The 43,696-nt window shown below is 60.9% G+C and carries 44 protein-coding genes and 1 pseudogene; 16 read left to right on the top strand and 29 right to left on the bottom strand.

Translation table 11 applies throughout. The features are described from left to right. Positions 1-285, top strand: a pseudogene (locus DXT59_RS13980) (type III effector HrpK domain-containing protein); the annotation flags it as partial. Between the two features lie 24 nt (positions 286-309). After that, positions 310-777 (top strand): GNAT family N-acetyltransferase, encoded by a 468-nt coding sequence (locus tag DXT59_RS13975; protein ID WP_116137490.1) that lies wholly within the window; start codon positions 310-312, stop codon positions 775-777. Positions 778-791: 14 nt separating this feature from the next. Here DXT59_RS13975 and DXT59_RS13970 read toward each other — a convergent pair whose 3' ends face one another. Then, positions 792-1,697, bottom strand: coding sequence for a LysR family transcriptional regulator (locus tag DXT59_RS13970; protein WP_116137489.1), 906 nt, complete (start codon positions 1,695-1,697; stop codon positions 792-794). 206 nt (positions 1,698-1,903) lie between these two features. On the opposite strand from DXT59_RS13970, the gene DXT59_RS13965 reads away from it, so the two are divergent. After that, positions 1,904-2,959: an aldo/keto reductase gene (locus DXT59_RS13965; protein ID WP_116137488.1), complete on the top strand. Its 1,056-nt coding sequence runs from the start codon at positions 1,904-1,906 to the stop codon at positions 2,957-2,959. 149 nt (positions 2,960-3,108) lie between these two features. Beyond that, entirely contained in the window at positions 3,109-3,855 is a 747-nt protein-coding gene (locus tag DXT59_RS13960) for a glucose 1-dehydrogenase (protein WP_116137495.1), read from the top strand. Positions 3,856-3,933: 78 nt separating this feature from the next. On the opposite strand, the gene DXT59_RS13955 is transcribed toward DXT59_RS13960, so the two are convergent. The 5 genes from DXT59_RS13955 to DXT59_RS13935 form a co-directional block, all read right to left on the bottom strand. Then, positions 3,934-4,359 (bottom strand): cupin domain-containing protein, encoded by a 426-nt coding sequence (locus DXT59_RS13955; RefSeq protein WP_116137487.1) that lies wholly within the window; start codon positions 4,357-4,359, stop codon positions 3,934-3,936. A gap of 81 nt (positions 4,360-4,440) precedes the next feature. Further along, the gene (locus DXT59_RS13950; protein WP_116137486.1) at positions 4,441-5,268 is read right to left on the bottom strand and encodes an AraC family transcriptional regulator; all 828 of its coding nucleotides are present in this window, start codon (positions 5,266-5,268) and stop codon (positions 4,441-4,443) included. 123 nt (positions 5,269-5,391) lie between these two features. After that, positions 5,392-5,721, bottom strand: a complete 330-nt coding sequence (locus DXT59_RS13945) for a hypothetical protein (protein ID WP_116137494.1) — start codon at positions 5,719-5,721, stop codon at positions 5,392-5,394. A 210-nt stretch (positions 5,722-5,931) separates the two neighbouring features. Beyond that, positions 5,932-6,474, bottom strand: coding sequence for a class I SAM-dependent methyltransferase (locus DXT59_RS13940; protein ID WP_205417427.1), 543 nt, complete (start codon positions 6,472-6,474; stop codon positions 5,932-5,934). Positions 6,475-6,477: 3 nt separating this feature from the next. Beyond that, positions 6,478-7,170: an SDR family NAD(P)-dependent oxidoreductase gene (locus DXT59_RS13935; protein ID WP_116137485.1), complete on the bottom strand. Its 693-nt coding sequence runs from the start codon at positions 7,168-7,170 to the stop codon at positions 6,478-6,480. Positions 7,171-7,254: 84 nt separating this feature from the next. On the opposite strand from DXT59_RS13935, the gene DXT59_RS13930 reads away from it, so the two are divergent. Next, positions 7,255-7,701 carry a MarR family winged helix-turn-helix transcriptional regulator gene (locus tag DXT59_RS13930; RefSeq protein WP_420823389.1) on the top strand — a complete coding sequence of 149 codons (447 nt, stop codon included), beginning with the start codon at positions 7,255-7,257 and terminating at the stop codon, positions 7,699-7,701. Positions 7,702-8,060: 359 nt separating this feature from the next. On the opposite strand, the gene DXT59_RS13920 is transcribed toward DXT59_RS13930, so the two are convergent. Further along, positions 8,061-9,191 (bottom strand): FAD-dependent oxidoreductase, encoded by a 1,131-nt coding sequence (locus DXT59_RS13920; RefSeq protein ID WP_116137483.1) that lies wholly within the window; start codon positions 9,189-9,191, stop codon positions 8,061-8,063. Between the two features lie 83 nt (positions 9,192-9,274). On the opposite strand from DXT59_RS13920, the gene DXT59_RS13915 reads away from it, so the two are divergent. Then, positions 9,275-9,910 (top strand): TetR/AcrR family transcriptional regulator C-terminal domain-containing protein, encoded by a 636-nt coding sequence (locus DXT59_RS13915; RefSeq protein WP_116137482.1) that lies wholly within the window; start codon positions 9,275-9,277, stop codon positions 9,908-9,910. Positions 9,911-9,944: 34 nt separating this feature from the next. Here DXT59_RS13915 and DXT59_RS13910 read toward each other — a convergent pair whose 3' ends face one another. Then, a complete protein-coding gene (locus DXT59_RS13910) occupies positions 9,945-10,772 on the bottom strand; it encodes an SDR family oxidoreductase (protein ID WP_116137481.1) in 828 nt (275 codons plus the stop codon). Positions 10,773-10,870: 98 nt separating this feature from the next. Here DXT59_RS13910 and DXT59_RS13905 point away from each other — a divergent pair, with 98 nt between their 5' ends. The 3 genes from DXT59_RS13905 (at position 10,871) to acnB (ending at position 15,080) form a co-directional block, all read left to right on the top strand. Continuing rightward, positions 10,871-11,779 carry a LysR family transcriptional regulator gene (locus DXT59_RS13905; RefSeq protein ID WP_116137480.1) on the top strand — a complete coding sequence of 303 codons (909 nt, stop codon included), beginning with the start codon at positions 10,871-10,873 and terminating at the stop codon, positions 11,777-11,779. A 114-nt stretch (positions 11,780-11,893) separates the two neighbouring features. Then, positions 11,894-12,193, top strand: coding sequence for a hypothetical protein (locus DXT59_RS13900; RefSeq protein ID WP_116137479.1), 300 nt, complete (start codon positions 11,894-11,896; stop codon positions 12,191-12,193). A gap of 301 nt (positions 12,194-12,494) precedes the next feature. Next, positions 12,495-15,080 carry a bifunctional aconitate hydratase 2/2-methylisocitrate dehydratase gene (gene acnB / locus DXT59_RS13895; RefSeq protein ID WP_116137478.1) on the top strand — a complete coding sequence of 862 codons (2,586 nt, stop codon included), beginning with the start codon at positions 12,495-12,497 and terminating at the stop codon, positions 15,078-15,080. 65 nt (positions 15,081-15,145) lie between these two features. On the opposite strand, the gene DXT59_RS13890 is transcribed toward acnB, so the two are convergent. The 7 genes from DXT59_RS13890 to DXT59_RS13860 form a co-directional block, all read right to left on the bottom strand. Continuing rightward, the gene (locus DXT59_RS13890) at positions 15,146-15,910 is read right to left on the bottom strand and encodes a FadR/GntR family transcriptional regulator (RefSeq protein WP_240324508.1); all 765 of its coding nucleotides are present in this window, start codon (positions 15,908-15,910) and stop codon (positions 15,146-15,148) included. An 18-nt stretch (positions 15,911-15,928) separates the two neighbouring features. Continuing rightward, positions 15,929-17,440 carry an arabinosylfuranosidase ArfA gene (arfA, locus tag DXT59_RS13885; RefSeq protein ID WP_116137477.1) on the bottom strand — a complete coding sequence of 504 codons (1,512 nt, stop codon included), beginning with the start codon at positions 17,438-17,440 and terminating at the stop codon, positions 15,929-15,931. 57 nt (positions 17,441-17,497) lie between these two features. After that, entirely contained in the window at positions 17,498-18,829 is a 1,332-nt protein-coding gene (locus DXT59_RS13880) for an extracellular solute-binding protein (protein ID WP_116137476.1), read from the bottom strand. A 121-nt stretch (positions 18,830-18,950) separates the two neighbouring features. Beyond that, on the bottom strand, positions 18,951-19,814 hold the full coding sequence (locus DXT59_RS13875; protein WP_116137475.1) for a carbohydrate ABC transporter permease: 864 nt from the start codon (positions 19,812-19,814) through the stop codon (positions 18,951-18,953). Further along, the gene (locus DXT59_RS13870; RefSeq protein WP_116137474.1) at positions 19,811-20,737 is read right to left on the bottom strand and encodes a carbohydrate ABC transporter permease; all 927 of its coding nucleotides are present in this window, start codon (positions 20,735-20,737) and stop codon (positions 19,811-19,813) included. The genes DXT59_RS13875 and DXT59_RS13870 overlap by 4 nt, the downstream gene beginning before the upstream one ends. Beyond that, positions 20,727-21,815 carry an ABC transporter ATP-binding protein gene (locus tag DXT59_RS13865; RefSeq protein ID WP_116137473.1) on the bottom strand — a complete coding sequence of 363 codons (1,089 nt, stop codon included), beginning with the start codon at positions 21,813-21,815 and terminating at the stop codon, positions 20,727-20,729. The genes DXT59_RS13870 and DXT59_RS13865 overlap by 11 nt, the downstream gene beginning before the upstream one ends. Positions 21,816-21,946: 131 nt before the next feature. Continuing rightward, positions 21,947-22,840, bottom strand: coding sequence for a LysR substrate-binding domain-containing protein (locus tag DXT59_RS13860; RefSeq protein ID WP_116137472.1), 894 nt, complete (start codon positions 22,838-22,840; stop codon positions 21,947-21,949). Positions 22,841-22,935: 95 nt separating this feature from the next. Here DXT59_RS13860 and DXT59_RS13855 point away from each other — a divergent pair, with 95 nt between their 5' ends. From DXT59_RS13855 to DXT59_RS13840, 4 genes are all read left to right on the top strand, one after another. Beyond that, positions 22,936-23,328 (top strand): 5-carboxymethyl-2-hydroxymuconate Delta-isomerase, encoded by a 393-nt coding sequence (locus tag DXT59_RS13855; RefSeq protein ID WP_162878071.1) that lies wholly within the window; start codon positions 22,936-22,938, stop codon positions 23,326-23,328. 79 nt (positions 23,329-23,407) lie between these two features. After that, positions 23,408-24,715, top strand: coding sequence for an MFS transporter (locus DXT59_RS13850; RefSeq protein WP_116137470.1), 1,308 nt, complete (start codon positions 23,408-23,410; stop codon positions 24,713-24,715). 174 nt (positions 24,716-24,889) lie between these two features. Next, positions 24,890-25,927: a polysaccharide deacetylase family protein gene (locus DXT59_RS13845; RefSeq protein WP_116137469.1), complete on the top strand. Its 1,038-nt coding sequence runs from the start codon at positions 24,890-24,892 to the stop codon at positions 25,925-25,927. A 93-nt stretch (positions 25,928-26,020) separates the two neighbouring features. Then, a complete protein-coding gene (locus DXT59_RS13840) occupies positions 26,021-26,527 on the top strand; it encodes a GNAT family N-acetyltransferase (RefSeq protein ID WP_116137468.1) in 507 nt (168 codons plus the stop codon). Positions 26,528-26,551: 24 nt separating this feature from the next. On the opposite strand, the gene DXT59_RS13835 is transcribed toward DXT59_RS13840, so the two are convergent. Further along, on the bottom strand, positions 26,552-28,000 hold the full coding sequence (locus tag DXT59_RS13835) for an amidase (protein ID WP_116137467.1): 1,449 nt from the start codon (positions 27,998-28,000) through the stop codon (positions 26,552-26,554). A 150-nt stretch (positions 28,001-28,150) separates the two neighbouring features. Here DXT59_RS13835 and DXT59_RS13830 point away from each other — a divergent pair, with 150 nt between their 5' ends. Continuing rightward, positions 28,151-29,062, top strand: coding sequence for a LysR family transcriptional regulator (locus tag DXT59_RS13830; RefSeq protein ID WP_116137491.1), 912 nt, complete (start codon positions 28,151-28,153; stop codon positions 29,060-29,062). A gap of 10 nt (positions 29,063-29,072) precedes the next feature. Here DXT59_RS13830 and DXT59_RS13825 read toward each other — a convergent pair whose 3' ends face one another. Next, a complete protein-coding gene (locus DXT59_RS13825) occupies positions 29,073-29,765 on the bottom strand; it encodes a hypothetical protein (RefSeq protein ID WP_116137466.1) in 693 nt (230 codons plus the stop codon). A gap of 174 nt (positions 29,766-29,939) precedes the next feature. Continuing rightward, on the bottom strand, positions 29,940-31,343 hold the full coding sequence (locus DXT59_RS13820) for an MFS transporter (RefSeq protein ID WP_116137465.1): 1,404 nt from the start codon (positions 31,341-31,343) through the stop codon (positions 29,940-29,942). A gap of 100 nt (positions 31,344-31,443) precedes the next feature. Between DXT59_RS13820 and DXT59_RS13815 the strand changes: the two genes are divergently transcribed. Together DXT59_RS13815 and DXT59_RS13810 are read left to right on the top strand one after the other, a co-directional pair. Beyond that, on the top strand, positions 31,444-32,313 hold the full coding sequence (locus tag DXT59_RS13815) for a LysR family transcriptional regulator (protein WP_116137464.1): 870 nt from the start codon (positions 31,444-31,446) through the stop codon (positions 32,311-32,313). A 116-nt stretch (positions 32,314-32,429) separates the two neighbouring features. Continuing rightward, on the top strand, positions 32,430-33,269 hold the full coding sequence (locus DXT59_RS13810; RefSeq protein WP_116137463.1) for an AraC family transcriptional regulator: 840 nt from the start codon (positions 32,430-32,432) through the stop codon (positions 33,267-33,269). A 23-nt stretch (positions 33,270-33,292) separates the two neighbouring features. Here DXT59_RS13810 and DXT59_RS13805 read toward each other — a convergent pair whose 3' ends face one another. The 11 genes from DXT59_RS13805 to DXT59_RS13755 form a co-directional block, all read right to left on the bottom strand. Then, complete coding sequence (locus DXT59_RS13805; protein ID WP_116137462.1) at positions 33,293-33,880, bottom strand: LysE family translocator; 588 nt, start codon at positions 33,878-33,880, stop codon at positions 33,293-33,295. 108 nt (positions 33,881-33,988) lie between these two features. Then, the gene (locus tag DXT59_RS13800) at positions 33,989-34,930 is read right to left on the bottom strand and encodes a LysR family transcriptional regulator (protein WP_116137461.1); all 942 of its coding nucleotides are present in this window, start codon (positions 34,928-34,930) and stop codon (positions 33,989-33,991) included. 243 nt (positions 34,931-35,173) lie between these two features. Beyond that, the gene (locus DXT59_RS13795; protein WP_116137460.1) at positions 35,174-36,469 is read right to left on the bottom strand and encodes an MFS transporter; all 1,296 of its coding nucleotides are present in this window, start codon (positions 36,467-36,469) and stop codon (positions 35,174-35,176) included. A gap of 77 nt (positions 36,470-36,546) precedes the next feature. Continuing rightward, positions 36,547-36,987: an acyl-CoA thioesterase gene (locus tag DXT59_RS13790; RefSeq protein ID WP_116137459.1), complete on the bottom strand. Its 441-nt coding sequence runs from the start codon at positions 36,985-36,987 to the stop codon at positions 36,547-36,549. A gap of 90 nt (positions 36,988-37,077) precedes the next feature. Further along, positions 37,078-37,911, bottom strand: a complete 834-nt coding sequence (locus DXT59_RS13785; protein ID WP_162878069.1) for an acetoacetate decarboxylase family protein — start codon at positions 37,909-37,911, stop codon at positions 37,078-37,080. 96 nt (positions 37,912-38,007) lie between these two features. Beyond that, positions 38,008-38,526 carry a cupin domain-containing protein gene (locus tag DXT59_RS13780; protein ID WP_116137457.1) on the bottom strand — a complete coding sequence of 173 codons (519 nt, stop codon included), beginning with the start codon at positions 38,524-38,526 and terminating at the stop codon, positions 38,008-38,010. A gap of 16 nt (positions 38,527-38,542) precedes the next feature. Then, positions 38,543-39,190, bottom strand: coding sequence for a maleylacetoacetate isomerase (gene maiA, locus DXT59_RS13775; protein ID WP_116137456.1), 648 nt, complete (start codon positions 39,188-39,190; stop codon positions 38,543-38,545). Beyond that, positions 39,187-41,091, bottom strand: a complete 1,905-nt coding sequence (locus DXT59_RS13770) for an FAD/NAD(P)-binding protein (RefSeq protein ID WP_116137455.1) — start codon at positions 41,089-41,091, stop codon at positions 39,187-39,189. The genes maiA and DXT59_RS13770 overlap by 4 nt, the downstream gene beginning before the upstream one ends. A gap of 13 nt (positions 41,092-41,104) precedes the next feature. Next, entirely contained in the window at positions 41,105-41,965 is an 861-nt protein-coding gene (locus DXT59_RS13765) for an N-acyl homoserine lactonase family protein (RefSeq protein WP_116137454.1), read from the bottom strand. Further along, positions 41,962-43,338, bottom strand: a complete 1,377-nt coding sequence (locus tag DXT59_RS13760; RefSeq protein ID WP_116137453.1) for a KamA family radical SAM protein — start codon at positions 43,336-43,338, stop codon at positions 41,962-41,964. Before DXT59_RS13760 ends, DXT59_RS13765 begins: the two co-directional genes overlap by 4 nt. Positions 43,339-43,476: 138 nt before the next feature. Continuing rightward, on the bottom strand, positions 43,477-43,696 hold a 220-nt coding region (locus DXT59_RS13755), incomplete at its 5' end, for a CoA-transferase (RefSeq protein ID WP_338065172.1).

The following is a 43,696-nucleotide window of genomic DNA, read 5'->3' as shown; positions in this document are numbered from 1 at the left end:
GCCGTGGGCGGAGCCGACGGCGCGGCCGAAGGTGCGGCAGCGGGTGCGGAAGGCGCCGTCGCCGGCGCAGAGGGCGGCGCAGCCGCCGCCGATGGCGTACTGGGCGCGGTGGCCGGCGGCCTCGCGGCAGCAACGCCGATACTGGCGGTTGGCGCCGGCATCGCCGGCATCGCGGGTATCGTGATGGCCATCGTTCAGGCCGTGCAAAAGAAACACCATCAGAACGAATTCGCGTCTAACGTGAACCCGACGCTGCAGCAGTTCGGCATTCCGCTCCCGAAATGACACCTACCGAAGCGAGGTGAAGCGATGCGTCGCGTTCTATTCGACCGGAGCGAAGAAGTGATGGCCTTTGTCGCCCGCATGACGGGGGAAAGCAGGTACGACGACTACTCGACGATCGGACTCGAGAAAGACGGCGAGATCGTGGCGGGGGTCGTCTACCAAGGGCACAACGGACCCAACGTGCTGATGCATTTTGCGCTGAACGGCTCGCGCCATCTGATCACACCGGCCTTCGTGTGCGCCGCATTCATGTATCCGTTCCAGGTGCTCGGCTGCCATCGGGTAACCGGGCTCGTGCGGACAGACAATATCGGCGCTCAGTTGCTCGACGAGAATCTCGGATTTGTCCGCGAAGGCGTCATGCGGGAAGGCGCCGGCGATCGAACCGATTTCATCGTGTACGGCATGTTGAAGCACGAGTGCCGGTTCCTGAGCCGGCGCTATTCCGCAGCGCTTGGAAGGGAGTTCGAGCGCAGCGCAATCGCGACTTGAACCTGTCGATGAATTCAATCGAAATAAGGCTCCAACACGTTCTCGATCCAATTCATAAACGCCCGAACCCGTTGCGAAAGATTTCGCCGATGCGCCACGACGAGCCACGCGTCCAACGGCTTGGGCCTCAGATCCGGAAGAACCTCGACCAGCGCGCCGGATCGAATGTATTGCGCGAGCCCCGGATACCCCGCTTGGATCAAGCCGATGCCCGCAAGCCCAGCCGCGTGATACGCCTGCACGTTATTGACGTGCATCAGGCCGGGCAACGGAAGTGACGCATAGCCATCGCCGTGCGGATATTCCCAACCGGCAAGCTTGCTGCCGAATGTGCGCGTGTAGTGCACCATTTGATGCCCTTGAATGCGCAAATCGTCCAGCGTATGCGGCACACCATACCGTTTCAGATACCCGGGGCTCGCCGCATTGACCATGCGCAGCTTGCCGAGTGGCCGAGCAACCAGCGTCTCGTCGACGATCGGACCCAATCGAATCACACAATCGAACCCCTCCTGAACGAGATCGACGCGCCGATCGGTGCTGGAAAGCTCCAACTCCAATTCAGGATGCGCCGCAAACCATTGCGGCAGCGCGGGCACCACGACATTGCGAGCCAATTCGGTCGACATGTCCACGCGCAGTTTTCCCCGCAGCGGCGCGCCGCTATCCGCGAACATCGACTGCAATTCCTCGACTTCCGCCAGCAGGTCGCGCGCGCGTGCATAAAAGGCTCGGCCATCCTCAGTCAGTTGCACGCTCCGCGTGGTCCGGTGAAAGAGCGTCGCTCCGACATCGCGTTCAAGGGTGCGAACCACCGTGGAAACACGCCCCTTCTGGATGCCCAAACTCTCGGCAGCCCGCGTGAAGCTCGTCATTTCGGCAACTCGGGCAAAGATCAACAGCGCATCAAGATTCTGCATTGTTCACCGGAAGAGGAACGGTACGTTCAATTGGGCCTCATTTATAACTCAGTCGCGGCTCAATAGACTAGTTTTCCGCGTCCTCCATCAGGGGGAAGTTAAACGAAAGGGAACAGTCACGACAGCAGGCCAACTGAATCCGGCCGCGCGGGAAGTCGCGAACGGCGCCTCAGCGCTTATCCCCCAAGATCACGTAGGGAGTCGCCATGAAATACAAACAGCTCGGCCGCACCGGTCTATATGTCTCCGAACTATGCTTAGGCACGATGACGCTAGGCGGCAACGCCGACGCCGGCATGTGGCGCGCCATCGGCTCGGTCGGTCAGGAGGAAGCGAATCAATTGATCGCCCGCGCGCTGGCCGAGGGCGTCAATTTTATCGACACGGCCGATATCTATTCCTTCGGTCAATCAGAACGCTTAGTCGGGCAAGCGCTCAAGGACCTCGGCGTGCCGCGCAGCGACATCGTCCTTGCGACGAAGACAGCGGGTGCAATGGGCCCCAAACCCAACGACCAGGGCGCGTCACGCGGGCATATCATGGATTCGGTACAGAGAAGCCTGGAACGGCTCCAAGTCGATCACATCGATCTCTATCAGATCCATGCCAACGACTCCGTCACGCCCGTCGAAGAGACGCTGCGCGCCCTCGACGATCTCACGCGGCAGGGCCTCGTCCGTTATGTCGGCGTATCGAATTGGCGCGCGGGCAAGATCGGTAAAGCACTGGGCCTGAGCGCGGCGCTTCATGCCACGCGCTTCGAGACGCTTCAAGCCTACTATTCCATCGCCGGGCGAGATGTCGAGCGCGAACTGGTACCGCTCGTGACCGAAGACCAAATGGGGCTGCTCGTTTGGTCGCCTCTCGCAGGCGGTTTGCTCTCCGGAAAGTTTGGCCCCGGCGCATCGACCGAAGAAGGTTCTCGGCGAACGCATTTCGACTTTCCGCCGGTAGATTTGGAACGGGCGTGGCCGTGCGTGGCTGAAATGCGGACCATCGCTGACGCCCGCGGTGTTTCCGTCGCCCGGATCGCGCTTGCGTGGCTGCTCGCCAAACCTCATGTCACGAGCGTCATTATCGGTGCCAAACGAGTCGAACAACTCGAGGACAACCTGCGCGCAGCCGATATCCTCTTGACCGGCGAAGAGCTTTCGCGCCTCGATACCGTGAGTGCCCTGCCCCCTTCCTATCCGGGCTGGATGGTCGATCGTCAAGAGGCAAACCGGCGCCCTCCACCGTTTAAGCCCGTCATATCCGCTTGAAAGGATTGTTCGTCAAACCCCTCAAGTTAATTCGTCTCGAGCCGCTTTTTCCATCCACCGCGACTGTCTACATTCAGTCTAACGCGGACCGGCTAGCCTAAGCGCAGCCGGTTCCTTTCAATCTGATCGATTCGATGGGAGAAATGGATATGGGTAAGCTCGCAGGCAAAGTGGCCGTTGTCACCGGTGCGTCGAAGGGGATTGGCGCAGGTATCGCCAAGGCGCTGGCGCGCGAAGGCGCGTCGGTGGTCGTCAATTATGCAAGCAGCAAGGCGGGAGCCGATGCCGTCGTCGCCGAAATCACGTCGGCCAACGGTAAAGCGATCGCGGTTGGCGGCGATGTGTCCAAAGCCGCGGATGCGCAAGGCATCATCGACGCAGCCATCGAAAGCTACGGGCGTCTCGATATTCTCGTCAACAATTCTGGCGTCTATGAATTAGCGCCGATTGAAGAATTCACTGAAGAACAATTCCACCGGCAGTTCAACACGAACGTACTCGGGGTGTTGCTCACGACGCGGGCCGCGCTGAAGCATTTTGGCGAGGGTGCGAGCGTGATCAACGTCAGTTCAGTGGTAACTACGATCACTCCGCCGGGATCCGCGGTCTATTCGGGTACGAAAGGCGCCGTCGATGCCATCACAGGTGTCCTAGCACGCGAGTTGGGGCCGAAGAAGATCCGCGTCAATGCGATCAATCCGGGCATTGTGATCACGGAAGGCACGCATGCGGCCGGCATCGCCGGATCGGACTTCGAAACGATGGCGGTCAGCCAAACGCCGCTCGGACGCGTGGGTCAGCCTGACGATATCGCTTCGATTGCCGTATTTCTCGCATCCGACGACTCAGGTTGGCTCACGGGCGAACGGATCGTTGCCAGTGGCGGGATGCGCTAAGCAAACTCATAGGCAACGCCTGTCTTTTCTGACGAGACAGGCGTTTTCTCTATCGCTTAGGCACTCGTCATCTCAACGTCAAATCCATTGATCGTTGGCGACGGTGCGTTCGCTCGTTGCGCCGTCCCCCGTATTCACCACACCACGGGGCTCGATGAGCAGCAGTTTGACCTCGCCCTGCGCCCAAGGTTTATGTTCGACGCCTTTCGGGACAACGGCCATCTGACCCGCACGCAGCACGATCGATCCGTCGCCTTGAGGGCTGCCCCGAAAGTCGATCCGCAGTTCGCCGTCCAGCACGATAAACGTTTCATCCGTATCGCTATGCTGGTGCCACACAAACTCACCGAGCAGCTTAGCGACTTTGAACTGGTAATCGTTCATTTCCGCGATCACGCGCTGCTGCCAGTGGCCGTCGATCAAGCTGACCTTACCCAGCAAATCGATGGCTTCGCATTTGCCACGCGCGGCAGGCGAGGCTTGGGAATGTGTTGATGCCGACATCGTTCTCTCCGTACAGGTAGGATGTACTGACGAGAATACGCAGCCGCCCTAGCACCGTATTGAACGATCGTGGGAAAACGTTTAGCGGCCTCGTACAGCATTTACGACTTGCAGCCAGTGCCCCGGCGTCTGTCCGAACGTCTTCAAAAAATGACGCGTCATGTGGCTCTGATCGGCGAATCCCGCATCGGCCGCCGCGCTCGAAAGCGACATGCCGGCAAGCATCAAGCGGCGTACCGCGTCGAGGCGGCGCATCGTCAGATAGCGGTATGGGCTGGTGCCATAGTAAGTACGGAAATCGTGGGACAAACTCCAGCGGTCTCGACCTGTTGCGATTTCCAATTCATCGAGCGTGACTGTGCGCGTGAAATTCGCGTAGAGATAGTCTCGTGCGCGACGTGCCGCGAGGTAATCGCCGTTGCCTCGCGAACGAGGTGTCCCCGCGACCGCGGCCAACGCGTGCGCGAGTTCGGACAGCGCGTCGCTTTGCTCCAGCGGCTCAATCGTTTGCCCGATTCGTTGCAGTAGCGCTTCCGTCGCCGCTGCGATTCGCGGATCGTTCGTCACGCCGCCTTCGATGAACGGCAACGCACGACCGCCGAGTGCGTCTTGAAAGAGCACCGGCTCCACGTAGATCATGCGATAGCGGAAACCTTCTTGCGTACCGGCTTGCCCGTCGTGCGCTTCGTCGGGATGAAGCACCATCGTATTTCCCGGGAGGCTGTCGCGCCGGCTACGGCGATAGTTGAAGCTTTGCACTCCCGCCAGGGTACGGCCGATCGCATACGTGTCGTGCCGATGCATCGCATACGCGTTGCCTTGAAACCAAGCCTCGATGCGCTCGATGCCGTCCGCGGTCTTGGCGTGTGTGATCCAATCTTGGCGCACGGGGACGGGCTTTCGAGGCATGGTAGGTCGCGGGAGGTAGGGAAATGGATCCGGAGCGAGATGTTGAATTGCGCTCGCTCAAGGATGCCACAGTCACGCCATTCGCGCAGTCCGCGTTCGAGCCCGCCAATCGAGAACCGATGATCAGGGATGGCTTGGCGCCCGCCCGCCGTTGAAGCGGCCGAAATGGCGTGCCGAAAAAAGTGAAATAAGAAGTGCACCCACGCCGACCGCAACGATGTCCGCGGTACTCCTCAATTGGAAATCACCGACACGGCAAACCAACAGATAACCGATAGCCAGATTGAAGAATCCCCACAGCACGTTGACGCTCGAAGAAGATAGCCCCTCTCCGGGCGGTTTCGCGAAGGGGCTCTGAAACGGCCGTCCCATCACGCCGCTTACGACATGCGGCACAGCGTTCGCCAAAAAGAAGCCGCCCAAGAAATATGCAAGCAGTGAAAGCCACGGCATCGAACGCTCCTTGTTGAACGGAAACCGGGCCCGCTTGGCTGAACCCTCGGTTCTCATGGCGACACTATATTTAACGAAAGTCAAACTTGCAAGTTTACCTTTCATATACGCTCAACTCGGACGTGCCTAAAGGATGTCGTCTAGCGTGCGCGCGCTTGAATCAAGCGAAGCCCCCAACCTGTTTGAAGCCGGCCGTCACGGTCCAGCATGCTAGAGGTTTCCGCAATGAGCGCATCTCTTAGCTTGCGGCGCGCAGGGGTGCAGCGGGCCTAATAAAAAGGTGCGCCCGACGATTCCGGCAAGCTTCCCGCCAGAAACGAGAACGCGATGTATCTCCGAAAGCACGCTCTCAATGTCGTCCATGAGCATCAAGGCCATGTGCGATACGACAACATCGATCGACTCGCTGGCCAGTGACATCTGTTGCGCACGCTCTCTTAGCAACAGCACGTGACTCGGCAGCGTGCGTCTAGCGACGTTCAGTTCGCCATCACTGAGATCTACTCCGATGAGCGTTGATGAATTCGACGCCTTATCGAGAAGACCGAGAAGATGTCCATCGCCACAACCGACGTCGAGCACCGTGCTCGGGAGTGGCAAGTCACGCACGACAGCGGCCAGCACCTCATAGGAGGATTTGTAAGTACGCGACTTCGTCGTGGCCGGTAGCGCGGAAAACGCCGCGCTGGTCGCGCCTGGCCGGCGCGCATGAAAATCTTGTAGATATCGTTCGGCTGGCGAGAAGAGATCCATCGTTCAAAAGCTCTCCACCCAAGGCCGCACTTCGATTTCCCACGACCAGGCGCTGCGATGCTGACGCAAAAGATCGAGATAGGTTTGCGCGATAGCGTCCGGATCGAGCGTGCGGTCCGACGCGTCCGCTTGGCCGTTCGCTCGCACGCCGCCGTCCACGATTACATGGGCGACATGGATGCCTTGGGGCGCCAGTTCGCGCGCGGCACTTTGGGCCAATCCCCGTAGCGCGAACTTACCCATCGCAAACGGCGCGGATCGAGCAAACCCCTTGACGCCCGCGGTCGCGCCGGTCAATAGGATCGCACCTTTTCCCACGGGGACCATGCGCTTCGCGGCTTGCTGTACCGCGTGAAATGCGCCCATTGCGGTCACGGCCAGCGCCTGTTCGACTTGTTCCGCGTCGAGGTCGGCGATAGGGCCGCGGACGATCCTGCTGGCGTTGTAAATGACAATCTCGGGGACGCCGATTCGCGCCTGCGTCTCCTGGAAAAGCCGCTCGACTTGGCTTGCATCCGAGGCATCGGCTTGCAACGCGACGGCATCGGTCTGGCTCACCAGCGGTGCCAGCTTGTCCACGTTACGTGAGGCGATGACAACGGGAAGGCCGGCGGAACGCAGCGCGCGAGTGAGCGCGCCGCTAATCCCAAAACCAGCGCCGATGATTAGGGCATTACCGTAAGGAATATCGTTCATGGCTTCCGTGATAATCGAACGCGGGGGATGAGGTCTGAGCATGATTCCACAGTGCGCCACAGCCGTAGTGGAATTTTAGTTGTCTTGCTAACCGTTTTGCGCTTTAATGACGTCATGTTCGATCACTGCCTTTACTTCAACTCCTCGGCGCTTGCACGTCTTGCCGAGCGCGAATGGTCTGCTGCGTACGCGCCCTTCGGGCTAACGCCGGCGCAGGGATTCGTGCTGCGCGTGGTGCTTGCCTCGCCGGGGTGCCTTAGCAGCCAAATCGCGGACGTACTGGGGATTGCGCGCCCCACCGCTACCCGGTTGATCGATAACCTCTGCCAGAAGCAGTTGGTCGAACGTCGTCAGGCTGAATCCGATGGCAGAGAATGGGGCGTTTACCCTACTCGCGCAGGGAAGGCGCTTGACCGGCCTATCAACGACGCGAGTGCGCAGATCGCGAAAACGCTGCGCGAAAAAGTTGGCACGGATTTGTTTCAATCGGCTGTCTCCAGCATGCACGGCATCAGGAAGGCACTTTCCTAAGCGCCGGTTTTTCGCCTCAAATGATTGTCTTGCTAACCAAACGGAGCAACGAAATGAAAAATGGATCGACGCAAGCAACGGCCCCGCTGCAATCTTCGCGGCGGCAATCTTGGAAACCGGTCGAAGCAATGCGATGGATGGTGGCCGCCTGCGTGACGCTTGTAGCAACGGCAGCGTTCGTGGCGGCTATCATTTATGCGCCTTCGAGCATTCGCACAAATAACACCGAATGCCTGCGGCAAATCGCAAACGACGAGCACACGAGTCTCGAAGCCTTCTTTCTAAATCCTGCCGAACAAGACGCGTTCGTACAGGCCGTTACGGCCTGTACCCGCTGAACGGCACCCGGCGGACGAACGTCAACGCCCATCCAGATTGTCAATTACCGCCTGCGCGCCGGCTTCGCTATACATCTCGTCAAACGCCGCGTTGCAGTGCACGGAAATGCGCTCGGCGCGATCGAGCATCACCTTCTCATACTCGCGAACGGCTTGCCGCCAATCGACGCTGCCTATTAGTGCTTCCGCAAGTTCGGCGGCATCGAGCATCGCTAGATTGACACCTACTCCGAGCGGCGGCATGACATGAGCGGCATCGCCAACCAACGTCAAACCATCGCGTTGCGGCCAACGAAGCCCCGGGGGCAAGCTAACGACAGGCCGCACAGCCACGATTGCATCGGCATCCGTTATCAGAGAGACAAGTGACGGCGCCCACCCGGCGAAGCGCGCACGCAGTGTGTCTTTCGTGACGTTGCTCAACGATACGGTTGGCCACCCCCCTTCTCCAGGCGTCGTGCGAAACGCGGCATAGACCCGAATCGTCTCGTTGCCGTTGCGCTGCGCGATGATCCCCGCGCCATCGTGCAAGGAAATCATCATCCCATGCCCGACGAGTGCCGAATGGTCGGGATGCAGACGGTCCACGTCGCTCAGCCATAGCTCGGCGAATGCAACGCCGGTATCGTTCGGGCGCACATCCGTGAGAGCAGCGCGAACCTTCGAGTAAGCACCGTCCGCACCGATCACGAGGTCGAACGGCCCCATCACTCCCGTCGCGCTGTGAAGCATGTATCGCCCGTCCGGCTGCGCCTGCACTTTATTGATCGGCGCATTCCATCGAACGCTGCCTTCAGGAAGCAGTTCAAGCAACAGCGTTCTGAGCAGCAACCGATCGATCTCCGGACGATCGCCCTTTCCGGGCTCCGGAATGATTTCGCGAATGAGATGGGCGGTGCGGTAATCGTAGACGCGCTGCTCCTGATCTTCATGGCGAGCGACGGCAAAAAATGCGTCCAGCAACCCGGCTTTTTCGAGCGCAAGCTGCCCCTCTTGCGGATGGAGATCGAGCGAGCCTCCCTGATCGCGCGCGCCGATCGACTGCTCCACTTCGAAGACCTCAAAGCGCCAACCTGAACGATCGAGCACGTTCGCCGCGGTCAAGCCCGCGGGACCGGCGCCGACGATCGCGATCGAGGGGCGTTCAATCATGGTTGTCAATCCTTGTTCTGGTGAGGTTGCGCTAAAATCTATCACTGATAAGTTTAAATCTATCACTGATAGAGAGTCAACGCATGGCAAAGATTCGACGCGAGGAAGTGGTGAGCGCCGCCCTCGAATTGCTGGATGAAGTGGGATTGGACGGTCTATCGACTAGGCGGCTGGCGCAGAAGCTCGGCGTCGAGTCCGCATCGCTCTATTGGCATTTCCGCGACAAGGCCACGCTGCTCGGCGAAATGGCTTCGTTGGTGCTGGCCCGGCATCACACTTTTCGGATGCCCGAAGAGAGCACGGATTGGCGCGCGTGGTTCGCGGATTTGGCGCGCAGCTTCCGTCGTGCGCTCCTGGCGTATCGCGACGGCGCTTTGCTGCACGCCGGCACGACGCCGAATCAAGAGGAAATCGCAGCGATGCAACCCATGGTTCAGTCGCTCGTGCGAGCGGGCTTCAGCGAAGCCGATGCTCATATGGCGCTCTTGAACGTGAGCCAATACGTCGTTGGCTGCGTATTGGAACAGCAGGCGCGGCCCACGCGCACGGTTTCGCCCCCCGAGCGACAGGCACCGACCGAACGTGGACCCAACGATAGGGATTCGAGCTCTGAATTCGTATTGACCCCGATCGATCCCGACGACGCTTTCGAGTTCGGCCTAGATCTATTCGTCAGCGGTCTAGCGGATCGATTGACGATCGACCCTAAGCGAGATTGAACGGCACGCTCCGCGTTGCGCCGAGCGGCAGCGGCTAGGCACGCGACATCACCGATAACGCAATGTCCCTTTGCGGCTCGAGTTCCTCGAGCTGCCTAACGAGCGATGCGCGAATCGATTCATATGCCGACCGGCCCAGCGCCAGACGCAGCGGCGGGGCCGCGCTATCGATCGTTGCGATGACCGCATCGACTGTCTTTCCCGCATCGGCAAATTCGAAGTAGCCCGCATCGAGCGCCCGACGGATTTCACCGACGCTCGTCTCCTCGTACACCGGCAGCGGTTCGGCGCGATCGAGGCCCGCGCCGAAGTTCGTCCGCGTCGCACCGGGTTCCACTATCAAGAAGTCGATGCCGAACCCTCGGACCTCTTTTGCAACCGCCTCGATAAAGCCCTCGATGCCCCATTTGGTGGCGTGATAGACGCTAAAGGCAGGGTATCCGATACGCCCACCCTCCGATGACGTTTGCACGATTCGCCCGCCGCCCTGCTCCCTTAAGCGCGGTAAAACCGCGCGAATGAGTTGGATCGAACCGGTTAGATTCGTCGCGATCTGCCGATCGATCTGTTCGTCGCGCAATTCCTCCGCGGCTCCAAACAATCCATATCCCGCGTTGCTAACCACAACGTCGATACGCTCGCGCGACGCGAACGCCTGCTCGGCCGCGGCCCGAATCGTCCCCACGCGCGTCAAGTCGCATTCGACGACATGCAGACGATCGCCGTATTGCTCGAGCAAATCGTCGAGCGCACCGCGCTTGCGCAACGTCGCGACGACGTCGTCGCCGCGCGCTAGCACTCGCTCCGCCATCCCGCGTCCCAAACCGCTCGATGCGCCCGTTATCAACCAATGCTTCGCCACGTTCGTGCTCCTCGAAAGATTGAGTATTCATCGTAGAGCGCTATGATTCGTGGCAGAAGTACCCCTAATCGGTATCTCTTGTTGAGGGAAATTCACCAATGGGCCAACCGACGCTCGACGATTTGCGCGCCTTCGCGATGGTCGCCGCGCGGCGCAGCTTCGTTAAAGCCGCGGGCGAACTGGGCCTATCTCGCTCGGCGCTGAGCCACGCGATGCGTGGACTCGAAGACGATCTGGCCGTGCGCCTATTGCATCGAACCACGCGCAGCGTATCGCTGACTGAAGCCGGTGAACGGCTATTGGCGCGACTGCGTCCGGTGCTCACCGAGCTCGATCATGTGCTGGACGACATCGCGCGCGACGACAAAGCCGTGCGCGGAACGCTACGGATCAACGGTAACGACGGCGCAATTCGCGCGCTGTTGCAAAGTGTCGTGCCGCGCTTTCTAGCGAAGTACCCGCAAATGGAGCTCGATCTCGTCTCGGAGGGGCGGTTCATCGATATCGTCGCCGAAGGTTTCGACGCGGGCGTGCGGCTCGGCGAAGCCGTCCACAAAGACATGATCGCGGTGCGTGTCAGCGAAGACCTACGGTTTCTTACCGTCGCATCGCCGCGCTATTTGCGTCAACATGGCAAACCGAACTCGCCGGAGGAGTTGCATTCGCATCGTTGCATCCGGCAACGATTGCCCGGGGGAAAGCGCTATCGCTGGGAATTCGCCCGCCACGGGCAAGCGTTCACGATCGATCCTCCCGGCGCGCTCACGCTCGATAACAATACGTTGATGACGGAAGCCGCGATCGACGGGCTCGGCATCGCTTACGTGCCCGAGCCTTATGCACGCGATGCGCTCGCGAAAAAGCGACTGGTCGCCTTGTTAGTCGATTGGTGCCCGGTCATTCCCGGGCTCTTTCTCTATTTCCCCGGCAATCGGCACATTCCCGCGGGACTACGCGCGTTCGTCGAGTTACTGCGAGAAGAAACGAATGACACTCGACTGAAATGAAGCCGACGTTCAGATCCTTAGCCTTCGAGAAACGAAATTCACCATTGCCAACATCGCGATTAATGGCCGGCCTTCCCTTTCCTAGAATTGATAAGTTAAACCAGGAGGACGATCATGAACAAGACAATCGGCATACTTATCGCAGCAGTCGCGGCACTGGCGTCGTCGGGCGGCGCTTTCGCACAAGCCAATAACACGCTCGCCACCCCTAGCGTCAAATCGCCGGCAGCGGCAGATACGTCGAGCGGCTACGGCACGCCCGGCTCTCCCGTTTCCGATAGCGGCGCAGGCTGGCAAAATTCCGGGCAACAGAACGGCGCGAACATGAATACAAATTCGACGGTCGCGACGCCCGCGTATGGAGCAAACAATACGCTCGCCACGCCAAGCACCAAGTCGCCGGTGGGTCAGTAATAGAATCGGCCCGCTCAGGGCCCCGCTTGAGGCCGGCGCAGTCGCGCTAGGTCCTCTCCCCGCAATCCACGTCGCGATGACAGAACCGCTGCCTTCCTCGGGCAGCGGTTTTTTTTGCGCCCGGATCTGCGTTCCGCCCGTGATCCTATCGTTCCGCCGGCGGAGTCTTATATAAGATATAAGATATTTGACGATCCTCGCCATCGCGCATAGAATCGCGTACGGAGCAGCGTCCCGGGCGTACAACGCCCTCGGATCGCCTGACAAACCGCCCCTGAAACGCCATACCAGCAGGTCCCCCATGCTTGAAAACTTTCGTGCACACGTGGCCGCACGCGCCGCGCTCGGTATCCCTCCCCTGCCGCTCACGGCTCAACAGACCGCCGAGCTGATGGAACTGCTGACGAATCCGCCCGCCGGCGAAGAGCAGGCGCTGCTCGATCTGATCACGCACCGCGTCCCCGCGGGCGTGGACGAAGCAGCCCGCGTGAAGGCCGGGTTCCTGGCCGCTGTCGCCAAGGGTGAGACCGCCTGCCCGCTGATTTCGCGCGCACGCGCCACCGAACTGCTCGGCACGATGCTGGGCGGCTATAACATTCAGCCGCTGATCGAGTTGCTGTCCGACGCTGAAGTGGGTGCCGTGGCCGCCGACGCGCTGAAGAAAACCCTGTTGATGTTCGACCAGTTCCACGACGTCAAGGAACTGGCCGACAAGGGCAACGCCAACGCGCGCGCCGTCATGCAAAGCTGGGCCGACGCCGAATGGTTCACGAGCCGCCCCGAAGTGCCGCAAAGCCTGACGATCACCGTTTTCAAGGTGCCGGGCGAGACGAACACCGACGATCTCTCCCCGGCCCCGGATGCCACCACGCGCCCCGACATCCCGCTGCACGCACTGGCGATGCTCAAGAACGCCCGTCCCGGCATTACGCCGGAAGAAGACGGCAAGCGTGGTCCGGTCAAATTCATCGAATCGCTGAAGGAAAAGGGCCACCTCGTCGCCTACGTAGGCGACGTCGTGGGCACGGGGTCGTCGCGTAAGTCGGCCACGAACTCGGTGCTGTGGTTCACGGGCGAGGACATCCCGTACGTGCCGAACAAGCGCTTCGGCGGCGTGTGCCTCGGCGGCAAGATCGCCCCGATCTTCTACAACACGATGGAAGACGCCGGCGCCCTGCCGATCGAACTCGACGTCTCGAAGATGGAAATGGGCGACGTCGTCGAACTGCGTCCGTATGAAGGCAAGGCACTGAAGAACGGCGAAGTGATCGCGCAATTCCAGGTCAAGTCGGAAGTCCTGTTCGATGAAGTGCGCGCCGGCGGCCGCATTCCTCTGATCATCGGCCGCGGCTTGACAGCCAAGGCGCGCGAAGCGCTGGGTCTTGCACCGTCCACGTTGTTCCGTCTGCCGCAGCAACCGGTCAATACCAACAAGGGATTCTCGCTCGCCCAGAAGATGGTCGGCCGCGCTTGCGGTCTGCCGGAAGGCCAAGGCGTGCGTCCGGGCACGTACTGCGAACCGAAGATGACGTCGGTCGGCTCGCAAGACACCACGGGCCCGATGACCCGCGACGAACTGAAAGACCTGGCGTGCCTCGGCTTCTCGGCCGACCTGGTCATGCAATCGTTCTGCCACACGGCTGCCTATCCGAAGCCGGTGGACGTGAAAACGCACCAAACGCTGCCGAACTTCATCAGCACGCGCGGCGGTATCGCGCTGCGCCCGGGCGACGGAGTCATCCACTCGTGGCTGAACCGCATGCTGCTGCCCGACACGGTCGGCACGGGCGGCGATTCGCACACGCGCTTCCCGATCGGCATCAGCTTCCCTGCAGGCTCGGGCTTGGTCGCCTTCGCGGCCGCCACGGGCACGATGCCGCTCGACATGCCGGAATCGGTGCTGGTGCGCTTCAAGGGCAAGATGCAACCGGGCGTCACGCTGCGCGACCTCGTCAACGCGATCCCCTTGTACGCCATCAAACAAGGGATGCTGACCGTTGCGAAGCAAGGCAAGAAGAACATCTTCTCCGGCCGCATCCTCGAAATCGAAGGTCTGCCCGATCTGAAGGTCGAGCAGGCATTCGAATTGTCGGACGCTTCCGCCGAGCGCTCGGCCGCCGGTTGCACGGTTCATCTGAACAAAGAGCCGATCATCGAATACCTGAACAGCAACGTCACGCTGCTCAAGTGGATGATCGCGCAGGGCTATCAAGACCCGCGCAGCCTGCAACGCCGCATCGCCGCGATGGAGCAATGGCTGGCCGATCCGCAATTGCTGTCGCCGGATGCCGACGCCGAATACGCCGCCGTGATCGAAATCGATCTGGCCGATATCCACGAGCCGATCGTGGCTTGCCCGAACGATCCGGACGACGTCAAGACGCTGTCCGAAGTTGCCGGGGCCAAGATCGACGAAGTGTTCATCGGCTCGTGCATGACGAACATCGGCCACTTCCGTGCGGCGTCGAAGCTGCTCGAAGGCAAGCGCGACATCCCGGTCAAGCTCTGGGTGGCACCGCCGACGAAGATGGACCAAAAGCAGTTGACCGAGGAAGGCCACTACGGTGTGTTCGGCACCGCCGGCGCGCGGACCGAAATGCCGGGCTGCTCGCTGTGCATGGGCAACCAGGCACAGGTGCGTGAAGGCGCAACGGTCATGTCGACGTCGACGCGTAACTTCCCGAATCGTCTCGGCAAGAACACGAACGTGTATCTCGGGTCGGCAGAACTGGCCGCGATCTGCTCGCGCTTGGGCAAGATCCCGACCAAGGAAGAGTACATGGCCGACATGGGCGTGCTGACCGCCAACGGCGACAAGATCTACAAGTACATGAACTTCGATCAGATCGAAGACTTCAAGGAAGTCGCCGACACCGTGCAGGCGTAAAGCACGCCATGGCGCTACGACGGTTGTTCTCGTCGTAGCGCCCGTCTCGAGTACCTCACCCTAGCTTACGGCGCAATCGTATAGCGCTGTATCCGCTCCCGCGACGATTCGAGCAAACGTGTCATCGCAGCCGACGCCTTATCGGCCTCGCGCGCCACGATATGCCTGCGCACCGCATCGTGCAGTTCGAGGTCCTCGCTCGGCTGTGCTGCTTGACGCTGCATCATTTCCGACGAGACGCGCAATGCGGCTTTAATGGCATTGCCGATCGTAATAAACATCCCGTTTTGCGACGCCGTGATAATCGCGAGATGAAATTCGAGGTTCGCGTCGGCCGCGGCGCGAATATCGGAAGCGCCATGCTGCGCCGATTGTCCGTAGGCCGCCGCGAGTTCCAGATAACGCCGCTCGATGATTTGAAACGTCTCCTCCTTACCGTGACGCGCGGCTAAAAAACTCGCACGCGGCTCGAAACACAGTCGCATTTCGAAAATGTCTTCGACGATCTTCGAATCGAACTGCGCGTTGAGCCGCCACGCGAGCACGTCGCGATCCAATAAATTCCAATCGGAGAAAGGCAAGACACGGGTGCCGATTTTTGGCGAAACCGCAATGAGCCGTTTGCCGGCCAGTTGCTTGATCGCTTCGCGCAACGTCGTTCGACTCACGCCATACGCGCTGCATAGTTCGCTTTCAACCGGCAGCGCATCGCCCGGCGCGAACTCGCCCGAGACCACGCGCATGCCGATTATCTTCGCGATCTGCGTCGTAATATTGCCAACGATCGGTTCGCGCTCGAACATCACTTCCCCTTCATAGGCATCGCGCACCAGGGCGTCCGTGCCGCGTTATCTTGCGGTCGTCACAATCACGTTCCACGAGCCCGGCTTGAGCTTCGCTCTGACGCGCTCGCCATCGACCGACACGGCGGTGTTGATTGTCGGCGCCACCGTCATCGGCGCATCCACCGTGTTCACCGCTTTCATGTTGGCATGATACAACTCGATCGCCTGATCGAGCGCGCGCTCTCGACCGAGACCGCGCAACTCGATATCGAGTTCCATATCGTCGCTCAGATGTCGATTCAGCGCGAATACCACCGTCTTGCCCGTGGCGCGATCGTCTACCACCGCGGCGCACAGATATGGAATCTCAGGAAAGGTTTCCGCCTCGTAAGCCGGGGATTCGATAACGGGCTTGAGCACGCGCCCGTGCCCGAATTTGGACGCATGCGAGAACGGATGAAAGATGGTCTGCCGCCACGCGCGGCCGCCCGGCTCGGTCATGATCGGCCCGATGACGTTGACGAGCTGCGCGAGGCAAGCGCTTTTCACTCGGTCCGCATTGTTCATCATCGTGATCAACGCGCCTCCGACCACAATGGCATCTTCGTGGTTGTAGACCTCTTCGATGAGGCGCGGAGCCTCCGGCCAACCCGGCTTGCGCAAATCATTGATGGTGCGTGCCTTGTACCACACGTTCCACTCGTCGAACGACAGCATGATCCGCTTGGATGAATGCTTGCGTGCCGCCACGCTGTCCGCCACGGCCGCGATTTCCTTGATGAACAGGTCCATGACTTCGATGTTGCCGAAGAATTCGGCCGTCGAATCGCGCCTATTCTCGAAGTAGGTGTGCAGCGAAATGAAATCGACTTGCTCGAAGCAGTGATCGAGGACACGATCCTCCCAGATACCGTAGGTCGGCATCTCGTGCGTGGAAGAGCCGCAAGCCGCGAGTTGAATCGTCGGGTCCACCGAGCGCATCACCTTGGCGGTCTCCAGCGCAGCGCGCCCATATTCCTCCGCGGTCTTGCGGCAGATCTGCCAGGGGCCGTCCATCTCGTTGCCGAGACACCAGAACTTGATGTCGTGCGGTTTTTCATAGCCGTGCTCGCGGCGCAGATCGGACAGCGCCGTGCCGCCCGGATGGTTGCAGTATTCGATGAAGCGGCGGGCCTCGTCGGGCCCTCGCGTGCCCAGATTCACGCCGTACATAGGCTCGATATCGAGCGCCCGGCACCACTCGATGAACTCATTGGTGCCGAATTGATTCGTTTCCGTCGAATACCATGCAAGGTCGAGACGGCGCGGGCGTCTTTCGCGCGGCCCCACGCCGTCCTCCCAGTTGTAGCCCGAGAGAAAGTTTCCGCCCGGGTAACGCACGATCGTCGGGCCGAGTTCACGCGTCAGCGCCATGACGTCCTGGCGAAAGCCGCGTTCGTCGGCTTCCGGGTGCCCGGGCTCGAAAATACCGGTGTAGACGCAGCGGCCCATGTGTTCGACGAAAACGCCGAACATGCGCCGGTCAAGCTCGGAGATCACGAAGTCGCGATCGACGATAAGACGGGAAGCGATCATGGTGTTCCTCTATCCATCCTTTAGCGATGTGGAGTGGCGCGCGAGGCTTCAATCACGTTATCGCGCGAGCAAGGCGTTGGTGCGTTGTTCGGCTTCCTTTTGGACGTCGGCAACCGGCTTGCCGGTCGAGAGCATGTTGCTGATCTCCTCGCCCACGATCTGCTGAATCGCGAACTGCCGGGGGACCGTATTGGGCAGCGCGTAGCCGGTGGCGGAGATTTCCTTGATTTCCGAGCGATGCGGTAGCGCGTTGAACGAGGCGCTCGTGATGACCGACTGCCGCGCCGGCAAATGTCCGGTACGGGCCCAGTCGGCATCGTGGTCGTATAGGAACTTGAGGAACACGAACGCGGCATGCCGCGTTTTCTCGTCCTTCGCTCCGCCCTTGAGCATGACCCACGAATGCCCGTCGGCCCACACGGCCTTCTTTTGGAAGAGATTCGGGAACGGCACGACGTCGTAGCCGTCCGCCAGCGCCGTACCCGGTTTTTTAGAAAGATTCGTGAAATCCTCGATCACCCAAGTGCCGCACATCAGCACACCCGCCTTGCCGTTCTCGAATGCCTGGTTCGCCGCGCCGTAGTCCAATCCTGGTGTGATATCGCCCGCTTTCATGAGCTTGTCGTAAAGCGTAAGCGCATTGGCGGCGGCCGGCGTATGCGTGTCGATCTTCGTCGGACCGCTAGGAAACAGCGTACCGTTTTGCTGATACACCCACGTGTAGAAGCTGCGGGTTTGCGCAGCCGACTCGTTGGCGATCGGCACCGCGAAGTACGGAAGCCCCGTCTTCTCCTTGAACTGTTTCGCTTGCGTCAGCAGTTCGTCCGGTGTTTTAGGCAAGACGGGCTTGCCGCTCGCATCGACGAGCCCTGCCTTCTTGAAAAGATTCACGTTGATATGCCAGAGCCACGAATGCGTATCGAACGGCAATGCATAGGTCTTGTCGCCGAAGGTGATGGCGCGGTGCGCTTGACTCGTGAAATCGGCTTTGTCGATGCCCACCGACTTGAAGCCGTCATCGAGCGGCTCGACCAGATTGCGCTTCACGTAGTCGCCCAGCACGGCCTCGTGCATGACCGAGATCGTCGGCACGTCGCGGCTCAAGATGCGCGCGTCGAGCTGCGTATAGTACGGCGACCATTCGATGATCTGAGGCTTCACGACGATATCTTCCTTGTTCGTCGCATTGAACGCGTTCACGATCGTCGTGATGATCCCGCACTCTCCCGACGCCTTGCTCACGTCCGTCACCTTGCCGTATTCGGCGTCGCAAGCCCCGAAAAAACGCGAAAGCGTAATTTCCGTCTTCGCTTGAGCCGGCGCAGCCAGTGTTGCAGCGATTCCGAGCGAGGCAAGCGCGAGCGCGCGGCGCACGAACGATCTATTCATCTCTGTCTCCTGGAAAAACCGGCGGCATGCAGGCTTCACGCGCGCGCCTTTTCTTTAATTAGGACCTCTAATCGACAACGATCGATCTATTTGAATCTAACCGTCCGGATACGCCGCTGGATTACCGCGCGGCGGTCCCTGACACGGCTGCGACGATGTACTTCTGGAAGAACAGATACAACACGAAGATGGGAAGTCCGGCGAAGATCGCCTGCGCCATGAGGTACCCGATGCCCTCCGACTGCGCGAAATTGCCTTGAGTGGATGCGAGTCCGATCGTCAACGTGTACATCTCCGGCTTCGACGCCGACACGAGCGGCCACAGGTAATCGTTCCATGCACTGAGGAACGTGAAGATCGCCAGCGTGGCCTGAGCGGGCAGCGACAGCGGAAGGACGACGCGCCAAAACACCTTGAAGCGCGAGGCATTGTCGAGCAACGCCGCCTCCTCGATCTCGATCGGTACGGCCTTGAAGTATTGCGTCATCAAGTACACCCCGAATGGGGATGCAAGCCGAGGCAGGATCAGCGCGCCGTAAGTATTGTGCCAATCGAGCGCCGCGAAAATGTGGTGCAGCGGAATCACGAGCGCCTGCTCGGGTACGGCGAGGCCGCAAAGGCAAAGGATGTAGACATAACGCCGGCCAGGGAACTCCGTGCGGGCGAAGCCGTAGCCTGCGAGCGAGGCGATGACGAGCGTCAGCAACGTCTGGCCGACGGAAGCAATCAAACTATTGACGAGCCATCCGCCGACCGCCGACGTATGGAGGATGTTCGTATAGTTTTGCAGCGTGAAGGGCGGCGAGAAGAGGACGTCGGTATGCTGCTCGAGAAATGCGTTGGGCTTGAACGAGAGGCACAGCACCCAGAGCAGCGGCGTAATCCAAAGCAGCGCGAGCGCAATCACCGCGCCGAGCATCAAGCGATCGCCAAGGCGTCCGCCGATGGCGCCGCCCGCACGTGCGTCGAAAGCCAGTGTGCTCATGCTCTCTCCTTCTTACGCAGTAACCAGGCTTGCACGGCCACGCCGATCAGCATCAACGCGAAGAGGACCTGTGCCGCCGCCGCGGAATAGCCGAACGACCATTGGCGGAAGCCCGTTTCATAGATGAATTGCACGAGCGGCCGCGTGGAGTTGTTCGGCCCGCCATCCGTGAGCAACTGAGCCTGGCCGAACAACTGGAATTGCAATACGGCCTCGACGACGGCTACGAGCGCGACGGTTCGCCAAATCGACGGTAGGGTGATTTTCGTGAAAATGCGCCAGCGTGTCGCGTTGTCGAGCGCGGCGGCTTCGTACAGCTCGGGTGGAATTTGCTGGAGTGCGGCAAGGAACAGCATCATCGGCAGCCCCATGATCCACCAGAGCGTCACCACCGCAATCGCCGGTAATGCGGTGGCCTCATGCATCAGCGGCAGGAATTCCGGTAGATGCAACGCACGGCTTACGTCCGCGAGCAAGCCATTACCGGGCATCATCACCAGCTTCCAAACCAGCGTGACGATCGTGACGGACAGCACCGAAGAGCCGAAAAACAATGCGCGCAATGCGGCGCCCAAGCGTCCCGGGCGATTCAACACGAGGGCCAAGGCGAGGCCGAGCGCCACGAAGACAGGGACCGTCAACAGCACGAAGTAAAACGTATTGCGCATCGCGCCGCGAAATATCGGGTCGAGCGCGAGGTCGAGATAGTTGCGCAAACCGATGAATTCGCTCGTGCCGGCCAGTAGATCCACGCGTTGAAGACTGAGCCACCAGCCGAAGCTTAGCGGCACGACCAGCAGTAGCAAGTACACGATCACGAACGGCAGCACGAACAAAGCGTTCGACCACGGAGCGCGCAGATCGCGCCGCCGATGCTCGCGCCCCTTCGGCAGCGGCATCGACAAGGAGCGGTCAGAGGCCATGCCAAGCCTTCCCGGTTTCGTCGAATAGATGCAGATGAGCGGCATCGAGGCTCATCCGAACGGTATCGCCGATTTGGATCTCGAGCTCGGACGCGCGGGGCAATTCAGCCACGAGCAATTGACCGTTAGCCATGCTGATATGCGCGAGCGAGCGGTCGCCGAGCCGCTCGATCACTTCGGCACGGCCGGCGAGCGGCCCTTGCGGATCGAGCACAACGTGTTCGGCGCGGACACCTAAGGTGAGTTTGCCTGCCGGCAAGCTCGAAGTGGAAATCGCGGTCGGTGTTCGCACGCCGTCGAACGGCAGCTTAGCGATGAGCCGGCCGCCGTTTTCGCCCGCGCGCTCGATATCGATGAAATTCATTGCCGGGGCGCCGACAAAGCCCGCAACGAAGCGCGTCGCGGGTCGTTTATAGATCTCGAGCGGAGCGCCGATCTGTTCGATACGGCCTCGATTCATGACCACGATTCGTGTCGCCAGCGTCATCGCCTCCACTTGATCGTGGGTGACGAACACCATCGTGGCATGCAAGCGCTGATGGATTCGCGCAAGCTCCAGCCTCGTGCGCGTGCGCAATGCGGCATCGAGATTGGACAGGGGTTCGTCGAATAAAAATGCTTGGGGTTCTTTAACGACGGCCCGGCCTATTGCCACGCGTTGCCGCTGCCCGCCCGACAACTGCGCCGGACGCCGCGTAAGTAGAGCACCGAGTTCTAGCATGCGGGCGGCTTCGGCAATGCGCTGCTCCACGATGCCCGCGCTGACGCCCGTATTGCGCAAGCCGAATGCCATGTTGTCGTACACGGTCATATGCGGATAAAGCGCGTAATGCTGAAACACCATCGCCACGCCGCGCTTGCCCGGCGGCTGCTCGTTCACGCGCCGGTCGCCAATGCTGATCTGCCCTTCGCTGACGGTTTCGAGGCCTGCGATCATCCGCAGCAACGTGGACTTTCCGCAACCGGAAGGGCCGAGAAAGACGAGGAACTCTCCCGAGTGAATGTCGAGGTCGAGGCCGTTGATGACCTCCGTTTCGCCATACCGCTTCGTTACGCCGCTCAATCGGATGCCCGTCACGGTGCCTCCTAGGAGTAGTCTCGTACCGCCGCAAATAGTATGTTGATATTATGAAAAGAAATGCGTGATCACCCATCCGTGTAAACACTGACGCGCGTCGAATGCCTACGGATGCGCGCAGCGTCGGACGTTCATGCTGTGCCTATCCGTTCGATCAAGGCCTGCGCGAACTGCTCGATCGCGGGCGAGAAAGTCCGGCCCTTGCGCCAACGCAGCGCGCCGATACGCGTCAACCCGCCATCGGCGATCGGCGCCCAGGCGAGTCGCGTGTCGCGCGGCAATGCGAGGCGGCTCGCAATCGTCGCGTGTTGCCCAGTCTCCGCGAGCCGCATCAGAGAATCGACATTCGTGGCTTCGACACGCACGTCGAGCGCAATGTTTGCCTTCGCGAAGACGGCATCGATTTGCCTGCGCATGGCGAAGTCCCCGTTCAGCAACGCAAGGGGATGCCGCGCCACCGTCTGCAATGGCACCTGACGCTTGCGCCCGCCCGACGGCGCAAGCCAAGCTAGGCCCAGCTTCTCCTCGAATAACGTGCGCTGGTCGATCTCGGCGCTCGACAGATGCGAAAACGCGACGCCCACATCGAGTTCGTTTTCCGACAGAGCTCGATCGATTGCGGCGGCCGGCAACTCACGTACCGACACACGCAATTGCGGATGCCGAGTGAGCACCGCGGCAATTGCCGGAACGACGAGCGAACGCGCATACGTTTCGATGGCGCCGATACGTAACGCGCCTTGCACCAAATGCGTCTGATCCACCGCATCGGTCAGGACGCGATCGATTTGAGCGAGCAGCGGATCGAGCTGTGCGTATAGCCGCTCACCGGCATGGGTAAGCGCAATGCCGCGGCCCACGCGGTCGATCAACGCTACGCCGATGAGTGCCGTCAATTCGCGAAGATGCTGCGACAGCGCCGGCTGCGTCAAATGCAATTCGGCCGCGGCTCGCGTCACGCTGCCGGTTCGCGCGACCGCGATGAAGCTACGCATGAGCCGCAGATCGATCGCCGCCGTATTCATAACCGTTCCTTATCTGTTGTATCGACAAAGATAAATATACACGACGGTTCTTCGCCCCTATGCTTCGGCCATCCTGACGAACCCGAGCGTGATCGATGCCACACCTCATATATGAAGCGACGCCAGCCATGCGGCGGGCGATAGACTTCGCGCAACTGGCGCGCAAGGTTCATGAGCGCCTCGCTGCCACGGGTCACGCGGTGCTCGACGAACTCAAGAGCCGCCTATACGCCGCCGATGAATTTCTCGCCGGAGACGATCCAAGCGGCGAATTCATCGTCGTTCGACTCCTCCTCTCGAAGCCGAGGTCTCCTCACGTTAAGCAATTAATGGGTGAAACCGTACACGACGCGGTCAGAGAAGCCGTCGCGAACGACGTCGGCGACGGCTGGTGGCAGTGCTGCGTATTCGTCGTGGACGCGAGCGCCGAGCCCTATCTCAAGTCCGTTTCGGGAAGACACCGGGGCGCCCTGGCGGACGTGGTTTGAAACGGCGGGCCATGAGCCGTGAACCCGCGGCTCGGCCAATAGAACAAGACAGGAGACGACTGTGAACACCATCGATGCAATGAAAGGCGCTGTCGCGCCCCTTCCTCCCGAGACGCAAACGGCCGCGCCGGACGAGAAGCTGTACCGGCGTATCGTCTGGCGCCTCATGCCGCTGCTCTTGGTCGCTCAAGTGCTCGCGTATCTCGACCGCGTGAACGTGGGAACGGCCAAGCTCCAAATGGCGGCGCAGCTTGGCTTTAGCGAAGCCGTGTACGGCTTCGGCGCGGGTATCTTCTTTGTCGGCTACTTCCTCTTCGAAGTGCCGAGCAACTTGATGCTGCATCGTTTCGGAGCGCGCCGTTGGATCGCAAGGATCATGATCACTTGGGGCATCGCGTCCGCGGCAGCGGCGCTCGTACAGACGCCCGCGAGTTTCTATCTTCAGCGCTTCTTGCTCGGCATGGCGGAGGCGGGATTCTTTCCAGGCATCGTCCTTTACCTAACGTATTGGTTTCCGGCGCATCGGCGCGGTCGCATGACCACGTTGTTCATGAGTGCCACGGCGGTCGCCGGCATTTTCGGCAACCTGCTTTCCGGCTGGATCATGGCGAATCTCGACGGCTTCGCGACCCTCGCGGGCTGGCGCTGGAATTTCATCGTCGGTGGGCTGCCGACGATCGCCGTCGGTATGACGATCCGCCTTTTGCTGCCGGATGCGCCCAGCGACGCGCGCTGGCTCTCGTCCGCCGAGGCGCAAGCCGTGCGTCGCGCACTCGTCGACGACAATCCCGCGGCTGCAGTCCTCCCGGGTGTCGGAAGGACTTCGTTCATCGACCTCCTACTCCTCTCTTCAATCTACTTTCTGCTGCTTGCAGGGCTTTATGGCCTCGGCTTCTGGTTGCCGACGCTAGTTAGGTCCGCCGGCTCGTCCAACCTCGCGGCGATCGGTTTACAAAGCGCGATTCCGTACGCGACCGCCATCGTCGCCATGAACCTCTGTGCGCGCCGCGCCGACCGCCACCGCAGTTGGCTCATCTACGTCGCGGGCGGGGCCGCGATGGCCGCGATCGGTTTTGCGCTGATGGCGCTCGGAAATCAGAGCTTGTCGTATGTGCTCATCGGCGCCTCGATCAGTTGCGCCGGCACGCTCACCGCCCTACCGCTGTTTTGGAATTTGCCCACTGCTCGGCTTTCCGGAACGGCTGCCGCGGCCGGTATCGCGGCAATCAACAGCATCGGCAACCTATCGGGCTTCTTTGGGCCGTTTGCCTTCGGCTGGTTGAAGGATCGTTTTCACGATGCCACCGTTTCCACCGCGTTACTGGCATTGAGTGCGTCGGCGGCCGCGCTGCTGACACTCGCTTGGCGCAACCGTTCGCGCCGCTAGAGGCGGCCAACGGAGCGCTTTCCTGTATGGCTTGAAAGTCTGTTCATCGCAAGCCCAATTCTCGAATCGTCTCATCGGCCGGAGAATCTTTTCGGGACTTGCGAGCGCTTCTCCAAGAATCTCTACGACTTCGTCGCTCAACCCATCAAGCGTCCCGAGGATACCGACATGCCCATGAAAGAAAACGCCGCACATCACTCATTGAACGAACAGACGCCGAGTACGCCTAGCCGGCGCGCATTCATGGCCCAGGCGGGCCTAGGCGCGGGTGCCCTCGCACTGGGCGCCGTCATGGCGGGCCAAGCCTCCGCGCAAAGCAATCCACTCTCCGCCGGCACCACCGCCGCCCCGAAGCAAGGCGAGTTTTGGCCCAACGGGGCACGCCTCGTCATTTCCATTTCCATGCAGTTCGAAGCAGGTGGCCAGCCGCCGAAGGGCGCGGACAATCCCTTCCCGAAAGTGGACTTTCCGCCGAGCGTACCGGCTGATCTGGCCGGGCAGACTTGGTTTGCCTACGGCTATCGCGAGGGTATTCCGCGGATGCTCGATCTATGGGACCGTCACGGCGTGAAGGTGTCGTGTCATATGATCGGCGAGGCCGCCAAGCGCCATCCCGAACTGGCTCGCGAGATCGTCGCGCGTGGACACGAAGCGACGGGTCATGGGCCGCGCTGGAGCTCGCAATATGCGATGACGCCGGCGCAAGAACGTGAGTTCCTGATCCAAGCGCAATCGATGGTGGAAGAGGTCACCGGGCAGCGGCCGATCGGATACAACTGCAACTGGCTGCGACGTGGACCGAACACGCTCGGCCTTTTGCAGGAGCTAGGCTACGTTTATCACATCGACGATCTGAGCCGCGACGAGCCGTTTATCGAAAAGGTCAACGGGAAGGACTTTGTCGTCGTCCCCTACACGCTGCGCAACAACGATATCTTGCTGGTGGAAGGCCGCAATTACTCGCCGGACAAATTTCTCGAGCAAATCAAGTTCGACTTCGACCAACTCTATGAAGAGGCGGGATCGCGCCGGCGCATGATGTCGATCAGCGCGCACGATCGCATCAGCGGGTCGCCGCAGATGGTGCGCGCGTGGGATCAATTCCTGCGCTATGCGAAGAGCCATCCCGGCGTGGCGTTCATGCGTAAGGACGATATCGCACGCTACGCACTGCAAAGCCCCATCACGGTGCGTGAGACCGAGACCATCTAACGGCTGGTTCGGTCGATATGGCAGGTGTAGCGTTGCACGGCGGCGGGGCGATCCGGTAATGTAGCGAGTCCCCTCTCGCGGTGCCTTAAAAACATGATCACGATCCGTCCGCTATGCCCCGACGATGCCGAACGTTTCAAATCATTGCGCGTGCTCGCCGCTGAGACCGCGCCGGCATCGATATGGCCTACCCCGGACGAGGAGCTGGCAAGGCCGATCGAACACATGCAAGCGCGCATCGAGACCACGCCGGTCCAAACCGTCTTTGGCGCCTTCGACGGTGAGGTACTCGCCGGTATAACCGGGGTTCGCCGCGAGCCATTGCTGAAGGTCAGCCATAAGGCCACGATATGGGGCGTGTTCGTGAACCCCGCATATCGTGGCCGCGGAATCGCGCAGGCACTGCTGACGGCTGCGTCCAATCATGCATCGGAAAGCTGGCACGTCGTTCAACTCATGCTCTGCGTGAACGCGGAAAACGTGGCGGCAAAGAATCTCTACTTGTCGCAAGGCTTCCGGACGTTCGGCGTAGAACCGCGCGCGATGCGGGTCGGCGATCGGTTCTATGACGAGGAGCATATGTGTAAGCCGCTGCGCTAGACGACGACTGGATTTCTGGCGAACTCAGGCCCCCGCCCAAATCGGCGGCCGCCGTTTCGCCCAGGGCCTCGCCGCTTCGAGTTGCCCCGCCAGTCTCAGCAGCATGTCCTCCCGTGCGAAGCCCGCCGCGAATTGGACGCCTATCGGCAGCCCCGACTCGGGATGCACTTCGAGCGGCACCGACATCGCCGGCACGCCCGCGACGTTCATCGGCGGCGTGAAGGGCGCATGGCGAAACACATGTTCAGTCCATTCAAGTCCGTTCATGTGCTCGGCGCCGGCGCTGTATGTACCGATCGGCGGCGGCATACGTCCAAGCGTCGGGGTAAGCAGCACGTCGTATCGTTCGAACCAAGCGCCGATCGCGCGCGTGACCGTGTTGCGCGTAACCAATGCGCCCGCGAAAGACGAGGCGTTGCGGTCCGAGCCATAGCGAAAGCACGCCAAAGTGGCGGGCTCGAGGGTCGTGGGATCTATCGGCCTGCCTGTCGCGGCCGCCAGCGCTTCGATCCAACCGACCAGTGTCGCGGTCCAAATCGTCGCATTCATGTCGACGAACGCCTCCCAGGAAACGCCCAAGTCCATCGTCGCTTCGTGCACCTCGTGCCCCAAGTCCTCCAGAAGCGCGATCGTCGAGTGCGTGGCCGCGACGATTGCCGGATCGGTACGGTCGCCGCTCCATGGATCGGTCATGAACCCAATCCTGAGCGTGCCGGGGTCGCGGCCGACTTCGGAGACAAAGCTCCGTTCAGGCGCCGCCGTGACGTAGGGTTCACCGGTCGCGCCGCCTTGTACCGCGTCGAGCAACGCCGCGCTATCCCGCACGCTTCGGCTCACGCCCAATTGCACGCCGAATCCGGCGAACACCTCGTCGAGCGCCGGGCCGTTAGAGACGCGGCCACGCGTCGGCTTCAAACCGAAGAGGCCGGTGTAACCAGCGGGAATGCGAATCGAGCCCGCCGCGTCGGTGGCGTGCGCGAGCGGCACGATGCCCGCGGCCACCGCGGCCGCTGCGCCGCCGCTCGAACCTCCGGTGCTCGACTCGGGTTGCCATGGGTTGCGCGTCACGCCTTGCAGCGCGGATTCGGTCGTAGTGCTAAAAGCAAATTCCGGCGTGGTGGTGCGACCGATCGTGATCAATCCCGCCGCGCGGAACCGGGACATCAGCCACGAGTCGGCGGGCGCGACGAGACCACGGGCAAGCCGGCTCCCGAGTTCGAGCCGCTTGCCCTGCATGGATAAGGCAAGATCCTTGACAAGAAACGGCACGCCGGCGAGCGGCCCTGTGCCGTCGCTTGCACGAGCGCCGGCCTCGGCAGCCGGCCAGTGTTCGATAACAGCATTGATCTTCGGATTGACGGTCTCGATCGCCGATCGCGCCGCCTGCACGAGTTCCTCGGATGAGACCTCCTTCGCCGCAACCAATTGCGCCAACCCGATTGCGTCGTACCGCGTGTATTCGCTCAAATTCATGCTCGCCTCCGTTTGAATGAACGTGACGATAAGCGCGATACGGCTTTTCGATTAGTCCTCGAATTCAACATGGATTGTGCCGTATGCCGCACAATCCATCTGTTAGCTTGCGGCTGCCGCAACACCGTTCAAACGTTCATACCGATGCCGATGACAAGGGACCTTAACGACACGCTCGTTTTTCTTCGCGTGGTGCATTCGGGTAGCTTCACCGCTGCCGCCGCAGCACTGCGGATGCCGAAGACCACGGTAAGTCGAAGAGTGCGAGAATTGGAAGCGCATCTCGGTGCGCGGCTTTTACATCGCACGACGCGCAAGTTGCGCCTGACCGAAGCCGGCGCAGCCTATGTCGAGCGGTGCGGCGGTATCGTCAAGCAACTCGAGGACGCGGAAGACGCTGTCCAGCGCATTCGCGGAACGCCAGGAGGATGGTTGCGTATCACGCTGCCTTTCTCATTCGGCGCGACGTGGATCTCGCCGCTTATCGCGGGTTTTTGCTCGCAATACCCGGACGTACGTCTCGACATTCTCGCGACCCACGTGCCGCTCGATCTATACGATACCGAGATCGATCTCGCGCTGCGCCTCGGATCGCTTCCCGATTCGAGCTTAGTGGCGCGACGCTTAGGCAGCTTTTCGACGGCGCTCTACGCGAGCGCCGCTTATATCGAGCAAAACGGCGCCCCGCAAACGCCCGATGATCTTCGCCGCCATCGGACGCTCGCGCTCCATCAGGCCCGCAGTGAGAGCGGATACGCCTGGCCGCTGCGCACGGCCCGACGCAAACCGCGCCCGTATGCGGTCGATCCCGTCATCGTTGCGAGCGATCCCGCACTGGTACTCGATGCCGCGCGCGCGGGCAAGGGCATCATGCTGGCCATGGACGCCAGCATGATGCCTGAGCTCCAGGCAGGGCGCCTGGAAAGGGTGTTGCCCGAATGGATCGGACCGCCGCAGGAGTTGAATGCGCTATACCCTCACGAGCGAGCGCCCTCCGCTAAAGTCGAGGCGTTCGTGCGTTACTTGAAAACGCAGCTTCGGGCAGGGATAAAAGCGGACTGACTCGTCCTACTCACGCATTCGATTGCACGAAGTTATAGTGCCGGGCCTGCTTCAATACGTAGTAAGAGCCGCTCTGCCGCACGGCTTGTTCGAAGGCCGAGAGGATGTCGTTATGGTTCGCGCCGAACAGCAACAGAATGCTGTTCTTCGTGTTTTGCGCACCGGCGGCGACGCATGCCGCAAGATACCCCGCCACGGCAATCGATCGTTGCGCAACCGAGAGCCCTTGCCAAAAGTTCGGATTCGCGTTCGGCTGCGTGAGGTTCTCTTCTCTCACCACGTTGACGCCGGCAGCCGTCGGCGCCGCATAGGTACCGGACATCCCACGCTCGAAGACGACCATATTCACGCTCAACGCCGGTGCCGCCGCGGAGATCGCCGCGATCGCGGCATTGCCGCGTGCGGTGTCGGCCGCGTTTCCATGCGTTTCTCCGAGCATAATCACGTTCGTCGACGGCGTGCCGCTACCGTTCAAGAACGTCTGTAAATTCGCAGCCGTCGTACCCGCTGGGCTCGTGACGCTCGTGGATGCTATATCGTCGCCCGTCGGCTTGTTCGTGGCCGGATATTTCTGCGTCAGACCGGCGACCGTCTGCAGCACCAGCGACATGAAGTTACCCGGACCGCTCGGATTCGGCTTGTAAGCACTCGTATATAGCGAATAAAGCGCGGTGGCATATTCCGCCTGGGGCAGTGCGATCATCGTAATCACCTCGGTTAGGTTGGGGCGAACCGCTGAACGGATTGGTCCGCGCGGAAAACTGAATTCAATCTATTACCGAGTACCGCAAGCCGAAATGGGGCGATCGGGCCGCTCGAAGCGACGGGAATGACGTCATGGGCAACGAGGCACCGCTGCCCCCTAGTCGATCGTCCCTCAATCGATAACGATCGGCGCTCGCTGCGCACCTTCGCACGTAGGCCGCCCGCCACCGAGCCGCCACCGGCACAATGCAGCGCCGATCAAAAGCACCGCGACGGCCATCGCAATCGAAACATGCATACCGGCCATAAAGGCGCGCGTGCTCGTATCGCGCACGAGATAGCCGAATACGGCCACGCCGAGCAAGCCGCCTACCTGGCGCGCCGCATTGAGTACGCCGGAAGCGATGCCCACACGCGTCGGCTCCACCGACGATAACGTGACATTGATCAACGTCGGCACGATCAGCGCAATCCCGCTCGCCGCCAGCAACATCGGAAAGATCAGCCAGCCATATGCGCCAGCGGCCTGCACGGGCAGCAGCAGCAGATAACCAAGCGACGCCGCGATCAGTCCGAACGTCATGAGCCCGCGCGCACCCATTCGCGTCACGAGGCGTCCGGCCAGGATATTGACGAGCGCGAGTACGACGGTCATCGGCAGAAATGCAAAGCCGGTCAACTGCGGCGAGAAATGCTGCTGAAGTTGGAAGTACAGGCTGAAGACAAAAACCAACCCGTAGTACGCGAAGTTCACGATAACGCCGCAAATGGAGGCAACGGCAAAACCCGGTGCACCGAACAGGCTGAGCGGCAACATCGGCGAGCGGGCACGCATCTCGACCGCGATAAATGCGGCAATAAGCGTCGCGGTAAACGCCCAGCCAGCGAAAATCCACGCATTATCCCAACCCACTCTGGCTACCCCCGCCAGTGTCGCCGTGACCGTGGCGAGCGAAGCTATCGCGGCGAATTGGCCGAGCCAATCGAGGCTTCGCTGATGGCCTATGCCATCGTCTTGCACATACCGCAATGTCAAGCTCATGCAGATGAGCCCGATCGGCACGTTGATCAAAAAGATGCTGCGCCAGCCGAAATGCGTCACCAACGCGCCTCCCACGACAGGGCCAGCCGCCAAAGACATCCCTCCGAAGGCGCCCCACCAGCCGACCGCGCGGCTGCGCCGCTCGGGATCAGGGAACGCCCGTTGCAACATCGTCAACGAATTGGGCACCAATAGCGCCGCGCCCACGCCTTGCAGCAATCGCGCGGCCACCAATATTCCGAATTGTCGAGCGGCACCGCAGCCGATGGAGGCCACGGTGAACAAGACCAGCCCGCAAAGAAATACGCGGCGCGGTCCGAAACGATCGCCCAACGCCCCGCTTGTTAAAAGCAATGCGGCGAAAACCAAGGTATAGGCATTGATCACCCATTGCAGATCCACCACATCGATATCGAAGCGCCGCAGCAGCGCATCGAGCGCCACGTTGACGACGCTCACATCGAGCAGTACGACGACAAAGCCCAATGCCGCAGCCAGCAACGTACCCCGCGGCGAAACAGATCGCCCGTTCATATCGCCTCATTCGAAGAATCCAGATAGCCGCGATAGTGGGGGACGGCCCTCCGTGCGTAAATTCGGTAAGATCGCACATCATCTATGAAAAAATGCACAGATGGCCGATTGGGAAAATCTTCGTTATTTTTTGGCGTTGGGCCGCGCGGGTACGTTATCGGGTGCGGCTCGAGCATTGAAGGTCGATCACGCCACCGTCAGCCGCCGTATCGCGGCGTTGGAAATCGAACTGCAGATGCCGCTGGTGGAACGGCTGCCGCGCGCTTGCCGGCTAACGGCCGCGGGACTGCGCGTGTTCGAGCAGGTCAAGTCGATGGAAGGCGCCGCGTTTGCGATCGACCGCGAAAGCCACGCGCAACAAACGATGCAGCACGGCCGGGTCAAGATCAGCGCTTCCCCTGTACTGACTTCGCACTTTCTTGCGCCGAGGATGGCCGCCTTCCGGGCGTTACACCCCAATATCCAACTCTCGGTCATGTCGCAAGCCCGTCAAGTCTCGCTCAATCGGGGCGAGGCCGATATCGCGCTGCGTCAAGCGCGGCCCACCGAGGCCAGTAACGTCGCGCGCAGGATCGGCCGCATGCCCTTCGCCTTATATGCGAGCCGCGATTACGTGGCGCTCGCCACGCCCGAGCACTGGCGTTTCATCGTCTACGACGAACAATTCGCAGACATGCCTCAGCAACACTGGCTGCTCGGCGTTGCGAACGGGCGGCCGGTCGCGTGCGAGTTGAGCGACATCAGCAGCCATTTGATCGCGGCCTACACCGGCGCGGGCGTCGCGGGCTTGCCGTGCTTTCTGGGCGATGCACATGGGGGTCTGGTCAAACTCGAGTCGGGAGGGAGCGCATTCTCACGCGATATTTGGCTCGTGACGCATCGAGATTTGAAACGCTCGAGCCTCGTGCGCGCGGTGATGAACTATCTGGCCGAAGCGGTCGCGGATACCCCAGGGCTTGCGCTTCAATAGCGGATCCATATACCTTCGACGTCGCGCGACCGCCCAACTCGCACGAGGTTTTCACCCAAAATTCTCGCGACGTCTTTATCATGTTCGACGTTGAGCTAAAGAGATGGGAGACCTCCATGGCCCTCGCGACCGTTGCATCGAAGCCCGCATCCGGGCATACGTTCTGGCGCGACGAACGATTGCCGTTCATCGAGGTTCGCTGCGTCGAGGACGGCCGCAAGGTTTGCTATGCACGGCACGCGCACGACTTCTTTTCGATCGGCGCCATCACCGTGGGCCAAAGCATCTATATCAACGGCACGGCGCGCGAGCGCACGAGCGCGGGTACCGTCGTCCTAATCAACCCGGAAGATGTGCACGCCTGCAATCCTATCGACGATCAACCGTGGTCGTACATCATGCTGTACGTCGACACACATTGGTTGGCACAGATCCAGCATCGGTTGGCCCCTACCCATCGCCAAGCGTTTCGACCGTTTCCCGTTCGTTTGACGACTCGCCCCGATGTCTACGCGGGCCTGAATCGCCTGTCCACGATCCTGATGGACGAGCAGGCCGATACGCTCGTTAAAGCGAGCGCGGCGCAGGGGTTCTTTTCCGACATTCAACTGAAGCTGGGCGAGACGCACGTTACCCCGGTCGAGACACCGAATCCGAAACTAACGAGAGCGGCCGATTACATTCGGGCTAACTTCATGCGCTCGCTGAAGCTTGAAGAGATCTGCGCGGCCACCGATCTCTCCGCGTCATATCTCATTCGCGCGTTCAAGGAGCGATATGGGATGACGCCTCACGCCTATCTCGTCAATTGCCGTATCGAATACAGCCGGGCTCAACTAAAGCGCGGACGTGCGATTGCCGACGTTGCCCTAGAAGCCGGGTTTGCCGATCAAGCTCACCTGCAACGCGTGTTCCGTCAATTCACGGCCGCGACGCCTCGTCAGTATCGTGGCTAACGCACCGGATGGCCGGCGGGCGGTTAAGCCCGAATCAAGTAAATGGCGCTTCCCACGAGCAATAACGCCATCGAGCGGTTGAAGAACCGCACACGCTTGGGGTCCCGGAAATGGCGTTGCAACTGCGATCCAGCGTACGCCCAGCAGGCAATCGATGCATAACAAATCACGAAATAGATGACGGCGAACTGCACGATCAGCCCATTGTCGCCGTTTGTCGCGTAGGCGCCCATACCGGCAAGCGAGGCTACCCACGCTTTTGGATTGAGCCATTGCATGGCGGCGCCCGTGGTCAACGAGGGCCCTTTCGTCATCCGCTCGGTTCGAAGCTGGCCGCCATCGGCTGCCAGCTTATAGGCCATGTATAAGAGAAACAACACACCGGCCCATTGAATCGCTTTGGTGAAAGTCGGCCAGCGCGCGAGGAATGCGTGCAGGCCCAATCCGCTCAACAAGAGCAGCAACGTAAAACCGACGGTCGCGCCGGTTACATGCCGCATCCCTGCCCGCAGCCCATACTGCGCACCGGCACCGAGCGCGACGATGTTGACGGGACCGGGCGAGATCGAAGAAGCGAGCGCGAATGCGCCCATTGAAAGTACGTCGCTCATCTAGTGCCCTCGGTTCGCATGTCGGAAGATCATGGGTTCCGAAGGTACAGCGCAGTGCCTCGCCGGTATTGAAGGAAATTACCCTGCCCGTCGATATGGAAAACCGGACTAGTTCGTTGTCGTTTCAGGTATCAAGACGCCGTCGCCTCCAGCCGTCCCGATCGCCTTCGGTAAATACTCCTCGAGGATCTTTACGACGATTTGCGTCTTGGACGGTACGGGCCGCACCAACGGTAGCAACGCATGCAGGTCGAAGCCCGGCACGGTGTAGCCGGGCAGCAGCCGAACCAGCCGCCCCGTTTTGAGCGCCTCGGTGCACACCGGCTCTTGGAGCACGCCGATCCCGGCGCCGCTAAGCAGCAATTCGTACACCGGCCGCCAATGGCTCGTACTGATGACGATATTGACCGGCGTGGGCCTCACCGATTTCGTCCGGTTGACAAGCCGCAACTGACCATCGTTGAACAACCCGGTCACCCGGATGAACGAGTGCCCGACGATATCTGTAGGCTCCTCGGGCAGCCCGTGCTTTTCGATGTACTCGGGCGATGCAACCAGCACGCGCCGCACGTAGCCCAACCGTCGCGCCACGAAATTCCCGTCTCCGATTTGCCCCAGCCTCAAGGAAATATCCACGCCCTCGGTCACGGGATCGGTAATCTCATCGTTCAAAACGAGATCGATATGCAACTGCGGGTTATGCTCCCGAATCGTGGCGATGATTTCAGGAAGCACCACTTCGCCGAGCCCGTGCGGCGCCGCAATCCGGATTCGGCCGCGCACCACCTTATTGCCCAGCGTCACTACGGCGCGCGCCTCGTCAGCCGCATCCAAGACGACCTTGCTCTTTTGATAAAAGAGCGATCCTTCATCGGTACACGAAACGGCTCGCGTACTCCGCAGTAACAAGCGCACGCCAAGGTGTCGTTCGAGCCGCTCGATGCGGTCGCTAACGGCTGGCTGGCCGAGCCCGAGGTCTTTCGCTGCCCGCGACAAGTTGCCTCGCTCGACGACACGCACGAAAATGCGCATGGCAGCCAATAAATCCATAGGTTCGCCACGTTTCTAAAAACAGATTTTAACTATCGGCACAAAAAATGCGCCCACTCACCAACTATTTTTGGTAGCGCATTACCGGAAAAATATCGACCGAGCTCCCCTGGTCAATATCATGCGATTGCATGCTAGCGCCGTAACCATTTTGCAATATTACAGCATACGACGCACCGCATGGAAGACATGTTTAATAGTGAATGGAGCCAAACGATTTAAAAAGTCAACCCACGACCGGAATTACTCGCCCGATCGAACGGACGGACGGGGGATGATGGCGAGCAAAATCGAGCCGGCAGCCATGACGGCAACCATCAGCAATAAACTTCCACGAAAACTTCCCGTTTCGGTTCGCAACCAACCGATGACCGCGGGGCTCAGGAAGCCGCCCAGCACGCCGATCGTGTTGATCAACGCGATGCCTCCCGCGGCCGACGGTCCTCTGAAATGTGCCGGTGGAATGGCCCAGAACACGGTATAGGACATCCACATCGCGGCCGTCGCGATCGTAATGCATGCGAGAGAGAGGTTAAACCAGCCGCCTGTAGCAACGACTCCCGCCAGCGAAATCGCGCTAACGAGTGCCGGTATGGCGCTAAACCAGCGCCGTTCGTTGCGCCGATCGGAATACCGGCCGATCGCGATCATCCCGATCGTCGCCGCAATGAACGGAATTGTGGAATAAAAGCCCAAGCGCGTCGGGTCCGACACGCCGCCCGCTTGCAGAAAACCAGGCAGCCAAAAATTGATGAGGTAAATGCCGCAAATAAGGCAGAAATAGGCAGCCGCCATCAGATAGATGCGCGAGTCCTTCATGATTGCCGGGAATGCGTGATGTCTCGTCCGCGCAGGTGCGGTCGCCATCGTCAATTCACGACGCTCATCGGGCGAGAGCCAGTTCGCCGTCTCCGGGCGATCTGACAGGAGCACCCGCGCCGCCAAGCCGAGCACGACGCACGGCAGGCCCTCGATGACGAACATCCATTGCCAGCCCGACAACCCCAACGCACCCGAGCAAGCCGTCATGATCCACATCGAAACCGGCCCGCCCACGACTCCGGCCAGGGGACCGCCGATCATCACCGCGGCAATCGCATTGGCCATTCTCGATGGCGGATACCAGTAGGTCAGGTAAAACAAAATGCCCGGCGTGAAACCCGCTTCGAATACACCCAGAAGCAGTCGCAGCAAATAGAACGAACGAACGTCGTGCACCGTCGCCATGGCCGCCGACGTGAGCCCCCAAAGAACCAGAATTCGGCTGATTGCCTTGCGTGCGCCGGTTCGAGGCAAGAGCAAATTCGACGGCACCTCGAACAACGCATAACCGATGAAGAAGATTCCCGCGCCGAGCCCGTATTGCGCGTCGGAAAAGCCGAGATCGGCTTGCATCTGGAGCTTCGCGAGGCCAACGTTGAGCCGGTCGAGGCAAGCGAACAAATAACAAACGAGCAGAAACGAAAGCAGACGTCGATCCAGCCGGCGATACAGCGCCGACGCACGGCCGACATCCTGCGACGAAACGACGGTAGACATGCGTCCCTCCTGGCTCCGAGCCCGAAAATGCGTCCGGGCAAAGCCCGGACGTCACGCCAACACGTCCCGCATACTCATCATGCCGCTTCGAAGATCTCCTGCGATGCGCCTTCCGCCTGATATTGCTGCACGCGAGCGCGGAACGCGTCCGAAAGCGGGACGGTTCGTTCGGTCTCGTAGTCGTATGCGACGTGCGTCGAGGCACCGCGTGCAATTACGTCCTTCTCGTTACCGGCCAGCGAAATGACGTAGTCGATGTCGAAGCTCTTCGTCCCGAGACGCGTAATCAGCGCGCTTACCTGAAGCGTCTCGCCCCATTTGGCTGGGCGCACATATTCACAGGACGTCTTCAGCATGATCTGCGGAATGCCTCGATCAAGCGGCACGTCTAGCAGTTCATGGGCGTAGGCCATGTACGCGTTGAGCATGTATACGTAGTACACCGTCGCACTCACGTGACCGGCCGGGTCTTGATCGCGGTACGTCACATCGAATTGAAGTTTGAAAGCCCGTGGCATATCTGCACCTATGAGGATTTGCCCGCCGCCATGAAGATCGGCGGGCCGGTTTAGAAAAATGGACGTATTCAGGCAACGAAGGGCGGCTCCCTAGCGCAGTACGCGCTGGTCGCGATACGGCTTGCCGCCGTGCGCATGCACGACGGCTCCGCCCCGCATTTCAACGATAGGCAGCGCGGCCAACGCATTGACCACGTGCGCCATCGTGGGCAAGTCGGACCACGTACATGCGTTGAAGCGCAAACGTGCGCGGCCGGCGTGGCGGCGTTCGACTTTCACGTAAGGATCGTGCAACGGCGTAAGCGTGACCTGGCATAGTTCCGCTTGCCCCCAGTCGCCCGTGCGTGGCGTGTACTTGAGCATCAAGGTGCCGTCCGACCTCGCGCTCTGCGGTGACGGCGCAACCTCTGAGGCCGCATCTTCGTCGCTCGACACGCCGATTTCCAGAAAGCGAAACCCCATCCACGAGGCTTCACAGATATGCTCCGCGCCGAAGCATCGAGGCGGGGGCACCTCGGCGTAGAGCTTCGGATGGCCGATCTCGTCGCGCCCCGTGATGATCGGGTCGGCAAGGTTCTCCCACACCGCGGCGAGAAACTTGCCCGTGGCCGCGTCCTCCTTGCCCTCGAATCGCGCCGGCCAACTGACGTGCACCATCGTGTAGCCGCGCCCGGCGAGCCAGTCGATCTGCGTCAAGTAATGGAAGTCGATGGTCACGACAGGTTCACCGACTAGCGAGAAACCGGCGGGCAAATGGCGCTCGAGCTTCTCGGCATCCGTCAAAAACGATGCGGAGACGGTCAATCGCTTCGGGTGCGCGTGCGGATCGGCGGCGATTTCGTCGGGTAGTTGCCTCGGTCCCGGTGCCGGACCGAAGTGCGTCGGCATCCGGTAGATGCGGTCTTTCTCGAATATGTAGGTCAACTCACACCTCGGTTGGATAGGACGAGCGCGGCGTGCGCTGTGACGAGACGAGCCGCGATCGTCGAGCGAGTAGAAAATCGACAACGAGAATCGACGTCAACGATGGATCGCGGATCCTGTGCTGGCGTAGATCAACTGCGGCTTTCCGTCGATTTCGCGCATGAGGTTGCCCGAACTCGCGTTCTGCGGCAGATTCTGCAAGCGGTACACCACGAGCGGTTCCTCCCCGTCTCGATTGCCGATTGCGTGGTGGCACCAGGCCGGCACGAATACCGTATCGCCCTCTTCGATCCGCTCGGGCGACCCCGCCTCGCCAAATGCGATATGGCCGGTCCCTGAGCGCACGATGTACAGGTGCCAAAACGAATGGCGATGCGGTTCGGTCTGGTCGCCCGGCCGCAGGACTTGAATGACGAGCGAGAGGCCCGGAGCTACGGTCCCATGTGCGTCGACTTCTCCGCCGGACAGCGCCAGCGTCCCCTGCGGGTTGGGCGACCGATTTTCTTTCATCGATTCGATCGCCTGCCATTTCCAGACCACGGGATCCGCCGGCGGCTTCGACGTCAACTCAAGATATTCCGAGAATGGGAGGAGGTCCCCTTCGATCGTCTGCATATTCACTCCTTATTGCTTAAGCGTGGGTTGGGATTGCACATGAATCAGGATGAGCGCTGCGGAACGCTTCAATGTGCATGCAGCGCTCAAAAATCCGCGAGATGGACGGGAACGGTTCGAGCGCAACACCCGCGGCGCGCGCCGATACGACCTGCGGCACGAGCGCTATGTCGGCGAGCGAGGGCCGATCGCCGTGGCAAAACTGCCCCGTGGCAGGATCCGCCGCCAGCATGGTCTCCAGCACGGTGAACGTCTCCGTTATCCAATGCCGCTTCCAGCGGCCCACCGTCGCATCGTCGCAGCCGAGCGAGCCCTTCAAATAGCGCGCGACACGCATCCCAGTGAGTGGGTGCGTATCGGAAGCGATCATCTGAAACAATGCGCGCACCCGCGCCCGGCCGCGTGTCGTATTCGGCAGCAGCGGCGGATCGGGATAGGTTGCGTCGAGGTGTTCGAGGATCGCGGCCGACTGCGTCAGTACCTGCTCGCCGATCTCGAGGGCCGGCAACAGTCCCTGTCGATTGATCTCGAGGTATTGCGGCGAACGATGCGCACCGGCGTCGAGATCGTGAACGACCGCCCGGTAGTCGATCCCTTTCAGCTTCAATGCGATGCGAATGCGGAAAGACGCCGATGAACGATGGAAGTCGTGCAGCACGATCATGCCGGGTCTCCCTCGAAAGCCGTCGCCATATCGCGGTCCGCGTCCGTGTCGGTATCCGCCCTCGCCGTCGAGGCGGCGTGTGCCGCGATGCTTTCGAGCAATGCGCGCACGCAGACATCGGCGTCGCGCGTTTGCCGCGACGCGATGCCCGGCCGGGGCAGCGCATGCGTGTAGAAGTGCGCCCCTTCCACGGGAAACCCGATCGCCCAAAGACGCGGTTGCGCCTCTCCCTTGCGATCCAGCGGATGCAAGCCAGGGTCGATGTCGATACCGCCCGGGTGATAGTCGCCATTCCGGTACGGCCGCACGAGGCCGCGATCGAGCAACGCGGCGGACAGCGGCGACCCGTCGGACACCGGTGAATACGGATCCAACCGTGCCGCGATGAGTACATCGGCGTATCGACGCTCGGTGCGCTCGCCGAACTGCGTGGCGATGCAGAAATGCCCGGTGGACTCGTCGGCCGTCACCTTCGCGCCCGGTCCGCCCCCCAGATCGAGCACGCCGGCGGCATGCAGCGCGAGCCATTCCTGGTTGCGGCGCAGCGGCGGGCCGAACGAAACCCTATTGGTGATCGCATTGAATTCGTCGACGAAATATCGATGCGAATCGGGCGTCAATCCGCCGAACTCGACCGCCGAACGCAGCGCTTCCCGGGTGTCGCGCAGAACATCGGTGGCCGCTTTGACGGGGCTCGTCACGTTGCCGAGCAGCGCGTGGCATAGATCGTCGCGTACGAGCTCGAGGAAGAAGCCGCGGAACGCATCGAACGAGGCGAACGACTGCCCCTCGAGCGGCCAAAGAATGCGCCGAATCGCTTCTAGCTCGTCCTGCGTCGGCTTGAACGTTTCCGGTGCGATGAGTCCATCGGTGGAGGCAAGCCGATAAGCGTACGCCATCTCCTTGATGATTAGCGGCAACACGTCCGCGCGGAAGTCAATGCGATAGTCGCCCGTGCGCGCGAACGTCGCCGCACGCACATCCGCAACGGCGGACGGGGTAAAAAACCGCGCTTCGTGCCGGCCCGTCAGTCCCTTCTGGTTGATGCCGCGGGCGGCAAACGGCAGGCAATTGCGCGAGACCAGCAAGAGGGTCGGCTCGAGTCCGGACCGAACGTAAGCGAGCGCTCCGTCTCGCTCGACGAACCGTCCGCCGCGACCCAAGGTCAGCGCCGAGACCACGTCGTGCGCGGTCAGTCCGAAGCCCTGCACCGCGATCGTGGCCGTCGGCGCGATGCTGTCGAGATTTTCAATGGGGTAGGGACTCGAGAAATAGTTCAAGTCCGCGTTATGCGTGCGATGCCGGCGGACGAACTCCGCGAACTGCGCATCGCTTTGCGTCGGCTTGCGGTTGCCGTGCCCCGTCGTCAGGATCGCGTAGTGCGCGAAAGTCGGCGCGCCGCCCTGGACGCGTACTTCATACCCGTTCGGCACCGGCGCCAGATCGATGGCGGTGGCGCGGCGATGGGTAATCGTGACATTGTGCGGTAAAGCTGCAACGACCTTTCGATACACCCATGACAGGTATTCGCCGAGTAAGCTGCGCGGCAAGTGATCGGCGGTATTGATAGCGCGGCCGGTTAGACCGTCCGCCTTGATGAACCGTCCGCCGACGAAACGATAACCCGCTTCGTGGGCCCATTGCACGAGCGAGCGAGCGCCGCTATCGTGCATCACGCCCACGGGCGCGAACATCGTAACTTGGGAGGCAACCGTATTGATCAGCAGATGATCGGGCTGTTGGGCGCGATGCACGCCTTGGCCGCATTCCCCCGTATCGAACACGGTAATGGCCAGCTCGACGCCTTCCGCTATGAGCGGCGCGTGTTCGACGAGACGTTCGAGCACCGTCAAGCCGCGCGGGCCCATGCCCACGATTGCAATCGAGATTGTCTCTTTCATTGATCCCCTCTGTTTAGAGAGCGAGAGCGGGGGTCGCGGCGTACCCAACTGCGCTCGTCGCGGCGACAGGCGGCAAATGCAACGCGGTAATGTCCGGATGACCGCGCCAGCGCGGAAAACGCAAGCGAACAGCCGGATCGTGCCCGGGGATGATGTGGTCGGGCCCATCGGCCAGCGCTTCGATCGCGCGATGGCCGTCGAGCATGCGCGGCACGTCTTGAACGATCGGAAAGGGACGCTTCGATCGCACATGGTCCCAGTAGTGGGCGGCATCGCTCGCCAGAACCACTTGACCTCGCGCGGTTTGGACCCGCACGACCTGCAATCCGGCGGTATGCCCGCCGATCAAGTGAACATCGATGCCAGGCGCGATCTGCCGGTCTCCGTTCGCGAATTGCACCCGCCCCGCATGCAGTCGTTCGATCGCCGCGCATACGTCGAGCGTCTCGAACGGCTTGCGCATGGCCGCGTGGCACATGCAGCGGCCGGTGCAATACTGCATTTCGGCCTCTTGGATATGAATCGTGGCGTTCGAAAACGCGGACAGGTTGCCGGCGTGGTCGTAATGCATGTGAGTGACGATCAAATCTTGGACGTCGGCAGGATCGATGCCGAGTTCACGCAGCAGCGAGATCGGCGAATGCAGATAGCGCCGCTCGCGCCGTTGCGCTGTGGCGGCATCGCACCCGGTATCGACAAGCACGATGCGTCCCGCTCCGCGCAGCACCCAGCAGTAAAAGTCCAGCGGCATCGCGATGTCGTCGTGCGGGTCGTCGCCAAGATAGTTCTCGCCGCTGCGCCGATCGCAATGAGTGGCGTAGCGCAGCGCGTACACCTCGTAGACGGAGCCCTGCGCATCGAAATAGCCGTTCATTTGACCGCCTCCATCGAGTGCGTCACCGGAATGACGTGTAGCGGCGTTTCGTGGCCCGCGCCCATTTCGGCGAGTTCTTTTTCGAAAAAGAACTGCTTTTCGCCGAACGCGGGCACGAGCTCGTCGTACCAGGTCGCGTTCGGATCGAACTTCGCATAGAACGGGCGCCGCACCCAATCGGGGTTGCGCCCTTGCAGCAGTTGCAGCGCGAACACTTTTTCGCCGGCCAGCTCGACGATGCCATCGACCATGACCTTGCCCGGAAACGCGCTCATTGACGGCCCGCGTACGGTCCGCGCGAGGCCCGAGACGGTCCGGTATGCGGCCTGGAAAATTTCGTAGGCGCGCGCGAGCGGCAGCTTGAAGTAGTCGCTCGGGCCCGTATCGCGCTCGACGAACATGTAGTACGGAATCGCGCCGAGTCGCACGCCCGTCGTCCACAGCTCCGACCAGCCGGCCGGATCTTCGTTGATGTGACGAATCAGCGGAGCCTGGATGCGCAGGCTCGCGCCCGTCGCGACGATGCGCCGTGCCGCCTTCTGCGCGATCGGATGCTGCAGTTCGCGCGGATGGTTGTAATGGCCCATGACCGCCAGGTTTCGGCCCGATGCCACGACGCGTTCGAAAACGCGCAGCAGATCGTCGGCGTCCTTGTCGCTGACGAAACGGTGCGGCCAGTAGGCGACCGATTTCGTGCCGATGCGAATGTTCTGGATATGGCCGAACTCGGGCTTGAGCAGCGGCTCGAGATACTCGGCGAGCGAGCGCGCATTCATTACGAGCGGGTCGCCGCCTGTGACGAGGATATCCGTCACCTCAGGATGCAACCGCAAATAGGCGACGAGTTCTTCAGACGTGCGCGCATCGAATTTCAATTCATCCATGCCGACGAATTGCGGCCATCGAAAGCAGAACGTGCAATAGGCGTGGCACGATTGGCCCGCACTGGGAAAAAACAGCACCGTCTCGCGATACTTGTGCTGCAACCCATTGAGCGGCGCCCCGTTCAAGTAGGGCACGTTGTGCGTCAACTGTCCCGCGGGATGCGGATTCATTCGCATCCGGATGCGGCGCACGACCGAATCGATCTGAGCCTCGTCCGCCCCGTTACGAACGAGATCGCGAATCGCTGAGTATTCATCGTCTCGCAGCATGTCGCGATGCGGGAACGTGAGCCGGTAAATCGGATCATCGGGGATGTTGTCCCAGTCGATAAGTTCGGCCAGAACGTAAGGATTCACCCGGAATGGCAAGACGCGCGAAACGACATCGACGGCCTCCTGTTGCTCGGCGGCCAGCAGGCTCCACTGCGGCGCTTGGGTGATCGTATGTCTCGTATAAGGCTTGAACTTCCAATTTTGCTCTTGGTTCATGATGCCTCTCTCAATTGACTACACGCTGTTCCGAACACGTCGTACCCGCTGTTTTATCGACGCGACACAATGAATTTAGGACTACGAATTAACGTAGACAAAGGCTTCTCGCGCGACTATCGCGCGCTGTCCAATGCGCTATGCGACTGCGTGGAGATCGAGCGGTGCGCTCGTTTTTGCAGCTATTTCTCGTGCACTGACACCGGGCGCAAGTTCCATTACCGTGAGACCCGCCGGCGTGACGTCGATGACGCCCAGGTCGGTGATGATTCGATTGACCACGCCCACGCCCGTGAGCGGCAGCGTGCACTCTTCGAGGATCTTGTGCTGATCGCCCTTGGCCACATGCTCCATCAGT

It is taken from the genome of Trinickia diaoshuihuensis, from assembly GCF_003390925.1.
Taxonomy (GTDB): domain Bacteria; phylum Pseudomonadota; class Gammaproteobacteria; order Burkholderiales; family Burkholderiaceae; genus Trinickia; species Trinickia diaoshuihuensis.
This window is presented reverse-complemented; position numbering and strand designations above follow the sequence as displayed.

What these genes read in the sequence shown, in the direction of transcription:
- DXT59_RS13975 (WP_116137490.1), top strand. Translation starts at nt 310, where the DNA reads ATGCGTCGCGTTCTATTCGACCGGAGCGAAGAAGTGATGGCCTTTGTC.
- DXT59_RS13970 (WP_116137489.1), bottom strand. Translation starts at nt 1,697, where the DNA reads ATGCAGAATCTTGATGCGCTGTTGATCTTTGCCCGAGTTGCCGAAATG.
- DXT59_RS13965 (WP_116137488.1), top strand. Translation starts at nt 1,904, where the DNA reads ATGAAATACAAACAGCTCGGCCGCACCGGTCTATATGTCTCCGAACTA.
- DXT59_RS13960 (WP_116137495.1), top strand. Translation starts at nt 3,109, where the DNA reads ATGGGTAAGCTCGCAGGCAAAGTGGCCGTTGTCACCGGTGCGTCGAAG.
- DXT59_RS13955 (WP_116137487.1), bottom strand. Translation starts at nt 4,359, where the DNA reads ATGTCGGCATCAACACATTCCCAAGCCTCGCCTGCCGCGCGTGGCAAA.
- DXT59_RS13950 (WP_116137486.1), bottom strand. Translation starts at nt 5,268, where the DNA reads ATGCCTCGAAAGCCCGTCCCCGTGCGCCAAGATTGGATCACACACGCC.
- DXT59_RS13945 (WP_116137494.1), bottom strand. Translation starts at nt 5,721, where the DNA reads ATGCCGTGGCTTTCACTGCTTGCATATTTCTTGGGCGGCTTCTTTTTG.
- DXT59_RS13940 (WP_205417427.1), bottom strand. Translation starts at nt 6,474, where the DNA reads ATGGATCTCTTCTCGCCAGCCGAACGATATCTACAAGATTTTCATGCG.
- DXT59_RS13935 (WP_116137485.1), bottom strand. Translation starts at nt 7,170, where the DNA reads ATGAACGATATTCCTTACGGTAATGCCCTAATCATCGGCGCTGGTTTT.
- DXT59_RS13920 (WP_116137483.1), bottom strand. Translation starts at nt 9,191, where the DNA reads ATGATTGAACGCCCCTCGATCGCGATCGTCGGCGCCGGTCCCGCGGGC.
- DXT59_RS13915 (WP_116137482.1), top strand. Translation starts at nt 9,275, where the DNA reads ATGGCAAAGATTCGACGCGAGGAAGTGGTGAGCGCCGCCCTCGAATTG.
- DXT59_RS13905 (WP_116137480.1), top strand. Translation starts at nt 10,871, where the DNA reads ATGGGCCAACCGACGCTCGACGATTTGCGCGCCTTCGCGATGGTCGCC.
- DXT59_RS13900 (WP_116137479.1), top strand. Translation starts at nt 11,894, where the DNA reads ATGAACAAGACAATCGGCATACTTATCGCAGCAGTCGCGGCACTGGCG.
- acnB (WP_116137478.1), top strand. Translation starts at nt 12,495, where the DNA reads ATGCTTGAAAACTTTCGTGCACACGTGGCCGCACGCGCCGCGCTCGGT.
- arfA (WP_116137477.1), bottom strand. Translation starts at nt 17,440, where the DNA reads ATGATCGCTTCCCGTCTTATCGTCGATCGCGACTTCGTGATCTCCGAG.
- DXT59_RS13880 (WP_116137476.1), bottom strand. Translation starts at nt 18,829, where the DNA reads ATGAATAGATCGTTCGTGCGCCGCGCGCTCGCGCTTGCCTCGCTCGGA.
- DXT59_RS13875 (WP_116137475.1), bottom strand. Translation starts at nt 19,814, where the DNA reads ATGAGCACACTGGCTTTCGACGCACGTGCGGGCGGCGCCATCGGCGGA.
- DXT59_RS13870 (WP_116137474.1), bottom strand. Translation starts at nt 20,737, where the DNA reads ATGGCCTCTGACCGCTCCTTGTCGATGCCGCTGCCGAAGGGGCGCGAG.
- DXT59_RS13860 (WP_116137472.1), bottom strand. Translation starts at nt 22,840, where the DNA reads ATGAATACGGCGGCGATCGATCTGCGGCTCATGCGTAGCTTCATCGCG.
- DXT59_RS13855 (WP_162878071.1), top strand. Translation starts at nt 22,936, where the DNA reads ATGCCACACCTCATATATGAAGCGACGCCAGCCATGCGGCGGGCGATA.
- DXT59_RS13850 (WP_116137470.1), top strand. Translation starts at nt 23,408, where the DNA reads ATGAAAGGCGCTGTCGCGCCCCTTCCTCCCGAGACGCAAACGGCCGCG.
- DXT59_RS13845 (WP_116137469.1), top strand. Translation starts at nt 24,890, where the DNA reads ATGAAAGAAAACGCCGCACATCACTCATTGAACGAACAGACGCCGAGT.
- DXT59_RS13840 (WP_116137468.1), top strand. Translation starts at nt 26,021, where the DNA reads ATGATCACGATCCGTCCGCTATGCCCCGACGATGCCGAACGTTTCAAA.
- DXT59_RS13835 (WP_116137467.1), bottom strand. Translation starts at nt 28,000, where the DNA reads ATGAATTTGAGCGAATACACGCGGTACGACGCAATCGGGTTGGCGCAA.
- DXT59_RS13830 (WP_116137491.1), top strand. Translation starts at nt 28,151, where the DNA reads ATGACAAGGGACCTTAACGACACGCTCGTTTTTCTTCGCGTGGTGCAT.
- DXT59_RS13825 (WP_116137466.1), bottom strand. Translation starts at nt 29,765, where the DNA reads ATGATCGCACTGCCCCAGGCGGAATATGCCACCGCGCTTTATTCGCTA.
- DXT59_RS13820 (WP_116137465.1), bottom strand. Translation starts at nt 31,343, where the DNA reads ATGAACGGGCGATCTGTTTCGCCGCGGGGTACGTTGCTGGCTGCGGCA.
- DXT59_RS13815 (WP_116137464.1), top strand. Translation starts at nt 31,444, where the DNA reads ATGGCCGATTGGGAAAATCTTCGTTATTTTTTGGCGTTGGGCCGCGCG.
- DXT59_RS13810 (WP_116137463.1), top strand. Translation starts at nt 32,430, where the DNA reads ATGGCCCTCGCGACCGTTGCATCGAAGCCCGCATCCGGGCATACGTTC.
- DXT59_RS13805 (WP_116137462.1), bottom strand. Translation starts at nt 33,880, where the DNA reads ATGAGCGACGTACTTTCAATGGGCGCATTCGCGCTCGCTTCTTCGATC.
- DXT59_RS13800 (WP_116137461.1), bottom strand. Translation starts at nt 34,930, where the DNA reads ATGGATTTATTGGCTGCCATGCGCATTTTCGTGCGTGTCGTCGAGCGA.
- DXT59_RS13795 (WP_116137460.1), bottom strand. Translation starts at nt 36,469, where the DNA reads ATGTCTACCGTCGTTTCGTCGCAGGATGTCGGCCGTGCGTCGGCGCTG.
- DXT59_RS13790 (WP_116137459.1), bottom strand. Translation starts at nt 36,987, where the DNA reads ATGCCACGGGCTTTCAAACTTCAATTCGATGTGACGTACCGCGATCAA.
- DXT59_RS13780 (WP_116137457.1), bottom strand. Translation starts at nt 38,526, where the DNA reads ATGCAGACGATCGAAGGGGACCTCCTCCCATTCTCGGAATATCTTGAG.
- maiA (WP_116137456.1), bottom strand. Translation starts at nt 39,190, where the DNA reads ATGATCGTGCTGCACGACTTCCATCGTTCATCGGCGTCTTTCCGCATT.
- DXT59_RS13770 (WP_116137455.1), bottom strand. Translation starts at nt 41,091, where the DNA reads ATGAAAGAGACAATCTCGATTGCAATCGTGGGCATGGGCCCGCGCGGC.
- DXT59_RS13765 (WP_116137454.1), bottom strand. Translation starts at nt 41,965, where the DNA reads ATGAACGGCTATTTCGATGCGCAGGGCTCCGTCTACGAGGTGTACGCG.
- DXT59_RS13760 (WP_116137453.1), bottom strand. Translation starts at nt 43,338, where the DNA reads ATGAACCAAGAGCAAAATTGGAAGTTCAAGCCTTATACGAGACATACG.